Source organism: Paraburkholderia sp. C35 (assembly GCF_003121405.1).
Lineage (GTDB): Bacteria > Pseudomonadota > Gammaproteobacteria > Burkholderiales > Burkholderiaceae > Paraburkholderia.
Genome location: NZ_QBUY01000020.1, coordinates 1 through 57,671, shown reverse-complemented (window position 1 = coordinate 57,671; position 57,671 = coordinate 1). Strand labels below are relative to the sequence as shown.

At 63.1% G+C, this 57,671-nt stretch carries 53 protein-coding genes and 1 tRNA gene (1 of these 54 running past the window's edge); 27 read left to right on the top strand and 27 right to left on the bottom strand.

Annotated elements, in window-relative coordinates; translation table 11 throughout:
- Nucleotides 1–312 carry the beginning of an ATP-binding protein gene (locus DK391_RS15195; RefSeq protein ID WP_109478792.1) on the bottom strand. It extends 990 nt beyond the left edge of the window, so the window shows 312 of its 1,302 coding nt (coding positions 1–312); it begins with the start codon at nt 310–312; its stop codon lies beyond the left edge, outside the window.
- 4 nt (nt 313–316) lie between these two features.
- The gene (locus DK391_RS15190; protein ID WP_109478791.1) at nt 317–979 is read right to left on the bottom strand and encodes a response regulator; all 663 of its coding nucleotides are present in this window, start codon (nt 977–979) and stop codon (nt 317–319) included.
- A 371-nt stretch (nt 980–1,350) separates the two neighbouring features.
- On the opposite strand from DK391_RS15190, the gene dacB reads away from it, so the two are divergent.
- The 3 genes from dacB (at nt 1,351) to DK391_RS15175 (ending at nt 5,449) form a co-directional block, all read left to right on the top strand.
- The gene (dacB, locus tag DK391_RS15185) at nt 1,351–3,012 is read left to right on the top strand and encodes a D-alanyl-D-alanine carboxypeptidase/D-alanyl-D-alanine-endopeptidase (RefSeq protein ID WP_109478790.1); all 1,662 of its coding nucleotides are present in this window, start codon (nt 1,351–1,353) and stop codon (nt 3,010–3,012) included.
- A 197-nt stretch (nt 3,013–3,209) separates the two neighbouring features.
- Complete coding sequence (locus DK391_RS15180) at nt 3,210–4,130, top strand: sterol desaturase family protein (RefSeq protein WP_109478789.1); 921 nt, start codon at nt 3,210–3,212, stop codon at nt 4,128–4,130.
- A gap of 125 nt (nt 4,131–4,255) precedes the next feature.
- Nucleotides 4,256–5,449, top strand: coding sequence for an SGNH/GDSL hydrolase family protein (locus tag DK391_RS15175; protein ID WP_109478788.1), 1,194 nt, complete (start codon nt 4,256–4,258; stop codon nt 5,447–5,449).
- Between the two features lie 107 nt (nt 5,450–5,556).
- Here the strand turns inward: DK391_RS15175 and DK391_RS15170 are convergent, their stop codons facing one another.
- From DK391_RS15170 to DK391_RS15130, 9 genes are all read right to left on the bottom strand, one after another.
- Complete coding sequence (locus DK391_RS15170) at nt 5,557–6,600, bottom strand: L-threonylcarbamoyladenylate synthase (protein WP_109478787.1); 1,044 nt, start codon at nt 6,598–6,600, stop codon at nt 5,557–5,559.
- An 11-nt stretch (nt 6,601–6,611) separates the two neighbouring features.
- The gene (locus tag DK391_RS15165) at nt 6,612–7,820 is read right to left on the bottom strand and encodes a 5-(carboxyamino)imidazole ribonucleotide synthase (protein WP_109478786.1); all 1,209 of its coding nucleotides are present in this window, start codon (nt 7,818–7,820) and stop codon (nt 6,612–6,614) included.
- A 74-nt stretch (nt 7,821–7,894) separates the two neighbouring features.
- Nucleotides 7,895–8,410, bottom strand: coding sequence for a 5-(carboxyamino)imidazole ribonucleotide mutase (purE, locus tag DK391_RS15160; RefSeq protein WP_109478785.1), 516 nt, complete (start codon nt 8,408–8,410; stop codon nt 7,895–7,897).
- A 25-nt stretch (nt 8,411–8,435) separates the two neighbouring features.
- Nucleotides 8,436–9,326: a phosphoribosylaminoimidazolesuccinocarboxamide synthase gene (locus tag DK391_RS15155; RefSeq protein WP_109478784.1), complete on the bottom strand. Its 891-nt coding sequence runs from the start codon at nt 9,324–9,326 to the stop codon at nt 8,436–8,438.
- A gap of 165 nt (nt 9,327–9,491) precedes the next feature.
- Entirely contained in the window at nt 9,492–10,556 is a 1,065-nt protein-coding gene (gene fba / locus DK391_RS15150) for a class II fructose-bisphosphate aldolase (protein WP_109478783.1), read from the bottom strand.
- 241 nt (nt 10,557–10,797) lie between these two features.
- On the bottom strand, nt 10,798–12,234 hold the full coding sequence (gene pyk, locus DK391_RS15145; protein ID WP_109478831.1) for a pyruvate kinase: 1,437 nt from the start codon (nt 12,232–12,234) through the stop codon (nt 10,798–10,800).
- Between the two features lie 476 nt (nt 12,235–12,710).
- Entirely contained in the window at nt 12,711–13,904 is a 1,194-nt protein-coding gene (locus DK391_RS15140; protein ID WP_109478782.1) for a phosphoglycerate kinase, read from the bottom strand.
- Nucleotides 13,905–14,131: 227 nt separating this feature from the next.
- Nucleotides 14,132–14,455, bottom strand: coding sequence for an AzlD domain-containing protein (locus DK391_RS15135; protein WP_109478781.1), 324 nt, complete (start codon nt 14,453–14,455; stop codon nt 14,132–14,134).
- On the bottom strand, nt 14,452–15,198 hold the full coding sequence (locus tag DK391_RS15130) for an AzlC family ABC transporter permease (RefSeq protein ID WP_109478780.1): 747 nt from the start codon (nt 15,196–15,198) through the stop codon (nt 14,452–14,454). Before DK391_RS15130 ends, DK391_RS15135 begins: the two co-directional genes overlap by 4 nt.
- A 314-nt stretch (nt 15,199–15,512) precedes the next feature.
- Here DK391_RS15130 and DK391_RS15125 point away from each other — a divergent pair, with 314 nt between their 5' ends.
- The 6 genes from DK391_RS15125 (at nt 15,513) to DK391_RS15100 (ending at nt 20,283) form a co-directional block, all read left to right on the top strand.
- Nucleotides 15,513–16,436, top strand: coding sequence for a branched-chain amino acid transaminase (locus tag DK391_RS15125; protein WP_109478779.1), 924 nt, complete (start codon nt 15,513–15,515; stop codon nt 16,434–16,436).
- 69 nt (nt 16,437–16,505) lie between these two features.
- Nucleotides 16,506–16,700, top strand: coding sequence for a zinc-finger domain-containing protein (locus DK391_RS15120; protein ID WP_087738781.1), 195 nt, complete (start codon nt 16,506–16,508; stop codon nt 16,698–16,700).
- A gap of 187 nt (nt 16,701–16,887) precedes the next feature.
- Nucleotides 16,888–17,913 carry a lipopolysaccharide heptosyltransferase II gene (gene waaF, locus DK391_RS15115; protein WP_109478778.1) on the top strand — a complete coding sequence of 342 codons (1,026 nt, stop codon included), beginning with the start codon at nt 16,888–16,890 and terminating at the stop codon, nt 17,911–17,913.
- Between the two features lie 167 nt (nt 17,914–18,080).
- Nucleotides 18,081–18,527 carry a nuclear transport factor 2 family protein gene (locus DK391_RS15110; RefSeq protein WP_109478777.1) on the top strand — a complete coding sequence of 149 codons (447 nt, stop codon included), beginning with the start codon at nt 18,081–18,083 and terminating at the stop codon, nt 18,525–18,527.
- A gap of 165 nt (nt 18,528–18,692) precedes the next feature.
- Nucleotides 18,693–19,703 carry a hydrolase gene (locus DK391_RS15105; protein ID WP_109478776.1) on the top strand — a complete coding sequence of 337 codons (1,011 nt, stop codon included), beginning with the start codon at nt 18,693–18,695 and terminating at the stop codon, nt 19,701–19,703.
- Entirely contained in the window at nt 19,696–20,283 is a 588-nt protein-coding gene (locus tag DK391_RS15100; RefSeq protein WP_109478775.1) for a DUF2946 family protein, read from the top strand. The genes DK391_RS15105 and DK391_RS15100 overlap by 8 nt, the downstream gene beginning before the upstream one ends.
- 9 nt (nt 20,284–20,292) lie before the next feature.
- On the opposite strand, the gene DK391_RS15095 is transcribed toward DK391_RS15100, so the two are convergent.
- Nucleotides 20,293–21,981, bottom strand: coding sequence for a M48 family metalloprotease (locus tag DK391_RS15095; RefSeq protein ID WP_109478774.1), 1,689 nt, complete (start codon nt 21,979–21,981; stop codon nt 20,293–20,295).
- A gap of 234 nt (nt 21,982–22,215) precedes the next feature.
- Between DK391_RS15095 and moaC the strand changes: the two genes are divergently transcribed.
- On the top strand, nt 22,216–22,692 hold the full coding sequence (gene moaC, locus DK391_RS15090; RefSeq protein WP_109478773.1) for a cyclic pyranopterin monophosphate synthase MoaC: 477 nt from the start codon (nt 22,216–22,218) through the stop codon (nt 22,690–22,692).
- Between the two features lie 52 nt (nt 22,693–22,744).
- Here moaC and DK391_RS15085 read toward each other — a convergent pair whose 3' ends face one another.
- From DK391_RS15085 to recA, 8 genes are all read right to left on the bottom strand, one after another.
- Nucleotides 22,745–24,538: a Wzy polymerase domain-containing protein gene (locus DK391_RS15085; protein WP_109478772.1), complete on the bottom strand. Its 1,794-nt coding sequence runs from the start codon at nt 24,536–24,538 to the stop codon at nt 22,745–22,747.
- 176 nt (nt 24,539–24,714) lie between these two features.
- Nucleotides 24,715–25,332, bottom strand: a complete 618-nt coding sequence (locus DK391_RS15080; protein ID WP_109478771.1) for a pilin — start codon at nt 25,330–25,332, stop codon at nt 24,715–24,717.
- A gap of 138 nt (nt 25,333–25,470) precedes the next feature.
- Complete coding sequence (locus tag DK391_RS15075; protein ID WP_109478770.1) at nt 25,471–26,196, bottom strand: TerC family protein; 726 nt, start codon at nt 26,194–26,196, stop codon at nt 25,471–25,473.
- 160 nt (nt 26,197–26,356) lie between these two features.
- A complete protein-coding gene (gene sucD / locus DK391_RS15070) occupies nt 26,357–27,238 on the bottom strand; it encodes a succinate--CoA ligase subunit alpha (protein WP_109478769.1) in 882 nt (293 codons plus the stop codon).
- Between the two features lie 114 nt (nt 27,239–27,352).
- Nucleotides 27,353–28,522, bottom strand: coding sequence for an ADP-forming succinate--CoA ligase subunit beta (gene sucC / locus DK391_RS15065; RefSeq protein WP_109478768.1), 1,170 nt, complete (start codon nt 28,520–28,522; stop codon nt 27,353–27,355).
- A gap of 55 nt (nt 28,523–28,577) precedes the next feature.
- A complete protein-coding gene (locus tag DK391_RS15060; RefSeq protein ID WP_109478767.1) occupies nt 28,578–29,327 on the bottom strand; it encodes a DUF2889 domain-containing protein in 750 nt (249 codons plus the stop codon).
- A gap of 161 nt (nt 29,328–29,488) precedes the next feature.
- Entirely contained in the window at nt 29,489–30,277 is a 789-nt protein-coding gene (gene recX / locus DK391_RS15055) for a recombination regulator RecX (RefSeq protein WP_109478766.1), read from the bottom strand.
- 7 nt (nt 30,278–30,284) lie between these two features.
- Nucleotides 30,285–31,361, bottom strand: coding sequence for a recombinase RecA (gene recA / locus DK391_RS15050; protein WP_109478765.1), 1,077 nt, complete (start codon nt 31,359–31,361; stop codon nt 30,285–30,287).
- 246 nt (nt 31,362–31,607) lie between these two features.
- On the opposite strand from recA, the gene DK391_RS15045 reads away from it, so the two are divergent.
- The 5 genes from DK391_RS15045 (at nt 31,608) to DK391_RS15025 (ending at nt 38,002) form a co-directional block, all read left to right on the top strand.
- Nucleotides 31,608–32,354 carry a response regulator transcription factor gene (locus tag DK391_RS15045; protein ID WP_109478830.1) on the top strand — a complete coding sequence of 249 codons (747 nt, stop codon included), beginning with the start codon at nt 31,608–31,610 and terminating at the stop codon, nt 32,352–32,354.
- A gap of 9 nt (nt 32,355–32,363) precedes the next feature.
- Nucleotides 32,364–33,911, top strand: a complete 1,548-nt coding sequence (locus DK391_RS15040; protein ID WP_109478764.1) for a sensor histidine kinase — start codon at nt 32,364–32,366, stop codon at nt 33,909–33,911.
- Between the two features lie 228 nt (nt 33,912–34,139).
- Nucleotides 34,140–35,798, top strand: coding sequence for an MFS transporter (locus tag DK391_RS15035; RefSeq protein ID WP_109478763.1), 1,659 nt, complete (start codon nt 34,140–34,142; stop codon nt 35,796–35,798).
- Between the two features lie 89 nt (nt 35,799–35,887).
- Nucleotides 35,888–35,964: transfer RNA gene (locus DK391_RS15030), tRNA-Met, on the top strand.
- Nucleotides 35,965–36,379: 415 nt separating this feature from the next.
- The gene (locus DK391_RS15025; protein ID WP_109478762.1) at nt 36,380–38,002 is read left to right on the top strand and encodes an NAD(P)/FAD-dependent oxidoreductase; all 1,623 of its coding nucleotides are present in this window, start codon (nt 36,380–36,382) and stop codon (nt 38,000–38,002) included.
- 139 nt (nt 38,003–38,141) lie between these two features.
- Here the strand turns inward: DK391_RS15025 and DK391_RS15020 are convergent, their stop codons facing one another.
- Nucleotides 38,142–38,585, bottom strand: coding sequence for a MarR family transcriptional regulator (locus DK391_RS15020; RefSeq protein WP_109478829.1), 444 nt, complete (start codon nt 38,583–38,585; stop codon nt 38,142–38,144).
- 135 nt (nt 38,586–38,720) lie between these two features.
- On the opposite strand from DK391_RS15020, the gene DK391_RS15015 reads away from it, so the two are divergent.
- Nucleotides 38,721–40,259, top strand: a complete 1,539-nt coding sequence (locus tag DK391_RS15015; protein ID WP_109478761.1) for a DHA2 family efflux MFS transporter permease subunit — start codon at nt 38,721–38,723, stop codon at nt 40,257–40,259.
- 12 nt (nt 40,260–40,271) lie between these two features.
- Here the strand turns inward: DK391_RS15015 and DK391_RS15010 are convergent, their stop codons facing one another.
- On the bottom strand, nt 40,272–40,949 hold the full coding sequence (locus DK391_RS15010; protein WP_204117368.1) for a FadR/GntR family transcriptional regulator: 678 nt from the start codon (nt 40,947–40,949) through the stop codon (nt 40,272–40,274).
- A 272-nt stretch (nt 40,950–41,221) separates the two neighbouring features.
- Between DK391_RS15010 and dgoD the strand changes: the two genes are divergently transcribed.
- Both dgoD and DK391_RS15000 read left to right on the top strand, forming a co-directional pair.
- Complete coding sequence (gene dgoD, locus DK391_RS15005; RefSeq protein WP_109478759.1) at nt 41,222–42,370, top strand: galactonate dehydratase; 1,149 nt, start codon at nt 41,222–41,224, stop codon at nt 42,368–42,370.
- A gap of 317 nt (nt 42,371–42,687) precedes the next feature.
- Nucleotides 42,688–42,990, top strand: coding sequence for a hypothetical protein (locus DK391_RS15000; protein ID WP_109478758.1), 303 nt, complete (start codon nt 42,688–42,690; stop codon nt 42,988–42,990).
- A gap of 32 nt (nt 42,991–43,022) precedes the next feature.
- On the opposite strand, the gene DK391_RS14995 is transcribed toward DK391_RS15000, so the two are convergent.
- The gene (locus DK391_RS14995) at nt 43,023–43,952 is read right to left on the bottom strand and encodes a CopD family protein (protein ID WP_109478757.1); all 930 of its coding nucleotides are present in this window, start codon (nt 43,950–43,952) and stop codon (nt 43,023–43,025) included.
- Entirely contained in the window at nt 43,949–44,326 is a 378-nt protein-coding gene (gene copC / locus DK391_RS14990) for a copper homeostasis periplasmic binding protein CopC (protein ID WP_109478756.1), read from the bottom strand. The genes DK391_RS14995 and copC overlap by 4 nt, the downstream gene beginning before the upstream one ends.
- Nucleotides 44,327–44,782: 456 nt before the next feature.
- Here copC and DK391_RS14985 point away from each other — a divergent pair, with 456 nt between their 5' ends.
- From DK391_RS14985 to DK391_RS14970, 4 genes are all read left to right on the top strand, one after another.
- Nucleotides 44,783–45,514, top strand: coding sequence for a c-type cytochrome (locus tag DK391_RS14985; protein ID WP_109478828.1), 732 nt, complete (start codon nt 44,783–44,785; stop codon nt 45,512–45,514).
- 20 nt (nt 45,515–45,534) lie between these two features.
- Complete coding sequence (locus DK391_RS14980) at nt 45,535–46,833, top strand: cytochrome c (RefSeq protein ID WP_109478755.1); 1,299 nt, start codon at nt 45,535–45,537, stop codon at nt 46,831–46,833.
- Between the two features lie 174 nt (nt 46,834–47,007).
- Nucleotides 47,008–47,628 (top strand): hemolysin III family protein, encoded by a 621-nt coding sequence (locus tag DK391_RS14975; protein ID WP_109478754.1) that lies wholly within the window; start codon nt 47,008–47,010, stop codon nt 47,626–47,628.
- A gap of 199 nt (nt 47,629–47,827) precedes the next feature.
- On the top strand, nt 47,828–49,387 hold the full coding sequence (locus DK391_RS14970) for a DEAD/DEAH box helicase (RefSeq protein ID WP_109478753.1): 1,560 nt from the start codon (nt 47,828–47,830) through the stop codon (nt 49,385–49,387).
- Between the two features lie 45 nt (nt 49,388–49,432).
- Here DK391_RS14970 and DK391_RS14965 read toward each other — a convergent pair whose 3' ends face one another.
- Nucleotides 49,433–49,957: a hypothetical protein gene (locus tag DK391_RS14965; RefSeq protein ID WP_109478752.1), complete on the bottom strand. Its 525-nt coding sequence runs from the start codon at nt 49,955–49,957 to the stop codon at nt 49,433–49,435.
- Nucleotides 49,958–49,965: 8 nt separating this feature from the next.
- Nucleotides 49,966–50,769, bottom strand: coding sequence for a ferritin-like domain-containing protein (locus tag DK391_RS14960; protein ID WP_204117367.1), 804 nt, complete (start codon nt 50,767–50,769; stop codon nt 49,966–49,968).
- 449 nt (nt 50,770–51,218) lie between these two features.
- Here DK391_RS14960 and DK391_RS14955 point away from each other — a divergent pair, with 449 nt between their 5' ends.
- Complete coding sequence (locus DK391_RS14955) at nt 51,219–51,998, top strand: DeoR/GlpR family DNA-binding transcription regulator (protein WP_109478750.1); 780 nt, start codon at nt 51,219–51,221, stop codon at nt 51,996–51,998.
- 412 nt (nt 51,999–52,410) lie between these two features.
- Nucleotides 52,411–52,608, top strand: a complete 198-nt coding sequence (locus DK391_RS14950; RefSeq protein ID WP_109478749.1) for a hypothetical protein — start codon at nt 52,411–52,413, stop codon at nt 52,606–52,608.
- Between the two features lie 183 nt (nt 52,609–52,791).
- Here the strand turns inward: DK391_RS14950 and DK391_RS14945 are convergent, their stop codons facing one another.
- Nucleotides 52,792–53,181 carry a hypothetical protein gene (locus DK391_RS14945; protein WP_109478827.1) on the bottom strand — a complete coding sequence of 130 codons (390 nt, stop codon included), beginning with the start codon at nt 53,179–53,181 and terminating at the stop codon, nt 52,792–52,794.
- Between the two features lie 246 nt (nt 53,182–53,427).
- On the opposite strand from DK391_RS14945, the gene glpD reads away from it, so the two are divergent.
- The 3 genes from glpD to DK391_RS14930 all read left to right on the top strand — a co-directional run bounded on the left by glpD (nt 53,428) and on the right by DK391_RS14930 (nt 57,458).
- Entirely contained in the window at nt 53,428–54,957 is a 1,530-nt protein-coding gene (glpD, locus tag DK391_RS14940; RefSeq protein WP_109478748.1) for a glycerol-3-phosphate dehydrogenase, read from the top strand.
- A gap of 158 nt (nt 54,958–55,115) precedes the next feature.
- Nucleotides 55,116–56,615 carry a glycerol kinase GlpK gene (gene glpK, locus DK391_RS14935; RefSeq protein ID WP_109478826.1) on the top strand — a complete coding sequence of 500 codons (1,500 nt, stop codon included), beginning with the start codon at nt 55,116–55,118 and terminating at the stop codon, nt 56,613–56,615.
- A gap of 156 nt (nt 56,616–56,771) precedes the next feature.
- A complete protein-coding gene (locus tag DK391_RS14930; protein ID WP_109478747.1) occupies nt 56,772–57,458 on the top strand; it encodes an HAD family hydrolase in 687 nt (228 codons plus the stop codon).
- Nucleotides 57,459–57,671 lie beyond the last annotated feature (213 nt).

The window sequence follows — 57,671 nt, the reverse complement described above, 5'->3', positions numbered from 1 at the left end:
CTCGGTGCGCTCCGTCGAAAAGCCCAGTTCGGCGCGCGGCGCGAGCGGCGCGCGCGGATGCGAGTAGTACATCAGCACGCCGTTGCGATTCCAGATTTGCAGCACGATGCCTTCGTCGCCCGTGTCACGCGAACTGAGCACCTGTGAAAACGGCTCGGCGGGCAACGCGGCGGCGATTTCCTGCAACTGGTAATCGAACAGTTCGTTGGCTTCGGCGAGCGCCTGGCGATAAATCAGCCAGCCCGCAATGCCGACGCCGAGCAACACGATAGCGAGCAGCCAGAACAGCAGTTGACGGCGAATCGAACGCATCAGGTCAGGCTTCCTTTGCAATCATGTAGCCGAGACCGCGCACGTTGCGGATCAGTTCCGCGCCGAGCTTCTTGCGCAACGCGTGGATGTAGACCTCGACGGTATTGCTGCCGATTTCCTCGCCCCAGCCGTACATCTTCTCTTCGAGCTGGGTCTTCGACAGCACGGCGCCCGGCCGCGCGAGCAGCGCGGCGAGCAGCGCGAATTCACGCGCCGACAGCGCGACGGGCGCGCCGTCGAGCGTTACCTGATGCGAGGCGGGGTCGAGCGTGAGGTTGCCGTGACGGATCGTCGATTCGCTGCGGCCCGACTGGCGGCGGATCAGCGCGCGCATGCGCGCGCCGAGTTCGTCGAGATCGAAAGGTTTGACGAGATAGTCGTCGGCGCCGGCGTCGAGTCCTTTGACGCGATCGGCGACGGCGTCGCGCGCGGTGACGATCAGCACGGGCAACTGATGGCCGCGAGCGCGCAGGGTGCGCAACACATCGAGGCCGTCGCGCTTCGGCAGGCCGAGATCGAGCAGCACGACGTCGTAGGGTTGGCCGGCAACGGCGTTCAATGCGGATTCGCCGTCCTGCACCCAGTCGACTGCCAGGCCTTCGCCGCGCAGCGCCTTGCGCACGCCTTCGGCGATCATTCTGTCGTCTTCAACGAGGAGTATGCGCATCGCTATGGTCCGTTCCGCTCGTGCCCGTACTTGCGTTCCGGGTATGGGTTTTCGATGCAGCATTCTAGCGCCCGGGGGTTTATTGCTGCGCAAGGGGTGGATCAGGCTCGGGTTCCGGCTGTTCAGCGAAGCCCGGACCTCTACCACGCCGACGCCGGCACGAACGCCAGAAATGCCCACCGCATATCCGCTTCCCACGTTGCGACGCGCGAACGTGACGCGCAAGAAACACCCGCGATCATTTTTTTCGCGACGTCACGGCAACTCTCTACAATGAGCGCTTTTGCACGACGCGACGGGTTTTGCCCGCGTCCCATCGTGCTTGCATTTGCCTTTCCTCGCCGCGATTTCACCGCCGACTCTGCCCGTACATGCCGCTCGCTTTCGTTTCACTCGCCTCGTCGTATGCCTGCTCGCTCGGGCGCCGTTTCAAACCGCTGACCTCGGCCCGAGCAGAACCGGCGGCTGGGCTGAGCGCTAAAGCGCGTGCCGCTGCCGTGCTGTTCGCCTGCGCCGCACTTGCCGTCGCCATGCCTGCCGAAGCGCGCAAAAAAACCCAGCAGCCCGCCGTCAACGTAAGCACGGTGTTGCCGCCTGCCGTGATGGCCGGCTTGCAGCGCGCACATGTGCCGCTGTCGTCGATCAGCGTGGTGGTCGAAAAGGTCGGCGACCGTACGCCCGTGCTCGCACTGAACGCCGGCAAGCCGATGATGCCCGCCTCGACGATGAAGCTCGTCACGACCTACTCCGGTCTGTCGCTGCTCGGCCCCGACTACCGGTGGAAGACCACGGCGTGGGCGCAGGACAATATCGACGGCAACGGCGTGCTGCACGGCAATCTGTACATCCAGGGCACGGGCGATCCGAAGCTCGTACCCGAAGAGCTGATCGATCTCGTCCAGAAGATTCACAAGGCGGGCATCACAGGCATCGATGGCGCACTGGTGCTCGACAAGCGCTTCTTCGATCCGTCCACGCGCGATCTGCCCGCGTTCGACAGCGACGTCAATTCGCCCTATAACGTCGGCCCCGACCCGCTGCTGTATGCGTTCAAGTCGCTGTCGTTCACGATGTCGCCATCCGAGGACGGCAAGGTGCAGATCGACGTGCTGCCCGCACTCGCGCAACTGCAGATCGACAACGAACTGCGCGCGACGCGCGGACCGTGCCGCGGCGAACTCGTGACGCCCGCTGTCACACCAGCGGCGAACGGCGTGGTCAATGCATCGTTTATCGGCGACTATCCGCTTCGCTGCGGCGAGCGCACCGTCAACGTGGCCGTGCTCGATCACACGCAATTCTTCGCGGGCGGCTTCCTCGCGCTGTGGCAGCAGACAGGCGGCACGTTCAACGGCACGACGCGCGAAGGCGCCGTGCCCGTCGACGCGAAACTCGTCGCGACCCATCAAGGCCCGATGCTCGCGGACATCGTTCACGACATCAACAAGTTCAGCAACAACACCATGGCGCGCAATCTGTTCCTGACGATCGGCGCAGCCATGACGAAGCCGCCCGCGACACCCGCGAAGTCGGCTGACGTGATCGAATCGTTCCTGCATCGCAGCGCGATGCCCATGGAATATCTCAGCCTCGACAACGGCTCGGGCCTTTCTCGCGACGAGCACATCACTGCGCTCTCGCTTGCCGATCTCTTGCAGGCCGCGAACGCCAGCCCGGTCGCGCAGGTGTTCGTCGATTCGCTGCCCGTGGTCGGCGTGGACGGCACGATGCGCAACCGGCTGACGTCGAAGCCCGTCAACGGCAACGCACACATCAAGACGGGCACGCTGCGCGACGTGCGCGCGATCGCGGGCTATGTCGCATCGGCCGATGGACAGAGCTATGTGGTCGTCAGCCTGATCAACGATCCGCATGCGGAAGCCGCGCGCGCCGCGCATGACGAACTGCTCGAATGGGTCTACCAGGGACCGTCGGCGATGCTTGCCAGCACGGCCGTTCCTGCCGCCGCAGAAGCATCCGATGAACCGCGCCGCAAAATCAGGAAAAACCCTCAGCGCCGCGGCGCGCACTGAGGATTCCTTCTATCGAAGCGGTGCGCGGCGCGCCGCGAGGCGTTGTACGCTATCGGGCAGTATGAAAAAGGTGCAGACAAACATGCGTGACGGTGCGCGAGACGCGCACCGCATGCACGACAGCGCCGCATTCAAACAATAACGACAATGCCGGCTTCCCTCGAGGAAGCCGCAGGGACCCTCGGAGGGAGACGTCAATGCAATTCGATGCCGAATTGCTCCTGCTCGCCATGGCGCCGGTCTTTCTCGCGTGCATCGGCTGGGAAGCGTGGCACGCGCGGCGCACGCAACCCGAAGCGCGCATGTACAGCTGGCGCGACACGTTGTGCAATACGGCACTCGCGCTGATGCATCAGGGCGCCGACAAGCTCGCGTGGCTGTTCGTCATTCCCGTCTATGCGTATTGCTACGAGCACTACCGGCTGCTCGATTGGCATGCTGGATGGCTTTCGTTCGCCGTGCTGTTCGTCGCGCAGGATCTGCTCTACTACGTTTTTCACCGTTGCAGCCATCGCGTGCGCTGGTTGTGGGCTGCGCATGTCGTGCATCACTCGTCGGAACGGATGAACTTCTCGACGGCATTCCGGCAGAGCCTGATGTACCCCGTCGCGGGCATGTGGGTGTTCTGGATTCCGCTCGCGTTTCTGGGCTTTCCGCCGAAGCAGATTGTCGGCGTGGTGCTGATCAATCTGGGCTTTCAGTTCTTCGTGCATACGCAGTCCATCGGCAAGCTCGGCTGGCTCGAATACGTGCTGAACACGCCGTCGATTCACCGTGTACATCACGCGCGCAACGACCGTTATATCGACCGCAACTATGCCGGCGTGCTGGTGATCTGGGACCGGCTGTTCGGCAGCTATGTCGATGAAGACGCGAACGAGCCGCCCGTGTATGGCATCGTCGAGCCGCTTCATACGTATAACCCGCTGAAGGCGACGTTTCACGAATGGGCGTCGATGGCACAGGACTTCGGTCGGGTGCGTGGCTTGCGCAACCGGCTGAGCGCTCTGTTCGCGCCGCCCGCATGGGCCGCGCAGTATCACGCGAGCTTGCGCGACGCTCAGGCTGCACACGACACCGTCGAAAGCGCGCAACAGAACAACAACGCGGCTGCATAGAAGCGGCCGCAGGCAGGGAAGGCTTTGCAAGCTGTCGCCACGTTGGTGCGGGGGCGCGGTCTGCAACACATGGCTCACGCGACACATCGCACAAGGCCGAGTACATACGAGGAGATAAGGACCTTATGAAGCAAGCATCGAACAATACTGGCGTCGTGCGTTTTGCGCGCATTGCAGTCGCGTGCGCGGCCTTCGCCGCACTCGTCGCGTGCGGGGGCGGCGGCAGCAGCAACAATAACAGCGCCAGCAACACGCCGGCGGGCGGCGTCAACCTGCAGGTGGTGTCGTTCGGGGACAGCCTGTCGGATGCCGGCACGTATTCGCCTGTGATCACATCGAGCTTCGGCGGTGGCCGCTTCACGACGAACCCCGGTGAGGTGTGGACGCAGAAGATCGCCGAATACTACGGCGGCACGCTGACGCCGGCGTTCGTGGGCGGCTTCGGCAAGCCGCTCGCGGCGAACGGTGGCTTTGGCTATGCGCAGGGCGGCTCGGATGTGTCGCGCGTCGACGGCAACGGCTATGCGCCGAATAGCCAGGCGGCAACCACGTGGCCCGTTACGCAGCAGATCCAGCAATACCTGACCGATCACGGCAGCTTCAATTCGAATCAGCTGGTCCTGATCAACGGCGGCGCCAACGACATCATCCAGAACCTGTCGACGATGCTGGCGACGATCTCTGCCGACGTCGCGGCCGATCCGGCACACGCTTCCCAGTACGTGCAGTCGGTCGCACTCACGACGGTCGGCCCGATGGCGCAGACGCTCGCGCAACAGATCGGCACGATCCTCGCAAAGGGTGCGACGCACGTGGTCGTGATGGACGTGCCCGATATCGGCAAGACACCGCTGGCTGCGCAGCTTGTCGCGCAGACGGGTTCGGCGCAGGTGCCTACGATCATTTCGGGCATCGTCGCGACCTATAACGGCGTGCTGCAACAGGCGCTGGCAGCAGGCGGACTGACGAGCAAGGTGATCTACGTCTCGACGTCCGACTGGCTCACGCCGCTGCTCGCTAATCCGTCGGCGCAAGGCTTCAGCAACACGACGGGCACGGCCTGCAACATCACGCAGATGGCCGCGAATGCAACGGCTTACGCGACGGCGAATCCCGCCGTGCTGACGAACGGTTTGACCGCTGCGCAGTACGGCCAGCAATTCGCGTCGTCGCTGTTCTGCTCGCCGAACACGCTGACGGTTGCGGGCGCAGACCAGTCGTATGTGTTCGCCGACACGATCCACCCGACGACGCACGCACACGCTGCGTTCGCAACGTTCGTCGAAGGCAAGATTGCGGCGACGGGTCTGGGCAAGTAATTCGCCTTTCCCTCGCGTCGCCCGATGCGAAAAAGCCCGGCTCTGACGAGCCGGGCTTTTTGTTTTGATGCGTCTGCGTTGCGACTGCGCGCGGTGTGAGGTGCGCGTCAGGCGTCCTGTGCTTCGAACGCCGCCGCCGCGCGGCCTAACCGGTCATTGACGGCGATCCATTCGATCGTATCCGGCAACTTTTCGATCAGGATCCGCGAGACGTTCGCGCGATCCAGCGCGCGCAGCAAACCGTACAGATCGCGCGCATACGCATGCGGATCTTCGGGCGCGGCGACGAAATGGACGCCTTCCGCCTCCGCCCAACGCCCTGCACGCGAGACACGCGCCACCAGCGCAACTCGTTCGCCAGGCGCTCGCGCGGCCAGCAGCGGTTCGAGCACATCGAACGGCTGCAACGCGAGCGGCGTGCGCGGCGCGTAGTGCGCCTTCAGCGTGCCGGAAGCGCGCGGTGCGCTCGCATCCGAACCATCGGGCAGACGCGGCATTTCGCCGAGCACATCGGCGATGTCCTGCGGCGTCACGTGGCCGGGCCTCAGCAGCGCCGGAAACCCACGCGACAGATCGACGATGGTCGATTCGATACCCACATCCGACGATCCGCCGTCGAGCACATGAATCGCGTCGCCGAATTCGTCGCGCACGTGTTGTGCGGTGGTGGGGCTGACGTGACCGAAGCGGTTCGCCGAAGGCGCCGCAACACCGCCATGTCCATTGCGCAACGCGCTGAACGCGGTCAGCAATGCCTGCGCGACGGGATGCGACGGACACCGCAGTCCCACGGAATCCTGACCACCGCTCACGGCTGCAGGGATATGTGCGGCGCGTTTGAGAATCAACGTGAGCGGACCCGGCCAGAACGCATCGATCAGCCGCTGTGCGTCCGACGGCAATTGCTCGACCCAATACTTCGGATCGCCGCCGGGCGCCAGATGCACGATCACGGGATGATTCGCCGGCCTGCCCTTCGCCGCATAAATGCGCGCGACGGCGTCAGGGCTTTCGGCGTCGCCGCCCAGCCCATAGACCGTCTCAGTAGGAAACGCGACGAGTTGCCCTGCGTCGAGCAACGCCGCAGCGCGCGCGATCTCGTCAGCACCGACGCCCGACACCATGTCGGCAGGTTTCGTTTGATCCGGCATACGGGTCGCGCTCAGCTCGTCGGAATATGCAGCAGACGGGCGCAGTCGCGTGCGGCCATGCGGGCCTGCTCGAGCGTCGCGGCCGTGAAGTTGACGTGCCCCATCTTGCGGCCGGCACGCGCATCTTCCTTGCCATACAGATGCAGACGCGCTTCGGGCATCGCCGCGACTTCGTGCCACGGCGGCGTGATAGCGGCCGTTGGCTTGTCGCCCTTCGCGTTCACCGGGAACCACACGTCGCCGAGGATGTTCAGCATCACGGCGGGCGAATGCTGGCGCGTGTCGCCGAGCGGCATGCCCGTCATTGCGCGCACCTGCTGTTCGAACTGGCTCGTCGCGCACGCATCCACGGTGTAGTGGCCGGAGTTGTGCGGGCGCGGCGCCATTTCGTTCGCGACCAGCGAGCCGTCTTCGAGAATGAAGAACTCGACGCACAGCACGCCGACATACCCCAGCTTGTCCGCGATCTGCAGCGCGGCCTGCTGCGCCTGCTCGACGAGCGTCGCGCTCGCGTCGGGCGCGGGCACGATGGTATGCGACAGCACGCCGTTGCGGTGCGTGTTCTGCGCCAGCGGATACACGGCCGAGCAGCCCGTCGCGCCGCGCGCGATCAGCGCCGATACTTCGAACTTGAGCGGCAGGCGCTTCTCCAGCACACATGCAACGCCGCCCAGCGACGCATGCGCCGCGCGCACTTCGGTCGCGTTACCCACTCGCACCTGGCCCTTACCGTCGTAGCCCATGCGCGCCGTCTTCAGGATGCCGGGCAGCACGGCTTCGAGCGCGCTATCGCTGATGGTGGCGAGCGCATCCGACGATTCGATCACGACATGCGGCGCGACCGGTACACCCGACGACGCGATAAACCGCTTCTCTGCAATGCGGTCCTGCGCCACAGCGACGCAACGTCCAGCCGGGCTGACGAAGGTCGTGCGCGCCAGAAAATCGAGGCTCGCAGCCGGCACGTTCTCGAACTCGGTCGACACCGCCGCGCACAACCGCGCGAGTTCGGTGAGGGCCGCTTCGTCGTCGTAGGCAGCGCGCAGATGGCGGTCCGCGACGGCGCCCGCCGGACTGGTTTCGTCCGGATCAAGCACGGCGACGCGATAGCCCATCGCCTGCGCGGCGAAGCAGAACATGCGGCCGAGCTGGCCGCCACCAACCATGCCGAGCCATGCGCCGGGCAAAATCGGTGATACCGGAGTGTTGTCTGGATTCATCTTGGTGGTCGGTCGCGGCCGATGTGGGGATCGGCCGGGTAATACATTGAACTGCGGAGTTGGACTTCTGCGCTTTACAGCGGCGGCAGCGTCATGGCGTGTGCCGCCTGATTCTGGCGCACGCGGAACGCGGCGAGCTTCTCCGCATATTCCGGCGACGTGCCGCTCAACAGCGAGACTGCAAACAGCGCTGCGTTCGCCGCGCCCGCTTCGCCAATCGCAAATGTCGCGACGGGCACGCCCTTGGGCATCTGCACGATCGAATGCAGCGAATCGACACCCTTCAGATACTTGCTGGCGACAGGCACGCCCAGCACGGGCACCGTCGTCTTCGCGGCGAGCATGCCCGGCAGATGCGCCGCACCGCCCGCGCCCGCGATGATCGCGCGGATGCCGCGCTCGCGCGCACTCTCAGCATAGGCGAACATTTCGTCCGGCATGCGGTGAGCGGACACGACCTTCGCTTCGTACGGCACGCCGAATTCCTGCAGGATCGCGACCGCGTTCTTCATCACGTCCCAGTCGGAGCTGGAACCCATCAGCACGCCGACGACGGGCGCGTTATGCGTATGTGCTTGAACTTCACTCATCTTGCTTGTTCCGTATGCGCCGCGCTTAAGCCAGCTTCTGACCCGTCAGGCGCTCCAGCGCTTCCTGATACTTTTCAGCCGTCTTCGTGACGACTTCGTCCGGCAGCTTCGGCGCGGGCGGTTCTTTCTTCCACGGCTGGGTTTCGAGCCAGTCGCGCACGAACTGCTTGTCAAACGACGGCGGGTTGGTGCCGACCTGATACTGATCCGCCGGCCAGAAACGCGACGAATCGGCCGTCAGCGCTTCGTCCATCAGATACAGCTGGCCCTTGTCGTCCAGACCGAACTCGAACTTCGTGTCAGCGATGATGATGCCGCGCGTGGCTGCGTAATCGGCCGCTTCCTTGTACAGACGGATGGAGATGTCGCGGATCGTCGCCGACAGTTCGGTGCCGATGCGGCGTTCCATCTCATCAAACGTGATGTTTTCGTCGTGATGACCCATCTCGGCCTTGGCTGCCGGCGTGAAGATCGGCTCGGGCAGCTTCTGCGCGTTCTGCAGGCCTTCGGGCAGTTGCACACCGCACACGGCGCCCGTTGCCTGATAGTCCTTCCAGCCGCTACCGGCCAGATAGCCGCGCACCACGGCTTCGACGAGAATCGGTTCGAGGCGCTTGACCACGACCGCGCGGCCCTTCACCTGCTCGACTTCGTCAGGCGCGACAACCGTTTCCGGCGCGACGCCCGTCAGATGGTTCGGCACGACGTGCTTGAGCTTGTCGAACCAGAAATTCGCCATCTGGTTCAGCACGCGCCCTTTACTCGGAATCGGCTCGCCCATGATGACGTCGAACGCGGACAAGCGGTCCGTCGTGACGATCAGCAGCTGGTCGTTGCCCACCGCGTAGTTGTCGCGGACCTTGCCGCGGCCGAGCAGCGGCAGCGAGCGGAGCGTGGATTCGTAGAGGGTAGACATCGTCGTGATTCACAAAAATGGGGCAAAAAAACTGCCCGGAAGAAAAGGGAAACGCCGTTCCCCCGATATTGCGGGAACGGCGATCTGACGACAACCTGGCCGGATAGCCAGGTGCGTACTACGCGAACAGCGTGCAAACGGGCGCCGGATGGCACCCGGCGCCGCTTAGCGAACGACTTGTGCGAGCTCGCCCGACTTGTACTTCTCAGCGATCTTGTCCAGCGAGACCGGCTTGATCTTCGACGCCTGGCCTTCGCAGCCGAACGCCAGGTAACGGTCCACGCAGACCTTCTTCGCGGCTTCGCGAGCCGGCTTCAGGTAGTCGCGCGGATCGAACTTCGACGGATTTTGCGCCATGTAGCGGCGGATCGCGCCCGTGATGGCCAGACGCAGATCGGTGTCGATGTTGATCTTGCGCACGCCGAACTTGATGCCCGTCTGGATTTCCTCGACGGGCACGCCGTACGTTTCCTTCATGTCGCCGCCGAACTCGCGGATCTCGGCCAGCAGTTCCTGCGGCACCGACGACGAACCGTGCATCACCAGGTGCGTGTTCGGAATGCGTTCGTGGATCTCGCGAATGCGTTGAATCGACAGGATATCGCCCGTCGGCTTCTTCGAAAACTTGTACGCGCCGTGCGACGTGCCGATGGCGATCGCCAGTGCGTCGCATTGCGTCAGCTTGACGAAGTCTGCTGCCTGCTCGACGTCGGTCAGCAGTTGCTCGCGCGTCATCGTACCTTCCGCGCCGTGGCCGTCTTCCTTGTCGCCCATCAGCGTTTCGAGCGAACCGAGCACGCCCAGTTCCGCTTCAACCGTCACGCCGATCGAGTGCGCTGCTTCCACGACCTTGCGCGACACATCGACGTTGTATTCGTACGACGCCACCGTCTTGCCGTCGGCTTCGAGCGAACCGTCCATCATCACGCTCGTGAAACCGCTGCGGATCGCGGCCATACAGACTGCCGGCGACTGGCCGTGATCCTGGTGCATCACCACGGGGATGTGCGGATACGACTCGACTGCCGCTTCGATCAGATGGCGCAGGAACGGCTCGCCCGCGTACTTACGCGCGCCTGCCGACGCCTGCATGATCACCGGGGCATTGACCTGATCGGCCGCTGCCATGATGGCCTGCACCTGCTCCAGATTGTTTACGTTGAATGCCGGAAGGCCATAACCGTGTTCAGCGGCATGGTCCAGCAGTTGACGCATTGATACGAGAGGCATTGATTACTCCATAGATTGAAACGAAATCTGTGCCGACGGCATCTATTTGTGCACTTTTGTGCAATTTTACCGTGAAGCAGACCGTGTCCCGAGCGCACTCTCCCAAACTCGGTGCGCCGCCTCTCTTGGCGGGACACGGCACTCTGCTTCACGCGTGCCGTTGCGGTTCGCCGTTTCCGGCTTGCTATGACACGCTGCTTCAGCGGGTCATGGCTGGCTCATCTTGTTGCTGCGCCCAGACTCAGACCGGCTCTCCAACACGCACGATCTTCAGCGTGTTCGTGCCGCCTGCCTGGCCCATCGGCTCGCCGACCGTCAGCACGACCATGTCGCCGCGCGCCGCGTAACCCTTGCCGACCACCACTTCGAGCGCCTGCGCCAGCGCGACATCGCGGTCACTGCTGGTGTCGAGATGCAGCGACGTGACGTTGCGGTAGATCGCCATCGCGCGCTCGCTGCCTGTACGCGGCGTGAGCGCGAAGATGGGCACGTGCGTCCAGTGACGCGACATCCACAGCGCCGTCGAGCCCGATTCCGTCAGCGCGACGATCGCCTTGGCGCCCAGATGGTAAGCGGTGAACAGCGCGCCCATCGCGATCGACTGGTCGATGCGCGTGAACGTGCGGTCGAGGAAATCGCGGTCCAGTTCGACGTGCTCGGACTTTTCGGCTTCGATACAGATGGCAGCCATCGTTTCGATGGTCTGCACCGGGTACTTGCCCGCTGCCGATTCCGCCGACAACATCACGGCATCCGTGCCGTCCAGCACCGCGTTCGCGACGTCCGACACTTCCGCGCGCGTCGGCACGGGCGCGTGGATCATCGATTCCATCATCTGCGTGGCCGTGATGACGAACTTGTTCGCATCGCGCGCCATCTTGATCATGCGCTTTTGCAGCGCGGGCACCGCCGCATTGCCGACTTCGACGGCGAGGTCGCCGCGCGCGACCATGATGCCGTCCGATGCGTCGAGAATGCCTTGCAGCGCCGGAATCGCTTCAGCGCGCTCGATCTTCGCGATCATCTTCGGCTTGATGCCGAACGGCGCGCCCGCGATATTCGCGAGCTGGCGCGCCATTTCCATGTCCGTCGCGTTCTTCGGGAACGACACGGCCACGTAATCCGCGCCCAGCGACATCGCCGTGCGGATATCTTCCATGTCCTTCGCGGTCAGCGCCGGCGCCGTCAGACCGCCGCCCTGGCGGTTGATGCCCTTGTTGTTCGACAGGTCGCCACCGATCTTCACAACGGTGTGAATCTCGCTGCCGATCACGCGCGCGACGTTCAGCACGATCAGGCCGTCGTTGAGCAGCAGCGTGTCGCCCGGTTTCAGGTCGCGCGGCAGATCCTTGTAGTCGAGACCGACGCGGTCGTCGTTGCCGAGTTCGCATTCGGCGTCGAGGATAAAGGTGTTGCCGGGAACGAGCGTGGTCTTGCCGTTTTCAAATTTACCGACACGAATCTTCGGGCCTTGCAGGTCGGCCATGATGCCAACCTCGCGGCCTGCCTGCCGGGCCGCTTCACGCACGAACTCCGCGCGCTGACGATGATCGTCGGCGGTGCCGTGCGAGAAGTTGAGACGCACCACGTCGGCGCCTGCCTGAATCATCTGCAGCAGGATTTCCTGCGTGCTGGAGGCGGGTCCGATGGTTGCGACAATCTTGGTGGCGCGATGCATGAGTCTCCTCGTCTGGATGAGATCGCTGGGATGAACGTTGGGAGTCGGATGCGGAGGCTGCGCAACGACAGATGCTACATGGGGTGGTGCGCCGTTCGTTCCCTTCGAACCCTGAAGGCCCGGCGTCGAATCGTGGGGGACTGCTGCGATATCTGCCGCCCGCGGCGCTTCTTGCGCCGTGAGTCCAGATGCATCGGCTTCGGTGTTTGAGGCGAGAGACACCGTCGCGGTTGAACCTTCTGCCGTATCAGCCGCGTCTTGTTGCGCGACATCGAGTACAGCCAGTTCGGTATTCATGTCGTCGGTAACGGCTGCGGTCTGTGCCACTGGCGCGTTAGCGGAAATTTGCGAGGCCGCCTGTGCTGCGGCCTCGGGTTGCAGCGCTTGCGCGGAGCGCGCTGCGCGCTCCCCTGTCGCTGCCGTGCGCGACGCGTTGCGCGTCTTCTGAGGCTTGTTCGGGGAGCGCGTCGCCATTATCAGGCCCGCGATTCCAGCACTGCGACTGCCGGGAGCTTCTTCCCTTCGAGGAACTCGAGGAATGCCCCGCCGCCCGTCGAGATATAGCTCACCTTGTCGTGGATGCCGTACTTGGCGATGGCCGCAAGCGTGTCGCCGCCGCCTGCAATCGAGTACGCCGACGACTTGGCGATCGCTTCAGCGAGCGTCTTCGTGCCGTTTCCGAACTGGTCGAATTCGAACACGCCGACCGGGCCGTTCCAGACCACCGTGCCGGCCTTTTCCAGCTGGCCGGCCAGGGCCTTGGCCGTATCCGGGCCGATATCGAGGATCATGTCGTCGTCTTCGACGTCCGCGACTTTCTTGACGGTGGCTTCTGCCGTCGGCGAGAACGCCTTGGCCGTCACGACATCCGACGGAATCGGCACCGATGCACCGCGCGCCTTCGCCGATTCGATGATCGCCTTCGCTTCTTCGACGAGATCCGCTTCGGCCAGCGACTTGCCGATCTTCAGGCCCGCAGCCAGCATGAACGTATTCGCAATGCCGCCACCGACGATCAGCTGATCGACCTTGTCGGCCAGCGACTTGAGAATGGTCAGCTTGGTCGACACCTTCGAACCCGCGACGATCGCCACCAGCGGGCGCTTCGGTGCGCCGAGCGCCTTGCCGAGCGCTTCCAGTTCAGCCGCGAGCAGCGGGCCCGCGCACGCGACCGGCGCGTACTTCGCGATGCCGTGCGTGGTGGCTTCCGCGCGGTGCGCGGTGCCGAACGCGTCGTTCACGTAGACGTCGCAGAGCTTCGCCATTTTCTGCGCGAGCTCGTCGGAATCCTTCTTTTCGCCCTTGTTCACGCGGCAGTTTTCGAGCAGCACGACCTGGCCCGGCGCGACGTTCACGCCGTTTTCAACCCAGTTCTGCACCAGCGGCACATCGCGGCCGAGCAGTTCGGCCAGACGCTTCGCGACGGGCGCGAGCGAGTCTTCGGGCTTGAAGTCGCCTTCCGTCGGGCGACCCAGGTGCGACGTGACCATGACGGCCGCGCCCGCGTCCAGCGCGGACTTGATGGCGGGCACGGAGGCACGGATGCGGGTGTCTTCGGTGATGTTGCCGGCGTCGTCCTGCGGCACGTTCAGGTCGGCGCGGATGAACACGCGTTTGCCGGATAGCTTGCCTTCGGCGATCAGATCGGAGAGACGCAATACCTGTTTCATGATTGATATGCGGTTGATTGGAAGGCGGTGCGGACGCTGCGCGAACGGCCTCTCACGAACGGTGCCGGCGGCTTCGCGCAAATTCCGGGAGACGACTATTTTAACCGATCGTCACCCCGATCTAAGCCTGTCCGAGCGAATCCCAGTATTTGCCGGTCACAGCGGGCGTTGCGCGATATTGCAGCGCAACATACGCACGCGCGTTCGCCTGCACCCTGACAAGACCCTCAGAAAATCAGCCTCAGCGCGGTGAACACCAGCATCCCGACGACGATCGTGCCGAGCATCGTGCGCCGCCACAGAAACCACGCGACGCCCGCAAGCGTGCCGTACAGCTCGTGATTCGACAGCGCGACCGACACACCGCTGTCCGTCATCAGCACGTCCGGCACGACGACAGCCGCGAGCGCCGCAGCGGGCGCATAGCGCAGCATCCGTTGCGCGCGCTCCGGCAGCACCGAGCGCTCACCCCCGATCAGAAACAGTGCGCGTGTCAGCGCTGTGACAAACGTCATGCCGATGATCGCAAGCCAGATCTGCAGCGTAGTCATCGCGGGTTCTCCGTGCGGTTGCGGATGCGTCGCAGGTCGGCCCGCTCGACCATCGCGTCGGCGGCGGTGCCGGCGACAATGGCCGTGATGACGGCGAGCGGCAGCGCCAGCCGGTACGGCAGATCGAACGCAATAAGAGAAACGACGCCCGCGACGCTGACAGCCGCCAAGGTGGAGCGCGACGAAATCGCCGACACCATTACCGGGATCAGCGCGAGCGTGCCGGCAAGCGACAAGCCCCAGTTATCGGGAAACAGGCTGGCGAGCAGGATGCCGATGATCGACGAGACCTGCCACGACAGCCAGCTGGAGACAGCCATGCCCCAGAAATACGCTTCCTTGCCGGGCACGTAGCCGGGCTGGAAGCCTTTCTTCTGGAACAGCAGATAGATGACGTCGCCGTTGAAATAGCCGACCAGCAGGCGCCGGTGCAACGGCAGATAGGAAAAGTGCGGTGCGAGCCCGACGCTGAAGATCACGAAGCGCGTGTTGACCATCGCGGCCGTGAGCAGAATGGTCCAGACGGGCAGCTTGGCGAGCATCAGCGGCAGCACGGCCAGTTGCGACGAACCGGCGTAGACCAGCAGCGACATCGCGAGCGATTGCGGCACGGTCATCACCGATTTGCTCATCGCGATGCCCGTCACGAGGCCCCAGGAGAAGATCGCCATCAGGGTTGGCGAGTACGCGCGCGCGCCATCACGAAAGGCGCGGCGGTCGAGATCGGACAAGCGAGCGAGCATGAGGCGAATGCAGCGCGGCGCGACGGACGCCACGATGGCAGGAGGTCAGCGCCAGATCGTGAAGCAGCCGCTGGCGCATCCGGTTAGTTTTCAGCGACCGCCGGATTATAGCGTCCGGGGTGCCCGCGAATGCCCGTCGATTGTGCAAATGACGCTAAAATAACGCTTTTCGCCGCGTGGCCCGCGCGCATCTGTCGTGGTCGCGCCACGCTCCGAATACCCGAACACGGCGCCAAGTCCGAACGTCGCAACGCGATGTCACGGCGAGACGTCAGAATCGAAACCCGCGAACCCGCACTGCCTGGAGAAATCGTATGTCAATGGCCGACCGCGACGGCAAGATCTGGATGGATGGCAAGCTCATCGATTGGCGTGACGCCAGGATCCACGTCCTCACCCATACGCTGCACTACGGCATGGGCGTCTTCGAAGGCGTGCGCGCCTACAAGACGGCTGACGGCGGCACGTCGATTTTCCGTCTTCAGGAACACACCAAGCGCCTCTTGAACTCGGCCAAGATCTTCCAGATGGATGTTCCGTTCGACCACGAAACGCTCGCCGCCGCGCAGCGCGAAGTCGTGCGCGAGAACAAGCTGGAGTCGTGCTACCTGCGCCCGATCATCTGGGTCGGTTCGGAAAAGCTGGGCGTGTCGGCCAAGGGCAACACCATCCATGTGGCTATCGCTGCATGGCCGTGGGGCGCGTATCTCGGCGAAGACGGCATCAAGAAGGGTATCCGCGTGAAGACGTCGTCGTTCACGCGCCATCACGTGAACGTGTCGATGGTCCGCGCCAAGGCGTCGGGCTGGTACGTGAACTCGATCCTCGCGAACCAGGAAGCCACCGCCGACGGTTACGACGAAGCGCTGCTGCTCGACGTCGACGGCTACGTGTCGGAAGGCTCGGGCGAAAACTTCTTCCTCGTGAACAACGGCAAGCTGTACACGCCTGACCTGTCGTCGTGCCTTGACGGCATCACGCGCGATACGGTGATCACGCTGGCGAAGGACGCGGGCATCGAAGTGATCGAAAAGCGCATCACGCGCGACGAAGTCTATACGTGCGACGAAGCGTTCTTCACCGGCACGGCCGCTGAAGTCACGCCCATCCGCGAACTCGACAACCGCACCATCGGCTCGGGCACGCGCGGCCCGATCACGGAGAAGCTGCAATCGGGCTTCTTCGACATCGTCAACGGCAAGAGCGCGAAGTACGCGCACTGGCTGACCAAGGTCTGAATCTGAACGGGCGCGTCGCTGGCAATCAGCCGGACGCGCCCGCTTTCTGTACACAACGAGAAAGTCCCTATGAGCGAAATCAAGGAAATGCCGCTGGTCGAGCTGTCGGCGAAAGACCTGCCGGCGTATTGCCCGAACCCGTCGATGCCGCGCTGGAGCAACCATCCGCGCGTCTTTATCGACGTGACGCACGGCGAAGCGCGCTGCCCGTACTGCAGCACGCGCTACAAGCTGCGCGACGGCGAAGTGGTCAAGGGTCACTGAGCCACCGCATCGCTTTGTCTGCCGTACGGGCTGCGGTGCCGCGTGTCGCCCAGACGGGCGAACGGGAAGCTGAACTTCCCGCCGCGCGTGCCGATATAGCCTGAGCTGCAGCCCCTGTTCCTGACAACCCGGCACCGCGCGCCTCGAGCGCGCGGCGTCTTATTTTCGACATCGGAAACTCACCCTGATGCGTCGCGCGTTGGTTATCGCACCGAACTGGATCGGTGACGCATTGATGGCGCAGCCTCTGTTTGCGCGCCTCGTGAAATTGCATCCGCGCATCGCGATCGATGCCGTCGCGCCCAGTTGGGTCGCGCCCGTGCTCGAACGCATGCCTGAAATCCGCGATGTCTACGCCACTGACCTCGCGCACGGCAAGCTGCAGATGCTGCGCCGCTGGCAATTGTCGAGCGACCTGCGCGACGTCGGTTACGACGCCGCGTACGTGCTGCCCAATTCGCTGAAGTCGGCGCTGATTCCGTGGATGGCGGGTATTCCGCTGCGCATCGGCTATACGGGCGAGAGCCGCTACGGTCTGTTGAACGTACGGCACGCGAATCCGCGCAAGGACGAGCGTCCGCCGATGGTCGGCCATTACGCCGCGCTCGCCTACGCGCCCGGCGCCAAGCTGCCCGACGATCTTCCCGTGCCCCGGCTCGATGCCGACCTGAACGAGGCGTCACGCGTATCGGCACGCTTCAATCTGGACACGCGCGTGCCGCTGCTGGTGTTCTGCCCCGGCGCCGAGTACGGCCCGGCCAAGCGCTGGCCGCCCGAGCACTTCGCGGCGCTCGCGCAAATGGTCGGCCAGTCGTTCCCGTACACGAAGATCATCGCGCTCGGCTCGCCGAAAGACGCGCCCATCGCCCAGGCCATCGCCGACCGCGCGCCGAACGTGCGCAACCTGTGCGGCCAGACGGCGTTGGGCGAAGCCTGCGCGCTGATCTCGCGGGCCAGCGCCGTGGTCACCAACGATTCCGGCCTGATGCACGTCGCAGCCGCGCTGCGCCGGCCGCTGGTCGCCGTGTACGGATCGACCGATCCGCGCCACACACCGCCCTTGTCGGACCTCGCAAAGGTACAATGGCTGCAACTCGAGTGCAGTCCGTGCTTTCAGCGCGAATGTCCGCTGGGCCATCTGAACTGCCTGCGGCAACTGAGCGCCGAACAGGTATTCGACGATCTGCGCGGTATGTTGCTCGCGCAACGCTGACCGCTGCGGACGGCTCGCGCCATCGGTTGAGCTTCATGCGGGGCGCTGTCCCGCGCCCATCTGCTGCGTCACGCTCGCGTCTTGCGGCGCGGGCATGCTGGCGGATGGCCTGCTGCATAACACTGACCCGCAACCGCGCGCCCGTGCGCGCAAGAGACTGACGAGCCATGCCACGTTTTGCCCACATCTTCGAAGCCGCTGCGGACACGTTGAACGCTTATTACCAGGCGGTCGCGGAGGTCAATATCGACAGTTTGATGGGCCTGTGGATCGACGAGGAATTCGTCAGCTGTATCTGCGCAGATGGCTCGCATCTACATGGTCTCGACGCGATCCGCGCCGGTTTGAGCATCCAGCTCGAAGCTCAGCCCGTTTCGATCGAGCCGCTCGACATCCGCGTTTACGACAGTCTCGGCACCGTTGTCTACGCCATTGCCGAAGCACACCGCCCTGCCGACCCGGCTGCCATTCCGTCGATGGTCTTCACGACCTACGTGATGGTCCACGAACGCGGCGAATGGAAGATCGCACATATCCACGCGAGTGCGATGCCGAACGAAACGGCCTCGCAGTTTGCTGCCAAAATGAGACATGGTCAGGGTGCGCTCCACTGAAGCGCCTCGCGAGACCAGCTTGACGGAAGCCACGGCGCAAAGAATGGCTCGGGGCTTCGACTGAATACCGGTGTTGGCATGAGCACGACCCACGACAATAAAGCTTCTTCCAGACCGGCCCTCGATGCGGCGGCGGCTGCGGTCGGGGGTGCAGTTGAAGCTGCTGTGGGCGCGTCGGTCGAAGCGCCCGTCGACGTTATCTACCGCGCTCCCCTCTGGCTGCCCAATAGCCACATTCAAACGATCGTCCCTGCGCTGTTCGGCCGCCGTCCCGCCGTGGCTTATCGGCGCGAGCGCTGGAACACGCCGGACGGCGATTTCATCGATCTCGACTGGCTCGTGCGCGATCCGCTCACGGCCTCCGGCGCCGATTCAAACGCACCGCTCTTCGTGCTGTTTCACGGACTCGAAGGCAGCTCGGACTCTCACTACGCGCGCACGTTGATGGCAGCCGCACAGATGCGCGGCTGGCACGGCGTCGTACCGCATTTCCGTAGCTGCAGTGGTCCGATGAACCTGCTGCCGCGCTTTTATCATCTCGCCGACAGCAATGAAGTCGACTGGGTGCTGCGGCGTCTGCGTGAGCGGCATGACGGGCCGATCGTGGCAGCGGGTGTGTCGCTGGGCGGCAACGTGCTGCTGCGCTGGCTCGGCGAGCGCCGCGAGGACGCTTCGATCATCTCGGCAGCGGCCGCCATTTCCGCGCCGCTCGACGTGCACGCGGGCGGACGCGCGCTGTCCCAGGGTTTTGGGATGATCTACACGCGCAGCTTCCTGAAGACGCTCAAGCTAAAGGCGCAGCAAAAGCTCGCGCAGTATCCCGGCCTGTTCGATATGAACGATGTGCTCGCCAGCCGCACGATGCATGAATTCGACAATGTCGTCACCGCGCCGCTGCACGGCTTCCGTAACGCCGACGACTACTGGACACGCGCCACCACGCGCCCGCTGCTGCCCGAGATCGCCGTGCCGACGCTCGTGCTCAACGCGCGTAACGACCCGTTCCTGCCGGGCGCGGTGCTGCCGTCGCGCAGCGAGGTATCATCGATGGTGGAACTCGATCAACCGGAGCATGGCGGACACGTCGGCTTCATGACGGGCCCCTTCCCCGGCCGGATCGACTGGCTTTCGCGCCGGGTCTTCGGCTACCTCGACCCGTTCACGCAACATGGATGACATCGTCAAGCAGGCGCTCGCCAAATGGCCGAACGTACCGCATTGCACCGGCTGGCTGATGCTGGACCGGCGCGGCAACTGGCGCATGCGCGACGAAGCAGCACAGGCAGCAGGCGCGCCCGGAGAACCGATCCGGCATACCGCGCTGCTCGGCTTCATCAACCGCAACTACGAAGCCGATGGCGAAGGCCAATGGTTTTTTCAGAACGGGCCGCAGCGCGTGTACGTCGAACTGGGCTACACGCCGTTTGTGGTGCGGCTGGGTGTGGATGACGCGTCGGGCAAGCTGACGCTGACCGATCAGGGCGGCGAACCGTTCGATCCTGCCGCCGTCTGGCTCGACGACGAAGGCGGCATTCTCTTCAGCAACCGCTCAACGCCCGCGCGCGTTGCGGTGCTGCACGATCATGATCTCGATCTGTTCTCCGAACATGCGGATCTCGCCAGCGACGGCCAAAGTGGTCAGTTCCGCTGGCGCGACGGCGTCACTCTGAAGCTCGAACCGGTTAGCAAAGCCGAAGTTCAGAAGCGCTTCGGATTCGTCGCAAGTCCCGCCGAGCGCGTCGCCGCTTCCTCTTAAGCCAGAGCGCTAGCTACTGTTCTTCTCGTCCTCGCGCTCTTCCTTATAGCGCGCCTCGAACTCGTGCAGGCGCGCGTCGATGGTCGCGAGGTCGTAATAGCCGACCGATTTGATGTCGCGCGCTTCTTTCAGTTGCCGGATCGCCGACGGCCACGCGCCTTCCAGCGCAAACTTTTCCGCCAGCGCGCGATGCTGCGTCAGCGAGTCGCCCGTGCCGACGCTCGCTTGCGCCAGATAGCGCCACCAGACGGGCTGCTGCGGATCGGCGCGCGTCTCGCGCAGCGCCTGCTCCTGCGCTTCGCCGAAACGGCGCGCCGTCAGCAGCGTCTGCAAGCGGATCTCGATGGCAGCGTGCGACTGCGGCCAGCGCTTTTGCGCGATTTCCGCCAGACGGACGGCTTCGTCGTTATTGCCCGAGCGCCGGGCGATGTCGGCGGCGAGCACGTCGAGACTCGGTGAACTGCGCGTCGGATCGCCCTCGGCGCGCTCGCTGGCGTCGAACGCGGCGCGTGCGTTGGCCAATGACTGCGCCGCGTCGTCGTAGCGTTCGAGCAGCATCTGCGCGAACGCGATGCCGTACCAGTCGCCCGCCACGTTCAGCGCAGTGCGATCTTCGATTTCGGAGCGCATCCGGGAGATCTCGTCCGCGTATTCGCTGCGCGAGCGGTCCTGAAGTACGCGTGCCCGCGCGCGCACGAACGCATATTCCGACGACTGGCGCGGCTGCCGGTACGGCGAACGGCGTGCGCGATCGGCCATGTCGGCGATCCGCTCGCCCGTTAGCGGGTGCGTGCGTGCATAGGCGGGCGCGCCCGCGTCGCTCATCGACGCGCGATCGAGACGCTCGAAAAACGACACCATGCCGTACGGGTCGTAGCCCGCCGCCGCCAGCAACTGAAAGCCGACGCGGTCCGCTTCATGTTCCGCCGCGCGCGAAAAGCGCAACTGGTTGTCGACGGCATACGCCTGCCCGCCGATCGCGATCGCGCTGCCCAGATCGCCGCTATGCGCGAGCACGCCGGCCAGCACGCCGAGCAGCATGCCGGCGAGCGCCGCGTAGCCGCTGTGTTCGCCCGCCGTGATCATCCGCGCGATGTGCCGTTGCAGTACGTGGCCCATCTCGTGGCCGATGACCGAGGCAAGCTCGGACTCCGTCTGCGTCGAGACGATCAGCCCCGTGTTCACGCCGATAAAGCCGCCCGGCAAGGAGAACGCGTTGATCTGCGGGTCGCGCATAGCGAACAGATCGAAGTCCGGACGATATCCACCGATGAACTGCGCGCTGGCGGCCGCTTCGAGCTTGCCGGCGATCGAGTTCAGATAGTCGCGCACCAGCCAGTCGTCGAGATAGTCGGGATCGCAGCGGACTTCGCGCATCACGCGCTCGCCGAGCTTGCGTTCGGCTTGTGGCGTGAGACTGCCGCCCGAGCCGTCGCCGAGATCGGGCAATTGTTGCGTGGACATCGGTGCGCGCAAGCTGGCATTGCCGCCGGGGTTGCCCGAGAAACGCGACTGCGCGCCGCCATACATGCCGAATACGCCTTGCGCGATCTCAGGCGGCACGGTCGAAGCCCCGTACGTATCGAGCGGCCCGGTGACGAGCGGCAGTTCCGACAGGTTCGACGGCTGCGCGATGATCGCGGGCGGGACGGCGAGCGTGACGGACAAGACTGCAGCGAGAAACCGTTTCAGACGCATTGCGGGCAATGAGCGAAAATCGAAAGCGGCGTAAGGAGCCGGAAGGAATCAGCCTTGCTTTCGATTGTAACGGCTGGCAACAGCGTCGCGACTTGCTATATGTCCTGGAGTGCGGCCTGTCCTGGCTTTTGCCGGACACGCGCGTTGCCGTTATCGTGATTGCTCGCCGGGCCGCGCCCTACTGTCGCGCGCCGCTCGCACTGCTAAGATAGGCGCCCTCTGAAGGAGCCAACCATGCCTGAACTCACACATTTCGATGCAGCCGGCCAGGCGCATATGGTCGATGTCGGCGGCAAAGCGGAAACGAAGCGCATCGCGGTGGCGTGCGGCACGATCCGCATGTTGCCGGCCACGTTCGAGTTGATCCGCAAAGGCGAAGCGAAGAAAGGCGACGTGATCGGCATTGCGCGCATCGCCGCGATCCAGGGCGCGAAGCGCACCGCCGATCTGATTCCACTGTGTCATCCGCTCGCGCTGACGCGCGTCGCGGTGGAGTTCAAACTCGACGAGGCGGCGTCTGCGGTGCATTGCCGCGTGCAGGTCGAGACGTTGGGGAGAACAGGCGTGGAGATGGAAGCGCTGACGGCCGTGCAGGTCGGACTGCTGACGGTCTACGACATGTGCAAGGCCGTCGATCGCGGGATGACGATCACCGATGTACGCGTGCTCGAAAAGCACGGCGGGAAGTCGGGCGACTGGGTGGCGGAGTGAGGTTATGCGGCGCGTTCGACGCGCCGCCTGGTCGATCGACGATGCCAATACCTCAATCGTCGTCATCACCCTCATCGTCATCGTTATTGTTGATGCCCTTCGGCGGCGTGCCGTATTTCTTCATCAACTCGGCCTTGAACGCACCCAGCGTCTTCTGCTGATCGCACAAATCGTACAGATACGAAAGCTGCGACGGCCAGTCGTGCAGTTCCTCGGCAAAAATCTTCAGGCGCTCGACGGTATCGAATGCACCGTCTGTGTCGCCCTTCAACGCCTGCAACACGGCATAACGGCGCAGCACGGTTTCGCCAGGCAGCAAGGCCAACGCCTGACGATGCATCGCCAGCTTATGCTCGAGATCCTGCGAGTTCATCGGCAACAGCGTCGCCATGCCGTACTCGCCCCACGCGCCAAACAGGAACGACGGATCTTCGCGATACTGATCGAACGGACGCGAGCCGTAATACAGCACTTCGGAACGCGCATAGTCGCGATAGATCGGATACAGCGCAGCCAGCCCGCCGAACACGATCACGGCAAACGCACCAAACGACACGCCGCGCGGAATCAGACGCAACGGCTTCGTATCGAGCAGACCGATCACGAACATCGCCGGCAGCAGGAAGAACATGTACTGCTGCGGATACTCGACGAGCGCATGCATCACCAGCACGCCGATCAGCGCAAGTCCGAACACGCGCGCAGCCGTGTGCGGCGCGCGCACGACGCGCACGAACCACGCACCCAGCCCGAGCAGCACGATACCTAGCCCGATCAAACCCGTCTTCGCGAGCAGATCGATGAAGATATCGTGCGAGTTGTTGGCGATCTCGACGCCGCCCAGCGATCTCACCAGATCGAACTGATAACGCGGAAATTCGCCCCAGCCCACGCCCAGCAACGGATGCGTGCGAAACATCGTCCAGCCGTACTTCCACAGCGCGAGACGCGGCGCGATCTGGCTCGCGTCCTTCATGCGCTCGGCAGCCGACTGCGCGAGACCCAGGTTGTAGTGCACGTTGGCCCAGCGGATCGCTGCATTCACCGCGAAGAACAGCACGGCAAGCACGATGGGAATCAGCCACTCGCGATTGCTGCGGCGGCGCGACGGATCGCGGCGCTGCTCGGCAAACGCCATCCAGAAACCCGCGACGACGATCACGCACATCTGCAGCCACGGCCCGCGCGACACTGTCACGGCCAGACCTGCCGAAAAGATCGCCGACACGACGAGCCAGATAAACACGTTGATACGCCGCGTCTGCACCAGATACATCGCGCCTGCTGTCGCGAACGCGATGTAGGTCGCGAGGTGGTTGGCCTGCGCCATGTTGCCGAACGGACGACGGTCGGTCATCACGCTGTAGGCGACCACCAGCGGCGTCACCTTCACTTCCAGGTGGAACAGCTGGATGGTCTGGCAGAACACCGCAAAAAGGCCGCCCACGACCAGCGCAAACGCCGCGACCGTGAAGACGTTTTCCGTCAGATTCGCCCTACTGAAACCGAAACCGGCATGCACCGCCATGAACGCAGCGAGCAGGAAGCCGGCACCGAGCCAGTTCATCGAAGGCTGCGCGACGGGCAGCACGATCGACTGAGCGATCAGCACGAGCCCGAAACCCAGCGGCACCAGCGCGACCACGGGCGACGCGAACGCAACGCGTGGCCGTGCCGTAGACCCGAGCAACGCCACGCCTGCGCCGAGCAGCAGGTACAGTGACAGCGCCGTAAACTCGGCGTAGAAAGTCGGAATCGGATACGTGTGGTTGACGACTGCATACGGCAGGATCAACGCACAAGCCAATAAGAACAGTGAAAGATAGCGCGCGAAAGGGTTGGGCATGAGTAGGCGGGGACGTCAGCAACCGGCGCACTATACAAAAAAATCTTTGCGCTGTGCGCCGGTGCGACGGAAATAACCCGGAATCCCGCCGCGGCACGGGAAGTTTTGCCGCGGCATTTGATGCGGGTTCGCTTTATACCGGGCTCATGCCCGGCTCACGCAGCCCTCTCGTCCGATCATCCACGGCACTCGGGCGGTGCGAGATTGGACGGCAGCGTCGGCGCGTCGGCGGGCAACGGACCTGCGCCCGGCGCCGGCAGCGACGAGGCCGCCTTGCCACCCGCAAAACATTCCCACGTTATCGTCCCCTTCTGCACGGCGCCCTTCGCCAGCGCGACGCGGGCCGTCGGCGTGTCGGCGCTGTCAGGTGCGGACGGCACGAAGACGATCGTGTTCGACCCGTCGTCGGCCACGCGGGCCGTAAAGGCAACGGTAATCTGGCCGGTGTCGTCGTCGATATGGATGGACTGGACGTTACGCGTGGCGGGCGGCGATGCGTAGCCACTGCCGAAGGCATTGCCGCTGCCGGCGTTCTCGCCAACAGCCAGCTGCGCCGCCGACGCGAGCGACAAGCCCTCCCCGACTCGGCTGCGGGCCAGATAGTCCTGGTAAGCAGGAATGGCATACGCCGCAATCACACCGACGATCGCCAGCACGATCATCAATTCGATCAATGTGAAGCCCCACGAACGCCGGACACGGGCGAGCGGGACAGGCCATGGGCGCGGCAGGCGGGCGCGCAGCCAGGGCGCGTAAAGCGTGGACAGTGAAGCAAGGGCAACGGTTGCGATCATCGGCAGACTCCTCAAAACGAAAGCGCCTGCCCCGGGAATCAGGACAGGCGCTTCGATCGTAGCGAGCCGTGCATGGCGCCGGCAGTCGGCCGAATGGCTAATGGTGGCCGCTCAAAGGCGTCGGTAAAGTGAACGCAGTCAGTGCGCGCCGGGTGGCGTATCGCCGGCGATCCGGTGTGCATTGCGCCGTTTCATCGCGTATCCGACGATCACGACGAACAGCGCACAGGCGATGCTCATGCCGTACTCGGCCACAGGCGTATCGAGCACCGGCCAGCGGTCGCCTGCCGGGTCGTTGATGATCAGGCCGCCCGCGATCCAGCCGAGCAGCGCACCGCCGAACGTGACGACGACGGGATAACGGTCCAGCAACTTCAGCACCAGCTGGCTGCCCCAGACGATCAGCGGAATGCTGACGATCAGCCCGAACACGACGAGCGCGATGCGGTGATGCGGCTCGGCAGCTTCGGCAGCGCCGGCAATCGCGATCACGTTGTCGAGGCTCATCACGGCGTCGGCGACGATGATGGTTTTGACGGCGGTGAGCAGCTTGTCGGCGGGTTTGACGTTCGCGTGCGCGTCGGGCGCGGGCGCCAGCAGGCGCACGCCGATCCACAGCAGCAGCACGCCGCCCGCGAACTTGAGCAGCGGCACGTCGAGCAGCACGACGGCAAACGCGATCAGCGCCACCCGCAGCACGATCGCGCCGAGCGTTCCCCACAGCACGCCCTTGGTGCGCTGCGCGGGCGGCAGGTTGCGGCAGGCGAGCGCGATCACGACCGCGTTATCGCCACCCAGCAGGATGTCGATGACGATGATCTGGAAGACGGCGCCCCAATGGAGCGTGGTGAGGAATTCGAGCATGGAAAGCAGGATAGAAGGTAGCGAAAGCAAACGGCAACAAAAAAGCGAGGGAGCAATTGCTCGCTCCCTCGCTTCTCATTGCGTCTTACGAAAGGACTTCGTAAGCGTATCAAAAAACGTCAACGGCAGCCGACGTTTCTTGAGCTCATCGCAACACTTCTTACAGCATCGCCTTCAGAAGACGCGCCATTTCCGACGGGTTCTTCGTGACCTTGATACCGCAGGCGTCCATGATTTCCAGCTTGGCATCAGCCGTGTCCGCACCGCCCGAGATCAGCGCGCCGGCGTGGCCCATGCGCTTGCCCGGAGGCGCCGTGACGCCAGCGATGAAGCCAACCACCGGCTTCTTCATGTTGTCCTTGATCCAGTACGCAGCGTTCGCTTCGTCCGGGCCGCCGATTTCACCGATCATGATCACGGCGTCCGTTTCGGGATCGTCGTTGAACATCTTCATGACGTCGATGTGCTTCAGACCGTTGATCGGGTCGCCGCCGATACCGACTGCCGACGCCTGGCCGAGGCCGATCGCCGTCAGCTGGCCGACTGCTTCATACGTCAGCGTGCCCGAACGCGACACGACGCCGATGCGGCCCTTGCGGTGGATGTGACCCGGCATGATGCCGATCTTCAGTTCGTCCGGTGTGATCGTGCCCGGGCAGTTCGGTCCGAGGAGCAGCGTCTTGCGGCCTTCGCGGCGCATACGGTCCTTGACTTCGATCATGTCGCGAACGGGGATGCCTTCCGTGATGCAGATCGCGAGATCGAGATCGGCTTCGACGGCTTCCCAGATTGCAGCAGCGGCGCCTGCGGGCGGCACGTAGATGACCGAGACGGTCGCGCCCGTTTCTTCCTTGGCTTCCTTCACGCTAGCGTAGATAGGAATGCCTTCGAAGTCTTCGCCAGCCTTCTTGGGGTTCACGCCCGCGACGAATGCTTCGCGGCCGTTTGCGTATTCACGGCATGCGCGCGTGTGGAACTGACCGGTCTTGCCGGTGATGCCCTGCGTGATGACCTTGGTGTCTTTGTTGATCAGAATCGACATGTATTGACCTCTGTTCGTTTGGTGGCGCGCTCAACGCGTCCCGCGCGGCAAATAGCGTTTGCCCGCGACGCTCGCGCGCCGCCATTCGTAATCCGGTGATATGCGCCGGGGCGATCAGGCCTTGCCTGCGGCAGCCGCGACGACCTTCTGCGCAGCTTCTTCCATGCTGTCTGCCGAGATGATCGGCAGGCCGGAATCGGCCAGCATCTTCTTGCCGAGGTCTTCGTTCGTGCCCTTCATGCGCACGACGAGCGGCACTTGCAGATCGACCGCCTTCGAAGCTGCGATCACGCCTTCCGCGATCACGTCGCAACGCATGATGCCGCCGAAGATGTTGACGAGAATCGCCGTCAGGTTCGGGTTCTTCAGCATCAGCTTGAACGCTTCCGTGACCTTCTCGGTCGTCGCGCCACCGCCGACGTCCAGGAAGTTCGCCGGTTCGCCGCCGAACAGCTTGATGGTGTCCATCGTCGCCATCGCCAGACCAGCGCCGTTCACCAGACAGCCGATGTTGCCGTCGAGCGAGATGTACGCGAGGTCGAACTTCGACGCTTCGACTTCAGCCGGATCTTCTTCGTCCAGATCGCGATACGCGACGATTTCCGGATGACGGAACAGTGCGTTCGAATCGACGTTGAACTTGGCGTCCAGTGCGATGACCTTGCCGTCGCCCGTCAGGATCAGCGGGTTGATTTCGGCCAGCGATGCGTCCGTTTCCCAGAATGCCTTGTACAGGCCTTGCAGGATCGCGCGCGCTTGCGGCAGCGAAGCAGCGGGAACGCCGATCTTCGTTGCGAGTTCGTCGGCTTCAGCGTCCTTCAGACCCGTCGACGGATCGACAGCGATCTTGTGGATCAGCTCAGGCGTCTTTTCCGCGACTTCTTCGACGTCCATGCCGCCTTCGCTCGACGCCATCACGACGATCTTCTGCGAAACGCGATCGATCACCAGACCGACATACAGTTCCTTCTTGATGTCAGCGCCTTCTTCGATCAGCAGGCGATTCACCTTCTGGCCTTCCGGGCCAGTCTGGTGCGTGACGAGCTGCATGCCGAGGATCTGGTTCGAGTATTCACGAACCTGTTCCAGCGACTTCGCGACCTTCACGCCGCCACCCTTACCACGGCCACCCGCGTGGATCTGAGCCTTGACGACCCACACCGGGCCGCCGAGCTCTTCAGCGGCCTTGACCGCATCATCCACCGAGAAGACCGGCTTGCCGCGCGGTACCGCGACTCCGAATTTCCGCAGGATTTCCTTACCCTGGTACTCGTGAATCTTCATGCGTGATTCCCTTCAGTCTGAGAGTTGGATTGAACTTCGCTTCCGGCTGGGCCGCTTACTCGGGACGCGCCGCTTTCACGGACGTGCCTTCGGGTGCGGCATCCGCGCGATCCGCTGAACGCGGCGCGTGGCCGTACCAGCGCGGATAAAACTGTCGCACCGCCTCGCCATCGAACCGCAGCGCGTGGCAGCGGCCCAACTGGAATGGCGGTTTGTCGTTTGGTTGCTCGCTTGCGTGTTGGGTTGCTTGCTCGCTCGAAGCGTTGTCTTTGGCGTCTTGTCCGGTGCTGCCTTGCGTGCCGTGGGCTGAGCCGTCTGCTGATCCACTGGGCGAACTCGCGGGCCCCTCGCTTCCTGGCCTGCCTTTATCCGTGTTCCATACGTCGCCAGCAAACGCCTGGATGGCGGCAGTAGGCAAGATTGCGCACAACTCGGTGAGATGCGTGCAGCCAGCCGTGCCGGCCAGCAAACGGGCAGCATCGCGACGGAAGTTATGGAAGAGATTGAGCCCGATGAGGGCACGATAGGCGGGATTGGAGGCTTCACACAGACCGGGATACGGAACCCAGTCGGACGACGCTTCGGCGTCGACGACATTGAGCTTGCGATCGATCGTGATGCGGAGCCAGAGTTCATGGATCGGCGAACCGTTCGGCCGGACACCCGACGCAAGCGTCACATCACGTGGCTTTTCGTCGGTGAGGCATGCCTCGATATCCCACAAACCATCTTCGCGCTCAAATGCCTCCGCTCTGATTGCGCGGCGATGGCGCAACTGTCGGGACACGGGCGGGGAGAGCGGCATGCGAGAACAAAGGCCGGATTGAAGAACCAATGAATTTTAGCATACTGGGTATTTGAGACTGGACGAAGCTGGCAAACCCTTGCTGGGATTGGGTTTGAGCGGCTCGATAGACGTGCGGTACGGCTTTGCGTATCGTGCAGTGCAGCAGGCGCCTAAGTGGCTTATTCCGACGCCCAGTCTTCGTCGATACCCTTGAGAATTTTCCCGATGATTCCCTGCGAAAAGCCGCGCGTCGCAAGAAAGCGGGCTTGCTTTGCACGTTCGTTAGGTGTTTCGGGCAGCGCGCCGAATTTTTTGCGCCAGACAGCCTGAGCGCGCGCCAGCTCGGTTTCCTTCAATTGCGCGCTGACTTCTTCGACCAGCGTCTGGTCGACGGCATGACGCTTCAGTTCGTTAACGATGCGGCCCGCGCCCATGCGCGACGCACGCCGATGAAGCAGGCTTTCGGCAAAACGGGAATCCGACAGCCAGCCTTCGCTCTCGAGCGAATCCAGCAGCGTTTCAATTGAGTCGCCCTCTTCCACGTATGGCGCGAGCTTGCGCGACAACTCCGCGCGGCTGTACTCACGACGCGAGAGATAGCCGAGCGCGCGGCCTTTGAGCGAGCGTGCGGGACGTTGTGAAGCGCGTTTCGCGGCATCGGCGGGTTTGCTTTCGCCGGGTTGGCGATGCGAGCGCGTGTAGGTGACTTCTTCGCTGGCGGCGTTTGGGCCGTTGTTTGAGCGGTCGCCCGAAGTGGGACCNACACCAGCGGCACGATCATGTGCATCGAACGATTCGAATGGGTCGAAGTCGTCGGATGACGAGTCGTTTGAGAATGATGCTGCAGCAGAAGCAGATGAACGTGAGGACACGCGTGACGACGATTCGAATGGATCGTCGTCACGCGGGCCGCCCGCGTTGCGTCCTGCGCCCGAAGTCGAGGAAGCGGAACGGCCCTTACGCATCACGCGACGATTACTCCTCTTCGCCCACTTCCTCGTCGGCGCTGACGGCCGCGCCCGCCGGCATTGCATTCACGCCAAGCGATTCGCGGATACGGTTTTCGATTTCGCGTGCGATGTCCGGATTTTCGCGCAGGAATTCACGCGCGTTGTCCTTGCCCTGGCCGATACGTTCGCCGCTGTAGCTGTACCATGCGCCCGCCTTGTCGACGATCTTCGCCTGCACGCCGAGGTCGATGATTTCGCCCTGACGCGAGATGCCTTCGCCATACAGGATGTCGAAGATCGCTTCTCGGAACGGTGGCGACACCTTGTTCTTCACGACCTTCACGCGCGTTTCGTTGCCGATCACTTCGTCGTTCTTCTTGATCGAACCGATACGGCGAATGTCCAGACGCACGGATGCGTAGAACTTCAGCGCGTTACCACCCGTGGTGGTTTCCGGGTTGCCGAACATCACACCGATCTTCATACGGATCTGGTTGATGAAGATCACGAGGCAGTTCGTGCGCTTGATCGTGCCCGTCAGCTTGCGCAGTGCCTGCGACATCAGACGTGCCTGCAGACCCGGCAGCGAGTCGCCCATTTCGCCTTCGATTTCAGCCTTCGGCACCAGGGCCGCGACCGAGGCGATGACGATCATGTCGATCGAACCCGAACGCACCAGCGCGTCCGCGATTTCGAGCGCCTGTTCGCCCGTGTCCGGCTGCGAGACCAGCAGTTCGCTGACGTCGACGCCGAGCTTTTGCGCGTATTGAATGTCGAGCGCGTGTTCCGCGTCGATAAACGCCGCCGTGCCGCCGAGCTTCTGCATTTCAGCGACGACCTGCAGCGTCAGCGTGGTCTTACCCGACGATTCCGGCCCGTAGATTTCCACCACACGGCCACGCGGCAAACCACCAACGCCCAGCGCGATGTCGAGACCCAGCGAACCGGTGGAAACCACCTGGATATCTTCGACTGCCTCACCCTGGCCGAGCCGCATGACCGACCCTTTGCCGAACTGCTTTTCGATCTGCGCCAGCGCGGCAGCAAGTGCCTTGCTCTTTTCCGCAGTCAGTCCAGCCGAGCCTTTCTTGCTTTCTTCCATGAATCGTCCTTTGCTATGATGAACGGCGTCTGAGGCAGGTGTGCCGGTAGTTGCGAACGCGTTTTGAACGCAGTTCTTCCAATCAGCACGCTAAACGCAGACACTGTATAAAAAAACAGTAGTTTTGGCAAGCCTGTTTGCAAATGTGGACGTCCATATTTGCAATCGGACAACACCGACTACCGACAAATTTTTTCGGAGACGCTGCGCGCCGGGCGCCCCGGTGCCGGCCGGGCAGGGCGCATCATGCGAATTCTCATTGCCGAAGACGACAGCATACTCGCGGACGGTCTGGTCCGATCACTCCGCCAATCGGCATACGCCGTCGACCATGTGAAGACGGGCGCGGAAGCCGATACTGCCCTGTCCATGCAGACTTTCGACCTGCTCATCCTCGATCTCGGCCTGCCGAAAATGTCGGGCCTCGAAGTGCTGCGCCGTCTGCGCGCACGCAATTCGAACGTGCCCGTGCTGATCCTGACGGCCGCCGACAGCGTCGATGAACGCGTGAAGGGCCTCGATCTCGGCGCCGACGACTACATGGCCAAGCCCTTCGCGCTCAACGAACTCGAAGCACGCGTGCGCGCGTTGACGCGACGCGGCGCGGGCGGCGGCCCGACTGTCGTCCGGCATGGCTCGCTTTCGTTCGATCAGGTTGGTCGAATTGCCTATGCCAATGAGCAGGTTATCGATCTGTCCGCGCGTGAGCTAGGATTGCTCGAAGTCCTGTTGCAGCGGATCGGGCGGCTGGTGTCGAAGGAACAGCTGGTCGATCATCTGTGCGAATGGGGCGAAGAGGTCAGCAACAACGCGATCGAGGTCTACGTGCACCGGCTGCGCAAGAAGATCGAACCGAGCGGCGTGCGCATCATGACTGTACGCGGCCTCGGTTACTGTCTCGAGAAGGCCGCGCCACCGGCGCAAGCCCCAGCCCAGCAAGCCGGCCCGTCGGACGCGTCCGCTGCCATGCCCGCAAGCCACTACTTCAAGTAAAGGCGCTCCATGTCCGTCCGCGCACCGCGCGCCACGGCGCACGCGGCGGATATCGACCAGGTCCGCGACGCGCGCTACGCGAATCCCTTCGCACCGCCCGACGAAACCGAGGCGGCGGCGGAGACGCGTCCGCGCTCGCTGTTCGGCGAGATCCTGGACTGGATGCTCGCGCCGTTGCTGCTGTTGTGGCCGATGAGCCTCGCCGTCACCTATCTGGTCGCCAAGTCGATTGCGAACGGCCCGTTCGATCGTGCGCTCGAAACTGATGCCTACGTGCTCGCGCGGCAGATACATCCCGTCAATGGCGTTGCGGAGCTGACGCTGCCCGACTCCACGCGCGACTTTCTGCGTGCCGACAATATAGATAGCGTGTTCTATCAGGTACTCGGCACGCGTGGCGAGCTGGTCGCGGGCGACCGTGACATGCCATTGCCGCGTGAGGAAGACCGGCCGCAACCGGGCATCGTCGAGTTTCGCGATGACATGCTGCGCGGCAATGACATTCGCGTCGCGTACACGACCGTCGAGTTTCCCCAGACGCCGGGCGCGCAGCCCGTGCTCGTGCAAGTGGCCGAGACGCTCGACAAGCGCAGCGCGCTCGCCAACGACATCATCAAGGGCGTGATCCTGCCGCAGTTCGTGATCCTGCCGCTCGCGATCCTGCTCGTGTGGTTCGGGCTGTCGCGCGGTCTCGCGCCGCTGCACGCGCTGCAGGCACACATCCGCGCGCGTCGCCCGGACGACCTGTCGCCACTGGAAGCACGCCGCGCGCCGCCCGAAATCGAGCCGCTCGTCACTTCGTTCAACGATCTGCTGACGCGCCTCGAACAGAATATGGAACTGCAAAAACGCTTCATCGCCGATGCCGCGCATCAGATGAAGACGCCGCTCGCGGGCCTGCGAACCCAGGCCGAACTGGCGCTGCGGCAGGACGTATCGGCGGAAGTGCATCGCTCACTCGAACAGATCGCGACGAGTTCGGAACATGCCGCGCGGCTCGTCACACAGTTGCTCGCGCTCGCTCGCGCAGAGAACCGTATGTCCGGGCAGATCTTCACGCCCGTCGATATCGGCGACGTCGCGCGCAGCGCCGTGCGCGACTGGATTCAGCCTGCCCTCGCGAAACAGATGGATCTCGGCTACGAAGGACCGGAGTCGTCGGAACAGGCCATCGAAGTGGAAGGCAACCCGGGGATGTTGCGCGAGATGCTGTCGACCCTGATCGACAACGCGATCCGATACACGCCCGCGGGCGGACGCATCACCGTGCGGTTGCTGCGCGACGATGCCGCGGGCATCGCGCATCTGGAAGTGGATGACACGGGCACGGGCATCCCGGCCGCCGAGCGCGAACGGGTGGTCGAGCGCTTCTACCGCATTCTCGGGCGCGAAGGCGACGGCAGCGGACTGGGCCTCGCAATCGTCCGTGAAATCGCGACGATGCATGGCGGCACGCTCGCCATCGAAGATAACGTCTATCAGGCGTCGCCGCGTCTGGCCGGGACGCTCGTACGTGTCAGCTTGAGCACGATGGATCGTGCACGGGACTTACCCTAATCCGTCAGTTTCGCGCATTTTTGTCAGCAATCATCCGAGGGGGTATTCACGGAAGTAATCTGGTAGATCCACGATTTTGAAAGCACAAAGCCAGATCATCCACGATTCTCAACATTCTCAGAGCAGCGTCGCGCGAGTCAGAACGCCGTAAGTTTCCACTCCAATAATCGCTACACGGACGCGCCCGACCAGGCGCGCCGCGACTCATATCAATACTGGAGACGACATATGGCTACCGTAAGCGGGCAAATCTCGCACGCGCCGATGACGAAAGAAGAGAAACGGGTAATCTTCGCGTCATCGTTGGGCACGGTTTTCGAGTGGTACGACTTTTATCTGGCCGGCTCCCTCGCGGCTTTCATCAGCAAGAGCTTTTTCTCAGGCGTCAATCCGACGGCCGCTTTCATCTTTACCCTGCTCGGCTTCGCGGCCGGCTTCGCGGTGCGTCCGTTCGGCGCGCTGGTGTTCGGGCGGCTCGGCGACATGGTCGGCCGCAAGTACACCTTCCTGATCACGATCGTCATCATGGGTCTGTCGACCTGCGTCGTCGGCTTCCTGCCGGGTTACGCGGCAATCGGGATTGCATCGCCGGTGATCTTTATCGCGATGCGACTGCTGCAAGGTCTCGCGCTCGGCGGCGAGTACGGCGGCGCTGCGACCTACGTCGCGGAACACGCGCCCGCCAACCGTCGCGGCTTCTACACCGCGTGGATCCAGACGACGGCCACGCTCGGCCTGTTCCTGTCGCTGCTGGTGATTCTCGGCGTGCGCACGGCCATGGGCGAAGATGCGTTCGGCACGTGGGGCTGGCGTATTCCGTTCGTCGCCTCGCTGGTGCTGCTCGGCATCTCGGTGTGGATCCGGATGCAACTGCACGAGTCGCCGGCTTTCGAGCGCATCAAGGCTGAAGGCAAGACGTCGAAGGCTCCGTTGTCGGAAGCGTTCGGTCAGTGGAAGAATCTGAAGATCGTCATTCTGGCTCTGATCGGCATCACGGCCGGCCAGGCAGTTGTCTGGTACACGGGCCAGTTCTATGCGCTCTTCTTCCTGACACAGACGCTGAAGGTCGATGGCGCCAGCGCGAACATCCTGATCGCGATTGCCCTCCTGATCGGCACGCCGTTCTTCCTGTTTTTCGGTTCGCTGTCGGATCGCATCGGCCGCAAGCCGATCATCATGGCCGGCTGCCTGATCGCGGCACTGACGTACTTCCCGCTGTTCAAGGCGCTGACGCACTATGCGAACCCGGCGCTCGAAGCGGCGACGGCCAAGGCGCCCATCGTCGTGATCGCGAATCCGGACGAGTGCTCGTTCCAGTTCAACCCGGTCGGCACTTCGAAGTTCACGTCGTCATGCGACATTGCGAAGGGTGCGCTGTCGAAGGCAGGCCTGAACTACGACAACGTCGCGGCACCGGCAGGCACGCTCGCGCAGATCAAGGTTGGCGACACAACCATCGACACGTTCGACGGCAAGGCCGCCGACGCCAAGGAAGCGGGCAAGACCTTCGACAAGAATCTCGGCACCGCGCTGAAGGCGGCGGGCTACCCGCCCAAGGCCGATCCAGCGCAGATCAACTGGCCGATGACGGTGGTGATCCTGACCATCCTCGTGATCTACGTGACGATGGTGTACGGGCCGATTGCGGCGATGCTGGTCGAGATGTTCCCGACACGCATACGTTACACGTCGATGTCGCTGCCCTACCACATCGGCAATGGCTGGTTCGGCGGCTTCCTGCCGGCGACGGCGTTCGCGATCGTCGCGGCGAAGGGCAATATCTACTCGGGGCTGTGGTATCCGATCATCATCGCGCTGGCCACTTTCGTGATCGGCATGCTTTTCGTGCGGGAGACCAAGGACTCGAACATCTACGCGCAGGACTGAGCGCGACGTAGAGAATCGGGAGCCTCGCAAAAAGTTGTCGCGCGGGGGTTGACAGCCCCCGCCGGCATCTCCATAATCTCGCTTCTGTCGGCGAATTAGCTCAGTCGGTTAGAGCGACGGAATCATAATCCGCAGGTCCGGGGTTCGAATCCCTGATTCGCCACCAAATGCAAAAAGCCGCTGTTTCTCACGAAACAGCGGCTTTTTCATTTCCAGCGCTGCCGATCCACCGTGAGCCGGGTTCTTTTGCGATCCTCAAGCTCTCGACGAAACAGCGCCGAGGCTGTGCCAGCAAACGCATGCCCAGACAGCCGCATCTGCGCGCGGCGTCTCTACGAAGGCGCCGATAACCGCGCGCTTAAGATGGTAAACTTCAACAAAAAGGGCATCTACGTCGGTCAGGCGCTAGGTTTCGTTTGCCAAGGCCAGCATTAGCGTCCACGCCTTCCTCTCGCGGGCTTGCCTGACAACGACAGATGTACGTCCGAGATGCCCACGTGGCGAACAACGCCGCCCACGGCACGCCAGCCTCCCCAGTTTCAACACCGCCACGGTTCCGTGGTGACTGCACCCCAGTACTCATGTTACGTCTAAGCGAAGTCAAACTGCCCCTCGACCATGCCGAAAGCGATCTCGAAGCTGCGATACATGCGCGCCTCGCAGAACTCGGCGTGCCGAAAGACGGCCTCCTCCGTTACACGGTGTTCCGCCGTGCGCACGATGCACGCAAGCGCTCGGACATCAAGCTGACGTATATCGTCGATGTCGAAGTGAAGGACGAAGCGGCTGCCCGCAAGCGGCTCGCCGAGGTGCCGCATTGCGGCGTCACGCCGGACATGGCGTACCGCTTTGTCACGAAGGCTCCCGAGCACACGACTTCGCTGCGCCCGGTCGTCATCGGTATGGGACCGTGCGGTCTGTTCGCCGGACTCATCCTGGCGCAGATGGGATTCCGCCCGATCATTCTCGAACGCGGCAAGGCCGTGCGCGAACGCACCAAGGACACCTTCGGTCTGTGGCGCAAGAGCGTCCTCAATCCGGAATCGAATGTGCAGTTTGGCGAAGGCGGGGCCGGCACGTTTTCAGACGGCAAGCTGTATAGCCAGATCAAGGATCCGAACCACTACGGTCGCAAGGTGCTGGACGAATTCGTCAAGGCTGGCGCTCCGGAAGACATCCTCTATCTGAGCCGTCCGCACATCGGCACGTTCCGCCTCGTCAGCATGGTGGAAAAGATGCGCGCGAATATCGAAGAGCTGGGTGGCGAGATCCGCTTCGAGACCCGCGTCGACGATATCGAAATCGATCAGGGCAAGGTGCGCGCGCTCAAGCTTTCGAACGGAGAAACGCTGCGCGCCGATCATGTCGTGCTGGCCGTCGGCCATAGCGCGCGCGACACGTTCCAGATGCTGCATGATCGCGGCGTCTATATCGAAGCCAAGCCGTTTTCGCTGGGTTTTCGCATCGAACACCCGCAAGGGCTGATCGATCGCGCACGCTTCGGCAAGTTTGCGGGCCACAAGGAACTCGGCGCGGCCGACTACAAGGTGGTCCATCACTGCAGCAATGGCCGCGCGGTCTACAGCTTTTGCATGTGTCCCGGCGGCACGGTGGTCGCGGCGACCTCCGAACCTGGCCGCGTCGTCACCAATGGCATGAGCCAGTATTCGCGAGCCGAGCGCAACGCGAACGCGGGCATTGTCGTCGGCATCACGCCGGAAGATTATCCCGGCGGTCCGATGGCGGGCATCGCGTTCCAGCGCAAGTGGGAAGAGCGTGCGTTCGAACTCGGCGGCGGCGATTACCACGCGCCGGGTCAGCTGGTCGGCGATTTCATCGCCGGCCGCCCGTCGACGTCGCTTGGCTCGGTCGTGCCGTCCTACAAGCCGGGCGTGCGCCCAACCGATCTCAGCACCGCGCTGCCAGACTATGTGATCGAAGCGATCCGCGAAGCGCTTCCGCAGATCGACAAAAAAATCTCGGGCTTCGCGATGCATGATGCCGTGCTCACCGGCGTCGAAACGCGCACTTCGTCGCCAATCCGCGTTCGACGCAAGGACGATTACCAGAGCATGAACGTCGAAGGCCTGTATCCGGCGGGCGAAGGCGCGGGGTATGCGGGCGGTATTTACTCCGCAGCCATCGACGGCATCGAAGTCGCGCAGGCGTTGGCGCTCAACATGACTTCAACGCACGCGTCCTGACCGGCTTGGCCAAATCCGCTCTGGCAAAAGCTTCCAGAAAAAAGCCGCTGTTTCTCACGAAACAGCGGCTTTTTCACGACAGCCCGTTTTCCGCACCGCCGCCCAGCGCCGAAGCGCGCACAAGCGATGCGCGCGCGGCTCACTTGTCGACGATCCGCGTCAGATTCCCGCGCACCTTCTGCAGCAGCGCAATCAGCTGCTTCGTCTCATCTTCCGTCAGCCCGCTCAAGCCCTCGGCTGCAACCTGATCGCCGACCCGCTTCGCGTCGTCGAGTGTCCGCTCGGCCTTCTCCGTGATCCGGATCTGCTTCTCGCGCCGATCGCGCGGATTGCCGATCCGCTCGATCCAGCCGCCCTCTTCCATCCGGTCCAGCAACCGGCCGGCCGAAATCGGCGCGACTTCCAGCAGATCGGCGAGCCGCGCCTGGTTGATATCGCCGTAAAACGACAAATACGCGAGCGCGCGGCATTGCGCGCGCGTCAGATCGATCGATAGCCGCGCCAGGTCGTCGAACCGCTTGCCGACCAGCCGGCCGACATCGGAAATGAGAAAGCCGAAGCGCTCGTCAAAATGGGTTTTCATCGCGCGATTATACGAACACGCGCGCCGCACCAATTATCTGCCTCGTGGCATACAACACTCCGGGTAACTCAGCGTATGCATAAGAATTTTCCATCGATACAATAAGCATGCTTACTATTTCCCAGACTTCGCCTCATGTCCTCCGATTCGCCGGCAGCAAAGCCCGCCGTCGAGCTGAACCGTCCGATGATCACGATCGCGATCATGCTCGCGACGTTGATGCAGACACTCGACAGCACCATCGCCAACGTCGCGCTGCCGCACATGCAGGGCAGCCTGTCGGCATCGCAGGATGAGATCACGTGGGTGCTCACGTCGTACATCGTGGCCGCCGCGATCGCGACGCCGCTCACCGGCTGGCTGTCCGACCGGCTGAGCGTCAAACGGCTGCTGATGTTCGCGATCGGCGGCTTCACGCTCGCGTCGGCCTTGTGCGGACTGTCCGAGACGCTCACGCAGATCGTCGCGTCGCGGCTGCTGCAGGGCATCTTCGGCGCATCGCTGGTGCCGCTGTCGCAGTCGATCCTGCTCGACATCAATCCGCGCGACAAGCAAGGTCAGGCGATGGCCGTGTGGGGCATGGGCGTGATGGTCGGCCCGATTCTCGGACCGACGCTCGGCGGCTGGCTCACCGACAGCTACAACTGGCGCTGGGTGTTCTTCATCAACGTGCCGATCGGTGCGTTCGCGCTGTTTGGCGTGCTGACCTTCCTGCCGTCGCGCGAACCGAAGCACGACGCGAAATTCGACGCCTTCGGCTTCGCGACGCTCGGCCTCGCCATTGGCGCGTTGCAGGCGATGCTCGATCGTGGCGAACAGCTCGACTGGTTCGGCTCGAATGAAATCGTCATCGAGGCGCTGATCGCGTCGATCAGCTTCGCGTTCTTCCTCGCGCACACGGCGACGGTTGGCAAGACGTCGTTCTTCAAGTACGAACTGCTGAAGGACCGCAATTTCGCGACGGGCACGTTCTTCATCTTCATCATCGGCGCAGTGATGTACGCGACGCGCGCGCTGCTGCCGCCGATGCTGCAGAACCTGATGAACTATCCCGTCGCGACGACAGGCCTCGTGACGGCGCCAAGCGGCGCGGGAACCATGATCGCGATGCTGTTCGCGGGCCGCCTGCTCAAGCACATCGACGCTCGCCTGATGCTGCTCGCGGGCTTCGTCGTGTCGGCGTTCGCGCTCTGGCAGATGATGCAGTACACGATGGTGCTGTCGGCATCGGATATCGTGTGGCCGGGCGTGATTCAGGGCTTCGGTCTGGGTCTCGTGTTCGTGCCGCTGAGCGCGCTGACCTTCTCGACGCTCACGCCCGCGTTACGCGCCGACGGCACGGCAACCTACAGCCTGATGCGCAATATCGGCAGCAGTATCGGCATTTCGATCGTGCAGACGCTGCTCACGCGCAACACGCAGGTCTCGCATTCGGATCTCGCCGCGAACGTGACGATGTTCAACCCCATGATTCAGCCGATGCTCTCGACGGGTTCGCGCATGGACATGGCCGTGCTCGACGTATCGATCACGCAGCAGGCCGCGATGATCGCGTATCTGAACGACTTCAAGCTGATGTTCGTCGCGACCTTGCTGGTGATCCCGCTGGTGCTGCTGATCCGGCCGTCGCGCAAGGCGCCCGATGAATCGGTCGCGCACGCGGCGATGGATTGAGCCACCCGCGTCTTATGCTTCGATCCGCCCGCGCGTTACGCCGAGCAGCGAAGCCATCGCGTGACGCGCACGCGACGCGTCGCGATCGCGGATCGCTTCGAACACCGCCGTGTGTTCGGCCAGCGACGCATTGAACACATCGGCGCGCTTCGCGTTCAGACGCAACTGCGCCTCGAGCGTGCGTTCGATCAGCGTGCCGAGCGGTATCAGCAGTTCGTTACTGCAAGCGGCCAGCACGCTCAGATGGAATTGCAGATCAGCGCGCACCCATTCGTCGACGTTGCGTGCCGCGACCATCGCCGAATGCGCGGCGTCGAGCGCACCGAAGGTTGCATCGCTGTATGAGCCAGCCGCGAGCGCGGCCGCATACGGCTCGATCATCTCGCGCATTTCCTGCAGCTTGAGCGCAAAGTCCATGGCGGGCGCCACGCGCGAATACCAGTCGAGCACGTCCACATCCAGCAGATTCCACGCGGGCTTCGGACGCACGCGCGTACCCACGCGGGGCCGCGATTCGATCAGCCCTTTCGATGTCAACGTACGCAGCGCCTCACGCAACACGGTGCGGCTGACGCCGAACGTCTCCATCAACTCCGCTTCGCGCGGCAGGATGGATTCGGGCGCGTAATCGCCACGCAGGATGGCGGTGCCGAGCAGATAGGCGACGCGGCCGTGCAGATCTCGCTGAATATCGTGTCTCCCGATGTGATTCGACCGTTGATGGAGGCCGGCGCGTCGTGAGCGAGCGCTAACCGCCCGCGATTATCGGCGATCGCGCCCGTTAAACCCAACCGCTGCCCGCCAAAACCTTTCGCCAAATAATACTATTAATAGTACTTTAAAGCGATTTTGTTGTACGATGTGGCTCCTCAACTGCCGCGCTGCGTGCGTCCAATTAGCGGGACGCGTGCACGTCGCAACTATCAACGGCAATCGGTCTGGCAAGCAAAGGAGACGTCCCCATGAAGATCACCAAAATCGAAACATTCATCGTTCCGCCGCGCTGGTGTTTCGTGAAGATCGAGACCGACGAAGGCATCGTCGGCTGGGGCGAGCCGGTGGTCGAGGGACGCGCGCACACGGTTGCTGCCGCCGTCGACGAACTCTCGGATTACCTGATCGGCAAAGACCCGCGCAATATCGAAGACCATTGGCAGGTCATGTATCGCGCCGGTTTCTATCGCGGCGGCCCGATCTCGATGAGCGCGATCGCCGGTGTCGATCAGGCGCTGTGGGACATCAAGGGCAAATTCCACGGCGTGCCCGTGCACACGCTGCTCGGCGGTCAGGTGCGCGACCGCATCAAGGTGTATTCGTGGATCGGCGGCGACCGCCCGAGCGACGTGGCGAACAACGCGCGTGCCGTGGTCGAACGCGGCTTCAAGGCCGTGAAGATGAACGGCTCGGAAGAGTTGCAGATCATCGACACTTTCGACAAGGTGCAAGGCGTCATCAACAACGTCGCGGCCGTGCGTGAAGCGGTCGGCCCGAACGTCGGCATCGGCGTGGACTTCCACGGCCGCGTGCACAAGCCGATGGCCAAGGTGCTCGCGAAGGAACTCGATCCGTTCAAGCTGATGTTCATCGAAGAACCGGTGCTGTCGGAGAACGTCGAAGCGCTGCGCGATATCGTCAACCAGACCAGCACGCCGATCGCGCTCGGGGAGCGTCTGTACTCGCGCTGGGACTTCAAGCACATTCTGGCAGGCGGCTACGTCGACATCATCCAGCCGGACGCGTCGCACGCGGGCGGTATCACGGAATGCCGCAAGATCGCGTCGATGGCGGAAGCCTACGATGTCGCGCTCGCGCTGCACTGCCCGCTCGGCCCGATCGCGCTGGCGACCTGCCTGCAGATCGACGCCGTCAGCTACAACGCGTTCATCCAGGAACAGAGCCTGGGCATCCACTACAACCAGGGCAACGACCTGCTCGACTACATCAAGAACCCGGAAGTCTTCAAGTACGAAGACGGCTTCGTGTCGATCCCGCAAGGCCCGGGTCTCGGCATCGAAGTGAACGAGGAGAAGGTGCGTGAGATGGCGAAGGTCGGCCACCGCTGGCGCAACCCGGTGTGGCGCCATGCGGACGGCAGCGTCGCCGAGTGGTAAGCAGCCCGGACACGCATACGACGCGATACCGCGAATGAAACGCAAACGCCGCCCTCGGGCGGCGTTTGTCATTTGACAACCGTTATCTCGATCACGATGTGACGGCGACGACGTTACGGCCGCATGCCACGCGCATCGCGTATCAGTAACGTTACACAGTTGGCGCGCGGCGCTTTGCGCGCGCTCCCCGGCTGACTGACCTCAACGCTGAAACCCTTGCCAGACAAGCGTTTCAGCCCGACACACAGGCGCCGGAAGCCACATGGCCCACTCCTTGCTCAATGGTAGGCAAAACAACCATTCCATGCGGGGCTATCATGGGCGAATACCTTCCTGACTATCTGATCCGCGAACAGGCCGCCATCGGCGCGATGGTCGTGTTCGGCGTACTGCGCGTGATCGGCGCAATGCTGGCATTTCAACGCGGCTGGCGCATCTCGCTGGTCGAACAGTGTTTCGTTACTGCAGCAGTAATCTACTGTCTGCCTCAACTGTTCGACCTGCTCACGCACATGACGAGTTCGCACGTCGCTGCGGCCGAACTCGAAGGCAAGGTGGCAGGCTGCGCGATCGGCCTGTTCTTTGCGCCTGTCGTCGGCCACAAGCTGGGTTACGAATGACCGCTTGCCGCCGTCAGCAGGCGCCGTCGCGCTCAGCCGAGCGCCGCGAAACCCGGCACGCTGTGCGAGAGCACGGCGGCCGCGGCGAAGATGCCGAGCATCGCGAGCGCCTCGAGATACAGCAGGTTGGAAAACGTATGCGCATCCATCGTCGAGGCCGTTCGACGCAAACGCGGCAGCGCTGAGAAGCGGTTCAACCCGCCGAGCACCAGCGCCAGCGCGACGAGCGCCAGCTTGAGCACCAGCACGTGACCCCACGTGCTTAACTCGATGGCCGCGAGCGAATTGCCCGACCCGCGCGCGGCGTTGAACACGCCCGACAGCAGCACGAACACGACCGCAACCAGCGACACATTCGACAACTGCGTCGCCGTACGAATCAGCACACCGCGCGCGATCGACGTACCGAGCGCGGGCAGCACCGAAAAGCCAGCCGCGAGCACGAGACCACCCCATACCGATGTCGTCAGCACATGAACCGTGTGCATGCCGATCGCAGCAGACGCCACACCCGCATCGGCAGCATGACCCAGCGACGCCTTGCCGCCCGCAACGGCGATCACGGCCAGCCACAGCAGCGCGTTACGCAACACACTGGTCTGCCGTGCGAACGACACGAGCGCCAGCACCAGCGCGCCCACAAATGCGACACTCCAGCCGAAGCCGACGTGCGTTTGCGACAGCATCGTCGGCACCACGCCGAACGCTTCCGGCAACGGCACGCCTGCCATCTCCGCGGCCTGATACAGCAGCCAGCCGAGATCGGCCAGCACCAGCACGATCGCAGACGCCTGCATCGAGCGCTGCGCCCTCAGCCAGGCGGGGCGCGCGGGCGCGATCTTGGCCTGCGCGTCGTTGGCGAGCCACGCGCCGAGCAACGCCGAACCGATGGCGAACGCAAACGCGATATTCATGAGCGCGGCCATCGCGACCTGCCCGATCCACAATCCGTCGACTCTCATTTGACGTTGAAGGCATAGCTGCCTTTCGTCCGATGCCCGTCTTCGGCAACTGCCGTCCATTGCACCGTGTAGCGTCCCGGCGCGAGCGGCTGCAACGCGAGCTGCATGGTCTTCTTGTCCTGCGCATCGACTTGCGAGGCGACCGATGCAGCCGGCTTGCCAGCGGCATCGACGAGCGCGAGCTTGCTGAACGCCGGTTCGAGCGGCTCGATGAACTGGATCGTCACGGCCGACGGCGCGGCGACTTCCGCATCCGGCGCGGGATCGCGCGAAACGGGTTTGGCGTGAGCAAAAGCATTCGACGCGAGCGCGAGCGACACGCCACACGCCACGAGCCAGCGAAGTGGCGGGCGAAAGGACAAGGAGAAAGTCATAGGCTGGCTTGCAAAGGGAACAGGAGAAAACGCCGGACGGACGGGATAGTACGCTTCGATGGTTCGCGACGCGCTCAGTTCAACGGCGACACGATCGTCGTTGCCGTCGAAGCGAAGCGCCCTACACGAATTCGCTCAAAACTGGAACATCGGGATACAACAAAGCGACAGCGGCCATCCATGCAAAACGCGCAATCTTAAAATAACTGGAAGCGCTACCGCCAGGCCAAGCCGCCATCCAGCGCGTAAAAGGATGGCAGAAGTTGACGGCAAATTGCGTCAACTTGTCGCAATGAGGGTGTCGCCGGGGCGCGTCAGGCGGGATGTTCGTCGCGTGTGGCAAATAGTCACCATTACCAGTCGATGATAGAATGCGGGGTCGCTGCGCACCGTCCGCCGCATTCATCGCGCTGCACACACCGATCCGTTCGAAGTTCGGCCAGGCCCCCGATAATGATGGAGTCACGCGTGTCTTCAAGACGCATTTTCCGCCCGTTGCTCGCCCTGCTGTTGATCGGGTGTGCAGGCGTATCTGGCGCTGCGAAAGCGCAAACCCAGCCCAAAGCTCCGGACACAATGGAAGCGCGCGTGCAAGGCTGCACGGCGTGTCACGGATCGAAAGGCCAGGGCACGGACAACGACTACTTTCCGCGTCTCGCCGGCAAACCTGCCGAGTACCTGTACAACCAGCTATCGAACTTCCGTGAAGGCCGTCGGCGCTATCCGCCGATGAACTACCTCGTCACGTATCTTTCCGACGACTACCTTCACGACATCGCCACGTACTTCTCGCAGCAGCGTCCGCCGTATCCGACGCCGTCGAAGCCGACGGTCGGCGACGCCACGCTCGCAGCGGGCAAGAACCTCGTGCTGAACGGCGATCCGTCGCGGCAGATTCCCGCTTGCGCCGCCTGTCACGGCAAGGTGCTGACGGGCATGGAACCGGCCATTCCCGGCCTGGTGGGTCTGCACATGGACTACATCAGCGCGCAGCTGGGCGCATGGCGTTCGGGTTCGCGCCACGCGATCGAGCCTGACTGCATGCACACGATCGCCACGCGTCTGACGGACGCCGACGTGAACGCAGTCGCCGCGTGGCTGTCGACGCAGCAAGCACCGCAGAATCCGGTGCCGGCACCCGCCAAATCGTTGAAGACTCCGCTTGCCTGCGGCAGCGAACCGCAATAAGGCACCGGGAGAGACAAACAATGAAACGCAAGTCTTTGTTCGCGCTTTCGGCTGTCGTCCTGGTAGCGGCTGCCGCCCTCGTCCCCGTCCTGTGGACGGGTGGTGACTATCTGCATAACGGCACCGCCGTCGCAGCGACGCCGGCAGACCAGGCTGCACTGATCAAGAAGGGCGAGTATCTCGCCCGTGCAGGCGACTGTATCGCATGCCACACGGTCCGCGGCGGGAAGATATTCGCTGGCGGCCTGCCCATGCTGACGCCGTTCGGCACGCTGTTCACGCCGAACATCACCCCCGACGACCAGTACGGTATCGGCAAGTGGTCGCAGGACGACTTCTATCGCGCGATGCATACGGGCCGCTCGAAGGACGGCAGCCTGCTGTACCCGGCCTTCCCGTTCACGAGCTACACGAAGGTTTCACGCGCCGATGCGGACGCGATCTACGCGTATCTGCGCTCGGTTCCTCCCGTCGCCGTGCCGAGCCGTCCGCATGAACTGAAGTTCCCGTTCAACAACCGTAACCTGCTGATCGGCTGGCGCACGCTGTTCTTCCGTGAAGGCGAATACAAGCCCGATCCGACCAAGTCGGTAGAATGGAACCGTGGCGCGTATCTGATCGAAGGTCTTGGCCACTGCGGCATGTGCCACACGTCGATCAACGCGATGGGCGGCCCGGTGAATTCGGCCGCCTTCGCTGGCGGTCTGATCCCGTTGCAGAACTGGTATGCGCCTTCGCTGACGTCAAACAAGGAAGCAGGTCTCGGCGACTGGGAAATCAAGGACATTTCCGATCTGCTGAAGACGGGCGTGTCGCAGCGTGGCGCAGTGTTCGGTCCGATGGCTGAAGTGGTTCACAACAGCCTGCAGTACATGTCGGACGACGACATCCATGCGATGTCGACGTACCTGAAGACGATTCCGCAGAAGGACGAAGCGCCTGAGCATCTGCAGCTGGAAACGTCGCAACAGTTCGGCGGCGAACTGTTGAAGCAAGGTCAGAAGATCTACGCTGACAACTGCGCGAAGTGTCATGCAGAGAACGGTCTCGGCATGCCGCCGTCGTTCCCGCCGCTGGCGAACAACCCGTCGATCCAGATGCCGTCGGCCGTGAACCCGATCCGTATGGTGCTGAACGGCGGTTATCCGCCGAGCACGGGTGGCAATCCGAAGCCGTATGGCATGCCGCCGTTTGCCCAGGCGCTGTCGAATCAGGAGGTGGCGGCAGTGGTGACGTACATCCGTCAGTCGTGGGGCAACCACGGCACGGCTGTGTCGCCGCAACAGGTGTCCGATCTGCGTTCGGCGCCGCTCGATTAAGCGTTGTCTGTAGCCTCAGGGCGCGGCCTGCGATAATCGCGGCCGCGCCCTTCGCTTTTTTCGCGGGGCAATGTGTCAAAGTTGATTGAGGTCGCAGCATCCGGCATATCGGGCGTATAACGTGCTTCCCGTGTGGATAGTCGGATGAGATGGCATCATGCAGGAGGAAGTGAAGTGCATATCGGGGAGCGTTTGAACAGCATCACCCACCTCGTCGGCGCCGTGCTGTCGGTGGCGGGGCTGGCGACGCTCGTGACGATGGGCGCGCTCGACGGCGATGCGTACAAGGTCGTGAGCTTCAGCGTCTACGGCGCGATGCTGTGCGTGCTGTACGGCATCTCGACCATGTATCACAGCGTACGTCAGCCGCGTCTGAAGGCAATTTTGCAGAAGTGCGATCATTCTGCGATTTATCTGCTGATCGCGGGCAGCTATACGCCGTTCACACTGGTCACGCTGCGTGGCCCATGGGGATGGTCGCTATTCGGCGTGAGCTGGGGTCTGGCCGCGCTGGGAATCGTGCAGGAACTGACGCTCGGGCGACGCACCCGCAGCGTTTCGATGGTGCTGTATGTGCTGATGGGATGGCTCGCGCTCGTTGCCGTCCGCCCGCTGGTCACTGCGTTGCCGGCCGCGGGCACTGCCTGGCTGCTGGCAGGCGGGTTGATCTACAGCGCCGGCATCTATTTCTTCATCAACGACGAGCGCATCCGGCACGGACATGGCATCTGGCACCTGTTCGTACTCGCCGGCAGTCTGTGTCAGTTCGTCAGCGTCGCGCGCTATGTCGCATGACGCGTGTGACGGCGGATGCAACTTAATGCCAGTCGACGTGTCTGCATAGCTCGTCGAGCAATTCGGCACGCATCGCGCGTGCCGCCGATTTCTCCGTGAACGGTGAGTGTCGGGCGAGCGATCCTTTCGATCGCCCGGGAGCGCGCCTGAAAAGGCCGCGTTCGACACCGTTTGCACAATTGCATTGCAAAGAGTTTTTATGTCTTTTGATTCCCTCGGCTTGTCCGAACCGCTGGTCCGCGCAGTCAACGAACTCGGCTACACGTCGCCGACTCCGATCCAGCAGCAAGCCATTCCCGCTGTCCTGAACGGCGGCGACCTGCTGGCCGGTGCACAGACAGGCACCGGCAAGACGGCCGGCTTCACGCTGCCCATCCTGCAGCGTCTGCTGGCAATGCCGCCCGCGCCCGGCGGCAAGCGCGTGATTCGCGCACTGATCCTCACGCCGACGCGCGAACTCGCCGCTCAGGTCGAGGAAAGCGTGCGCGCGTATGGCAAGTATCTGAAGCTGAAGTCGACCGTGATGTTCGGCGGCGTCGGCATCAATCCGCAGATCGATGCGTTGCGTCGTGGTGTCGATATTGTCGTTGCGACGCCTGGCCGTCTGCTCGATCACATGCAGCAGAAGACCATCGATCTGTCGCATCTCGAGATTCTCGTGCTCGACGAAGCCGACCGCATGCTCGACATGGGCTTCATCCACGACATCAAGCGAGTGCTCGCCAAGCTGCCGCCGAAGCGCCAGAACCTGCTGTTCTCGGCCACCTTCTCGGATGAAATCAAGGCGCTGGCCGACGGCCTGCTCGATTCGCCCGCGCTGATCGAAGTCGCGCGCCGCAACACGACGGCTGAAACCGTCGCACAGAAGATTCACCCGGTCGACCGCGACCGCAAGCGCGAGATGCTTACGCATCTGATCAAGCAGCACAACTGGTTTCAGGTGCTCGTGTTCACGCGCACGAAGCACGGCGCGAACCGCCTCGCCGAACAGCTGACGAAGGATGGCATCAGCGCGCTAGCGATTCACGGCAACAAGAGCCAGTCGGCCCGCACACGTGCGCTCGCCGAGTTCAAGAACAACACGCTGCAGGTGCTGGTCGCGACGGATATCGCCGCGCGCGGTATCGACATCGATCAGCTGCCGCACGTCGTCAACTTCGATCTGCCGAACGTGCCGGAAGACTACGTGCACCGTATCGGCCGTACGGGCCGGGCAGGTGCGACGGGCGAAGCGGTGTCGCTGGTGTGCGTCGATGAACTGCAACTGCTGAAGGACATCGAGAAGCTGATCAAGCGCGCGGTGCCGCAGGAAGTGATTCCGGGCTTCGAGCCGGATCCGAATGCACGCCCCGAGCCGATCCAGCGCCGCAGCCAGGGCGGTGGCGGCGGACGTCAGCCTCGCCAGGGTCAAGGTCAGGGACAAGGCCAGCGACAGGCTCAAGGTCAGCGTCAGGGCCAGCCGAAGCGCGAAGGCTCGGCAGGTTCGAGCAACGGCGCGAACAACGGTGGCGCGCGCAACGGCCAGCGCGCAGCGGGCGATAAACCGAAGCAGCAAGCTAAACCGCAAGGCGTGAAGCCCGCGCAAAATCGCAGCGAAGGCGCGCGTCATCAGGACAAGCCACGTGCCGTCGCGCATGAAGGCAGCACGCATGCGCCGCACGCACCGCGCAACAAGCCGCGTAATGGCAATCCGGGTGCACTGCTCGGCGGCGGCAAGTCGCGCAGCGATGCGCCGCGTGGCGGTCAGCGCGGCAACTGACGCGCTTCACGGGCACCGGCTTCAATGCGGGCGCCCGTAGCGCCGCTATCTGCCAGCCGCCGCACCGCGGGCGGCTTTCTTCAGGTGTTCGACCTGCTGTGTCCAGCGTTCGAGCACCGCCTCTCTCCCCTCTCCCAGATCGAACGTGATGCCTGCCGTCAGGCGTGCATAGCGCACGCGCTGCGCCTCGCCTGATTCGATCGATCCCGCGAAGCACGCAAGCCCTGCCGAATCCGCGCTCAAAGGCGCAAGCGCGAGCTGCACCTGATAAAACGCGTCATCGAACACAAAGGTCAGCGCCGCGCGTCCGCTGCGAGCAATGGCACGCGCCGCGCGAGACTGCGGCCATAGCGCAATGCAAAGCGTGCGCGAATCAGGCGCATAGAGTTCACCGATACCGAGCAGCGATGTACGCAAATGCGCGCCACTTTGGTCGGCAGTCAGAAGCGAAGCAGTGAAACCGACCTTCGATGCCAGAGCCGATCCATCGAACAGCGCACGCAATTCGACCGGCCATTCGTCGAATACCTGTTGATCGAGCGCGCGGTTCAGATCAGCGGAATCGGTCACGTATAGCCTCAACGGAAGAACACATGCTGCGTGATCTTCGCAAGCGGATAGTGCACGCCCGGCTGAATCCTTGCGGGCAGATCGAGCGGCTTGAGCAGCATCTTCACGCACATGTCGGCGGACAGATTGTGTCGCACGAGCTTGTTCACACGCGCCGCCTTGTCGCGGTTGTACGCGGGATCATTCACGCGCTCGGGATAGCGGATCGCAAACACATGACGCAACGCGATCTCCGAGTCTTCGTTCTTGATCTCCATCACGCGCCGCATCAGTGCGCCGAGCACGGCAAGCCGTCCATTGCCTTCGATCTTGTTGTACTTTTTGAAGAACTTGAAAAAGTGCTTGTAGTGACGGACTTCGTCGGTGCGGATGTTGTCGGTGATTTCCTTCAGCACGGGTTCGTCCGAACACACACCGATCGCGCGATACAGCGTGGCCGTGCCCGTCTCGACAACGCAGCGCGCAACCATCTCCAGCGCACGCGTCTTCTCGAAGTCTTCCATATTGCAGGTCTTCGAATACTCTTCGAAGAAATTGCGGAACGCCGTGTCCCAGTCGAACTCCGGCCACACGTGCGCGATATAGGCCTTCAACGCGCGGCCGTGCTGCATTTCTTCGGGCTCCCATTCATTGTTGAGCCACGCCGACACTTCGGGATCGCCGTTGAAGAATCTGCTGAGATTACTCGTGTAAAGATCAGTACCGCTTTCGATAAACGAAGACGCGCACAGCAACAGCAGCAGATCTTCGTTAGCGACCGCGCGTTGACGATCGATCCGATTGAGGTCGATATCCTCGATGCGCCAGGGCATCACGTGGCCAGCCGGATTGTGCATAAAAGTTCGCTCCGAAAACCGCAGCGCCTCGTGCGCGGGCTGAACCGCATTGATCCCGGTTCGACCGCCGCCCGTGACAACTACAGTGCCTTGCAACATTGAATTTTTATCTTCATCTTAGCCGTTGCTCTGCAAATTCGCAGATAACACAGCACAGACCATGCCGGTTCGGCGCAGTTCCGCTCGAACGTTGATTGATCGTGCGAATGCAAAATCGTCATGCTTCCGACGATTCGAACACGTTGCTGAGACCCGAATCGCACGAGAAAGACGCATGACGTACGCGTCTTACGAAGCCTTTCGCGACATGTCAGACTGGTCAGAAAAATCCGTAGCCGAGGGGCCGCGCCGACGAACACAACGAAGGTCTTACAATACCGCCAAGCCAACCTTCGCCCGCTGGTGCGGCGCTCACAAAAATCATCATGACACGAGACCCCCGCCTCACGCTTAACGCACGTCAACAGGAACTGCTGGAGTGGGTGCAACGCGACGGCTTTGTCACGGTCGACGATCTGGCCGCGCATTTCGATGTGACGCCGCAGACGATCCGCCGCGACGTCAACTGGCTCGCCGACATGAATCTGCTGCGCCGCTATCACGGCGGCGCGAGTCTGCCGACCAGTTCCGAGAACGTTTCATACAGCGCGCGGCAGCGCATGTTCCATGACGAGAAGCGGCGCATCGCGGCGCTCGTCGCCACGCACATTCCCGATCAGGCTTCCCTCTTCATCAACCTCGGCACGACGACGGAAGAAGTCGCACGCGCGCTGAACCGCCATCGCGGGCTGCGCGTGATCACGAACAACCTGAATGTGGCCAGCATGATGAGCGGCTATCCCGATTGCGAGGTGCTGGTGACGGGCGGGATCGTGCGTCCGTGGGACAAGGGCATCGTCGGCGAACTGGCGATCGATTTCATCCGTCAGTTCATAGTGGATTTCGCGATCATCGCCACGTCGAGCATCGAAACCGACGGCACGCTGCGCGACTTCGATACACGCGAGGTGCGCGTGGCGGAGGCGATCATCGAACATTCGCGCACCGTGTTTCTCGCCGCCGACCATTCGAAGTTCGGCCGCCCGGCGCTCGTACGGCAGGGACATCTAAACCAGATCGACTCGCTTTTCACCGACGCCGCGCCGCCGCCCGATATGACTGAACCGCTGACGAACGCCGGGACGCAGGTTTATATCGCCGAGTGATCGTCGGGTGGATGGGTTGCGATCCCGTCGCAACCTGCCTGCAATCTTGCCAACATCCTGGCGAATCACGCCGACCGCGCCGCCCGCCTCTTTCCGCCATGCTGCAGCGCACGCAAAACCTCCAGTGAAATCAAGGATTTGCGGCGGCAACCAGACCGCCGCTCGCGCGCAACGCTGTCAACGGGAAAATTTACTGGGGCCGATTTGGACTTCCGGCCGCCGTTGACTACACTCCAGTTCCCCAACGTCCTTAAACGTTTCCGGACTGAGCGGCATGCGCTGGACGTGGGGTGAAGAAAGCAAAACTTCAGGCCTGATCCGTGGGTTCGCCGCCCGCCGGATCCTCCGCCTGCCGGCAGGGCCGTCGGCTGGAGCAATGGCTACCCGAGTAAGCTTGACCCGGAGAGAAACGATGCTGAGTCCGCATGAATTCGCCACGGTGTTGCTCGTCAAGGACGCCCCTAACCAGGTCGATATGGAACGCGAAGAGCTCGATGCCCTGCTTGAACGGCAGCTGGTCGAGCTCGAAAGACTCGCTTCGGGCTTGCAACAATGGCGCATCACGGAATCGGGCGATACGGCTCTCCGCGCGATCAAGCGCTTTTCCTGACGGCTATCGAGCGCTATACGCCTATATGCGTTTTTGAGTCGGTCAGATCCCTGCGGTCGCGGGCGTGTTCGCAACGGACACGCAAGCATGCGGACGCCTGGACGGTCACGCGGCTATGCCCGCCTGGCCGTCTTTATGTTTTCAGCGCCCTCATCAGCTTGACCGGTTGGCCAGCGCGAGCGCTCAGCCGTCGCGCAAGGTCGGATCGACGGCTGCGCGCCAGCTCAACGCCTTCACGCGCTGCGCGTTGAAGAACGCCACCCACTGATTGCGCACCTGCGGATCGCTGCTCGCGCCCTGCGCCGTGTAGCGCTGCGCGAGCGCCGTCTGGAACGCGCAGTAATCCGCCTTCGACAACCCGCCGCGCCTGTTCGCCACGTAAGCGTCGAACATCGTCACGTAGACGGATTGCGCGTCGCTGCCGTAATCGGCGGGCTGGCTGCCGCACATCGCCTGCAGATCCGCGAACGACGGCGCGCCCATCGTGCCGCTCAGGCTCGGCGTGCTGACGCATCCCGTCAACGCCGCCGCAATGGACAGCGCCGCAGCGCCCGTCATCCAGATTCCACGCATGAAATTCACCTCGTATCGCCGCGATTGGGCTCGTTGGCGAAAGTATCGGCCCAGCGCGGCTTTCGTGCTACCGCGCTTGCGCGTATCGAGTAACACATCAATTTGCGCGCCCATTCACACACCAATACGCGCATCCATTCGGGGCAAGTCGAACTTTACTTTTTCGAATATGTTCATTAAAGATTCGAAAACGAACATATCGAACTGATATCAACCCCTGTTTTTTCTCCCTCAAGGGCATTTCGGGTGACGCAAGACTCCATTTACGACCTGCTCGTCGTCGGCGGCGGGATCAACGGCGCGGGCATCGCGCGCGATGCAGCGGGCCGCGGCCTGTCGGTGCTCCTGTGCGAACAGGACGCTCTGGCCGCGCATACGTCGTCGGCCAGCACCAAGCTGATTCACGGCGGCCTGCGCTATCTGGAGTACCGCGAGTTCGGACTCGTGCGCAAGGCGCTGCAGGAGCGTGAGACGCTCCTGCGCGCCGCGCCGCACATCATGTGGCCGCTGCGCTTCGTCATGCCGCATATGCCCGATCTGCGGCCCGCGTGGCTGATTCGCGCCGGCCTCTTTCTCTACGATCATCTCGCGCGGCGCGAACTGCTGCCCGGTTCGCGCGGCATCGACATGCGCAAGCACGCGGCCGGCAAACCGCTGATCGATTCGATCAAACGCGGCTTCGTCTATTCGGATGGCTGGGTCGACGACGCGCGCCTTGTCGTGCTGAATGCGCTCGATGCACAAGAGCGCGGCGCGACCATCCTGACGCGCACGAAGCTGGTCGGCGCAACGCGCGTGAATGGCGAATGGCACGCGCAACTCCTGCGCGCAGATGGCTCGACGCTGACCGTGCGCGCACGCGCGATTGCGAACGCCGCGGGCCCGTGGGTCGGTGAACTGCTGCGCGGCCCGCTGGCGCGCGAGGCAAACTACAGCGTTCGGCTCGTGAAGGGCAGCCATATCGTCGTGCGCAAGCTGTTCGATCACGATCACGCGTACATTTTCCAGAACCCGGACAAGCGCATCATCTTCGCGATTCCGTATGAGCGCGATTTCACGCTGATCGGCACGACGGACCTCGAATACAAGGGCGATCCCGCCAAGGTCGCCATCGAAGGATCGGAGACGCAGTATCTGTGCGACTCGATCAACCGCTATTTCAAGCAGCACATCGCGCCGCGCGACGTCTACTGGACGTATTCCGGCGTGCGTCCGCTGCTCGAAGACGAGAACGCGGACAACCCGTCCGCCGTCACGCGCGATTACAAGCTCGAACTCGATGCACCGGCTGGCGAAGCGCCGTTGCTGTCGGTATTCGGCGGCAAGATCACGACCTTCCGCAAGCTCGCTGAAGAAGCCGTCGACGATCTCACGCGCGCATTGCAGCACGACAAGCCGACGTGGACGGCAGGTGCGCCCCTGCCTGGCGGCGACATCGCGCACGCGGATTTCGAACGTTTCGCCGCACAGTTCGCGCAGCAGCATGCATGGCTTCCCGCCGCGCTTGCGCGCCGCTATGCGCGGGCTTACGGCACGCGGGCCGAACGCATGATCGGCGCGGCCCGTTCGCTCGCCGATCTGGGTCAGCCCTTCGCGCCCGGCCTGTACGAAGCGGAACTGCACTATCTGCGCGACACCGAATGGGCGACCACCGCGCAAGACGTGCTGTGGCGCCGCTCGAAACTCGGCTTGCATGTCGAGCCGGGCACGCTCGACAGCGTCACGCGCGAGATCGATGCGTGGTTCGCGCGCGTGAGCGCGAAGCAGCACGCCTGAGCGTCGGCGGCAGTCACTCAGGCGAAAGCCAATGCTGCTTCACGCGCGGCGATTCCGCCGCGCCGCCGCGCATGCAACAATCCGCGCAGGCATTTCATTTTCGCGTGACCCGAGCGCGCCGCCGCGCCGGTCCGACAAAAACGCATGGAGAAGAGACGATGCAGGATCAGTACATCCTGGCGCTAGACCAGGGCACCACCAGTTCGCGCGCGATGCTGTTCGATCGCAAGGGCAACGTCGTCTCCGTCGCGCAGAAAGAGTTTCAGCAGATCTATCCGCATCCGGGCTGGGTCGAGCACGATCCGCAGGAAATCTGGGCGACCCAGGCGGGCGTTGCCGCCGAAGCCGTCACGCACGCCGGCCTGAACGGCACGTCGATTGCCGCGATCGGCATTACGAACCAGCGCGAAACGACCATCGTCTGGGACCGCGAAACGGGTCATCCCATCTATAACGCGATCGTCTGGCAGGACCGCCGCACGGCCGATTTCTGCGATCAGTTGAAGGCACAAGGTCTCGAAGAAAAGGTTCGCGCGAAAACCGGCCTGCCGATCGATTCATACTTCTCGGCAACCAAGATCCGCTGGATTCTCGACAACGTCGAAGGCGCGCGTGAAAAGGCGCGCCAGGGCAAGCTCGCGTTCGGCACAGTCGATAGCTGGCTCGTGTGGAATTTCACCAAGCATGAATTGCACATCACCGACGTGACCAATGCGTCGCGCACGATGCTCTTCAATATCCACACGCTGCAATGGGACGACGAACTGCTCGATGCACTCGACATTCCGCGCAGCATGTTGCCCGAAGTACGTCCTTCGTCGGAGGTGTACGGGCCGACCAAAACCACCGTGTTCGCGTCGAAGATTCCGCTCGCGGGTATCGCGGGCGATCAGCACGCGGCGCTGTTCGGCCAGATGTGCACGCGCTCGGGCATGGTGAAGAACACGTATGGCACGGGCTGCTTCCTCGTGATGAATACGGGCACGAAGCCGATCGAATCGAAGAACAATCTGGTCACGACGATCGCCTGGCAGATCGGCGATCAGGTCAATTACGCGCTCGAAGGCAGCATCTTCATTGCGGGTGCCGTGGTGCAATGGCTGCGTGACGGGCTGGGCATCATTCGCAGCGCGTCGGAGATCGAAGCGCTGGCGCGCGGCGTCGAACATTGCGACGGCGTGTATCTCGTGCCGGCGTTTGCGGGCCTCGGCGCGCCGCACTGGAACGCGCGTGCGCGCGGCACGCTGTTCGGTGTCACGCGCGGCACGACGTCGGCGCACATTGCGCGGGCGGCGCTCGATTCGATCGCGTATCAATCCGTCGACGTGTTGAAGGCGATGGAAGCAGATTCGGGCATTCATATCGACGAACTGCGCGTCGATGGCGGCGCGTGTGCAAACAATCTGCTGATGCAGTTTCAGGCCGACATTCTCGGCGTCGATGCCGTGCGTCCGCGGGTCAGCGAAACCACGGCGCTGGGTGCCGCCTATCTCGCGGGACTGGCGACGGGTTACTGGAAGGACATCGACGAATTGCAGAGCCAGTGGAAGCTCGAACATCGCTTCTCACCGTCGATGCCTGCCGATCAGACGAAGGCCTGTCTCGACGGCTGGCAGCGCGCGATCCGCGCGGCAAAGGCGTGGGCTGACGCGCCGTGATCCGACGGGCGCGCCTCACGCGCGCTGCGTCGCGCGTGCCCAATCCGGCGCGCTGCATTGCAAAGCACGTATGATGTCGCTTTCAGTTCGCTGTACGGCTCGCCGCGATGCTTGTGCATTGCGCGTTGCGGGCCGGGCTCTCGTACCGTTTTCCGCATGATCGACCATCTCATTTGCGACTGCGACGGCGTGCTCGTCGACAGTGAAGTCATTGCCGACCGCGTGATGCACGACACGCTCGCGGCCACTTTCCCGAAGCTGGATTTTCACGAGATCTGCAAGACTGCATTTGGTCAGCAGACTTCGCGATTTCTGGAGAGCGTCGAGGCGACCTTCGACATCCAGTTGCCCGCTGATTTTCTGCAGACTGTCGAAGCGAATGTGGAAGCCGAGCTGGCTTCGTCACTGTCGGCGATCAGCGGTGTGCGCGATGCGTTGCAGCGCGTGACGTTGCCTGCAGCGGTCGTGTCGAATAGCCGGATGACTCGGGTGAGTGCGTCCGTGCGGCGCGCGGGGCTGGCCGAGATTTTTGGCTCACGGGTGTTCAGTGCCGAGCAGGTGGCCCGGCCGAAGCCTTATCCCGATGTGTATCTGTTTGCTGCGCAGCAGCTTGGGGTTGAGCCTTCTCGCTGTGTTGTTGTGGAGGACAGCGTTGCTGGGCTCAATGCCGCTCGCGCGGCGGGCATGATGACGATCGCTTTTGTTGGGGCGAGTCATATTCCTGATGGATACGCCGATGTGCTGCGGAATATGGGGATCACGCGGATCATGCAGCATATGGATGAGTTGCCGGCACTTGTCGAGGCTGGGGTGCGGGGTGAGTTTGGGGATGTGCAGTCGTAGGTGGGGGTTGTTTTGTCTGCGACGCTTTTGGTGGTTCGCTTTTTTTTTCGCTGGCGTCCGCGTGATGCGTTCGGTTTGCTAGCGTTGCCCCTGTGCGGGGCGGCACCTACTTTTCTTTGCCGCCGCAAAGAAAAGTAGGCAAAAGAAAGCGGGCTAACACCGCCCACTCCGGTCATTGCCTGCGGGCCCCCAACGGGTCCTATCCTTCACACG

Coding starts and splice junctions, on each gene's coding strand:
- DK391_RS15190 (WP_109478791.1), bottom strand. CDS start 979: ATGCGCATACTCCTCGTTGAAGACGACAGAATGATCGCCGAAGGCGTG.
- dacB (WP_109478790.1), top strand. CDS start 1,351: ATGCCGCTCGCTTTCGTTTCACTCGCCTCGTCGTATGCCTGCTCGCTC.
- DK391_RS15180 (WP_109478789.1), top strand. CDS start 3,210: ATGCAATTCGATGCCGAATTGCTCCTGCTCGCCATGGCGCCGGTCTTT.
- DK391_RS15175 (WP_109478788.1), top strand. CDS start 4,256: ATGAAGCAAGCATCGAACAATACTGGCGTCGTGCGTTTTGCGCGCATT.
- DK391_RS15170 (WP_109478787.1), bottom strand. CDS start 6,600: ATGCCGGATCAAACGAAACCTGCCGACATGGTGTCGGGCGTCGGTGCT.
- DK391_RS15165 (WP_109478786.1), bottom strand. CDS start 7,820: ATGAATCCAGACAACACTCCGGTATCACCGATTTTGCCCGGCGCATGG.
- purE (WP_109478785.1), bottom strand. CDS start 8,410: ATGAGTGAAGTTCAAGCACATACGCATAACGCGCCCGTCGTCGGCGTG.
- DK391_RS15155 (WP_109478784.1), bottom strand. CDS start 9,326: ATGTCTACCCTCTACGAATCCACGCTCCGCTCGCTGCCGCTGCTCGGC.
- fba (WP_109478783.1), bottom strand. CDS start 10,556: ATGCCTCTCGTATCAATGCGTCAACTGCTGGACCATGCCGCTGAACAC.
- pyk (WP_109478831.1), bottom strand. CDS start 12,234: ATGCATCGCGCCACCAAGATTGTCGCAACCATCGGACCCGCCTCCAGC.
- DK391_RS15140 (WP_109478782.1), bottom strand. CDS start 13,904: ATGAAACAGGTATTGCGTCTCTCCGATCTGATCGCCGAAGGCAAGCTA.
- DK391_RS15135 (WP_109478781.1), bottom strand. CDS start 14,455: ATGACTACGCTGCAGATCTGGCTTGCGATCATCGGCATGACGTTTGTC.
- DK391_RS15130 (WP_109478780.1), bottom strand. CDS start 15,198: ATGCTCGCTCGCTTGTCCGATCTCGACCGCCGCGCCTTTCGTGATGGC.
- DK391_RS15125 (WP_109478779.1), top strand. CDS start 15,513: ATGTCAATGGCCGACCGCGACGGCAAGATCTGGATGGATGGCAAGCTC.
- DK391_RS15120 (WP_087738781.1), top strand. CDS start 16,506: ATGAGCGAAATCAAGGAAATGCCGCTGGTCGAGCTGTCGGCGAAAGAC.
- waaF (WP_109478778.1), top strand. CDS start 16,888: ATGCGTCGCGCGTTGGTTATCGCACCGAACTGGATCGGTGACGCATTG.
- DK391_RS15110 (WP_109478777.1), top strand. CDS start 18,081: ATGCCACGTTTTGCCCACATCTTCGAAGCCGCTGCGGACACGTTGAAC.
- DK391_RS15100 (WP_109478775.1), top strand. CDS start 19,696: ATGGATGACATCGTCAAGCAGGCGCTCGCCAAATGGCCGAACGTACCG.
- DK391_RS15095 (WP_109478774.1), bottom strand. CDS start 21,981: ATGCGTCTGAAACGGTTTCTCGCTGCAGTCTTGTCCGTCACGCTCGCC.
- moaC (WP_109478773.1), top strand. CDS start 22,216: ATGCCTGAACTCACACATTTCGATGCAGCCGGCCAGGCGCATATGGTC.
- DK391_RS15085 (WP_109478772.1), bottom strand. CDS start 24,538: ATGCCCAACCCTTTCGCGCGCTATCTTTCACTGTTCTTATTGGCTTGT.
- DK391_RS15080 (WP_109478771.1), bottom strand. CDS start 25,332: ATGATCGCAACCGTTGCCCTTGCTTCACTGTCCACGCTTTACGCGCCC.
- DK391_RS15075 (WP_109478770.1), bottom strand. CDS start 26,196: ATGCTCGAATTCCTCACCACGCTCCATTGGGGCGCCGTCTTCCAGATC.
- sucD (WP_109478769.1), bottom strand. CDS start 27,238: ATGTCGATTCTGATCAACAAAGACACCAAGGTCATCACGCAGGGCATC.
- sucC (WP_109478768.1), bottom strand. CDS start 28,522: ATGAAGATTCACGAGTACCAGGGTAAGGAAATCCTGCGGAAATTCGGA.
- DK391_RS15060 (WP_109478767.1), bottom strand. CDS start 29,327: ATGCCGCTCTCCCCGCCCGTGTCCCGACAGTTGCGCCATCGCCGCGCA.
- recA (WP_109478765.1), bottom strand. CDS start 31,361: ATGGAAGAAAGCAAGAAAGGCTCGGCTGGACTGACTGCGGAAAAGAGC.
- DK391_RS15045 (WP_109478830.1), top strand. CDS start 31,608: ATGCGAATTCTCATTGCCGAAGACGACAGCATACTCGCGGACGGTCTG.
- DK391_RS15040 (WP_109478764.1), top strand. CDS start 32,364: ATGTCCGTCCGCGCACCGCGCGCCACGGCGCACGCGGCGGATATCGAC.
- DK391_RS15035 (WP_109478763.1), top strand. CDS start 34,140: ATGGCTACCGTAAGCGGGCAAATCTCGCACGCGCCGATGACGAAAGAA.
- DK391_RS15025 (WP_109478762.1), top strand. CDS start 36,380: ATGTTACGTCTAAGCGAAGTCAAACTGCCCCTCGACCATGCCGAAAGC.
- DK391_RS15020 (WP_109478829.1), bottom strand. CDS start 38,585: ATGAAAACCCATTTTGACGAGCGCTTCGGCTTTCTCATTTCCGATGTC.
- DK391_RS15015 (WP_109478761.1), top strand. CDS start 38,721: ATGTCCTCCGATTCGCCGGCAGCAAAGCCCGCCGTCGAGCTGAACCGT.
- dgoD (WP_109478759.1), top strand. CDS start 41,222: ATGAAGATCACCAAAATCGAAACATTCATCGTTCCGCCGCGCTGGTGT.
- DK391_RS15000 (WP_109478758.1), top strand. CDS start 42,688: ATGGGCGAATACCTTCCTGACTATCTGATCCGCGAACAGGCCGCCATC.
- DK391_RS14995 (WP_109478757.1), bottom strand. CDS start 43,952: ATGAGAGTCGACGGATTGTGGATCGGGCAGGTCGCGATGGCCGCGCTC.
- copC (WP_109478756.1), bottom strand. CDS start 44,326: ATGACTTTCTCCTTGTCCTTTCGCCCGCCACTTCGCTGGCTCGTGGCG.
- DK391_RS14985 (WP_109478828.1), top strand. CDS start 44,783: ATGGAGTCACGCGTGTCTTCAAGACGCATTTTCCGCCCGTTGCTCGCC.
- DK391_RS14980 (WP_109478755.1), top strand. CDS start 45,535: ATGAAACGCAAGTCTTTGTTCGCGCTTTCGGCTGTCGTCCTGGTAGCG.
- DK391_RS14970 (WP_109478753.1), top strand. CDS start 47,828: ATGTCTTTTGATTCCCTCGGCTTGTCCGAACCGCTGGTCCGCGCAGTC.
- DK391_RS14960 (WP_204117367.1), bottom strand. CDS start 50,769: ATGCCCTGGCGCATCGAGGATATCGACCTCAATCGGATCGATCGTCAA.
- DK391_RS14955 (WP_109478750.1), top strand. CDS start 51,219: ATGACACGAGACCCCCGCCTCACGCTTAACGCACGTCAACAGGAACTG.
- DK391_RS14950 (WP_109478749.1), top strand. CDS start 52,411: ATGCTGAGTCCGCATGAATTCGCCACGGTGTTGCTCGTCAAGGACGCC.
- DK391_RS14945 (WP_109478827.1), bottom strand. CDS start 53,181: ATGCGTGGAATCTGGATGACGGGCGCTGCGGCGCTGTCCATTGCGGCG.
- glpK (WP_109478826.1), top strand. CDS start 55,116: ATGCAGGATCAGTACATCCTGGCGCTAGACCAGGGCACCACCAGTTCG.
- DK391_RS14930 (WP_109478747.1), top strand. CDS start 56,772: ATGATCGACCATCTCATTTGCGACTGCGACGGCGTGCTCGTCGACAGT.